This window comes from Streptomyces sp. NPDC037401, from assembly GCF_055602345.1.
Genome location: NZ_JBVJWO010000010.1, coordinates 108,913 through 165,464, shown reverse-complemented (window position 1 = coordinate 165,464; position 56,552 = coordinate 108,913). Strand labels below are relative to the sequence as shown.

The 56,552-nt window shown below is 73.3% G+C and carries 46 protein-coding genes and 2 tRNA genes (1 of these 48 running past the window's edge); 16 read left to right on the top strand and 32 right to left on the bottom strand.

Annotation, left to right across the window (positions count from 1 at the left end; all coding sequences use genetic code 11):
- From ACZ7H1_RS13085 to ACZ7H1_RS13075, 3 genes are all read right to left on the bottom strand, one after another.
- Window positions 1-400, bottom strand: partial view of a sigma-70 family RNA polymerase sigma factor gene (locus ACZ7H1_RS13085; RefSeq protein ID WP_470786316.1) — the 5' portion only. It extends 245 nt beyond the left edge of the window; only the first 400 of its 645 coding nucleotides appear in the window; its start codon is at window positions 398-400; the stop codon falls past the left edge of the window.
- Window positions 401-672: 272 nt separating this feature from the next.
- The gene (locus ACZ7H1_RS13080; protein ID WP_470786202.1) at window positions 673-1,311 is read right to left on the bottom strand and encodes an alpha/beta hydrolase family protein; all 639 of its coding nucleotides are present in this window, start codon (window positions 1,309-1,311) and stop codon (window positions 673-675) included.
- 112 nt (window positions 1,312-1,423) lie between these two features.
- Window positions 1,424-2,239, bottom strand: a complete 816-nt coding sequence (locus ACZ7H1_RS13075; protein WP_470786201.1) for an SOS response-associated peptidase — start codon at window positions 2,237-2,239, stop codon at window positions 1,424-1,426.
- Window positions 2,240-2,292: 53 nt separating this feature from the next.
- On the opposite strand from ACZ7H1_RS13075, the gene ACZ7H1_RS13070 reads away from it, so the two are divergent.
- From ACZ7H1_RS13070 to ACZ7H1_RS13055, 4 genes are all read left to right on the top strand, one after another.
- Entirely contained in the window at window positions 2,293-3,006 is a 714-nt protein-coding gene (locus tag ACZ7H1_RS13070) for a M50 family metallopeptidase (RefSeq protein ID WP_470786199.1), read from the top strand.
- Window positions 3,007-3,060: 54 nt separating this feature from the next.
- On the top strand, window positions 3,061-4,410 hold the full coding sequence (aroA, locus tag ACZ7H1_RS13065) for a 3-phosphoshikimate 1-carboxyvinyltransferase (protein WP_470786197.1): 1,350 nt from the start codon (window positions 3,061-3,063) through the stop codon (window positions 4,408-4,410).
- A 4-nt stretch (window positions 4,411-4,414) separates the two neighbouring features.
- Window positions 4,415-5,425: a ribosome small subunit-dependent GTPase A gene (gene rsgA / locus ACZ7H1_RS13060; protein ID WP_470786195.1), complete on the top strand. Its 1,011-nt coding sequence runs from the start codon at window positions 4,415-4,417 to the stop codon at window positions 5,423-5,425.
- Window positions 5,426-5,515: 90 nt separating this feature from the next.
- Window positions 5,516-5,839 (top strand): DMT family transporter, encoded by a 324-nt coding sequence (locus tag ACZ7H1_RS13055; RefSeq protein WP_470786193.1) that lies wholly within the window; start codon window positions 5,516-5,518, stop codon window positions 5,837-5,839.
- 61 nt (window positions 5,840-5,900) lie between these two features.
- On the opposite strand, the gene ACZ7H1_RS13050 is transcribed toward ACZ7H1_RS13055, so the two are convergent.
- A complete protein-coding gene (locus tag ACZ7H1_RS13050) occupies window positions 5,901-6,482 on the bottom strand; it encodes a TetR/AcrR family transcriptional regulator (RefSeq protein WP_470786191.1) in 582 nt (193 codons plus the stop codon).
- Between the two features lie 149 nt (window positions 6,483-6,631).
- Here ACZ7H1_RS13050 and hisN point away from each other — a divergent pair, with 149 nt between their 5' ends.
- Entirely contained in the window at window positions 6,632-7,432 is an 801-nt protein-coding gene (gene hisN / locus ACZ7H1_RS13045) for a histidinol-phosphatase (RefSeq protein WP_470786190.1), read from the top strand.
- 161 nt (window positions 7,433-7,593) lie between these two features.
- Complete coding sequence (locus ACZ7H1_RS13040) at window positions 7,594-7,986, top strand: CBS domain-containing protein (protein ID WP_470786314.1); 393 nt, start codon at window positions 7,594-7,596, stop codon at window positions 7,984-7,986.
- Window positions 7,987-8,050: 64 nt separating this feature from the next.
- Here ACZ7H1_RS13040 and ACZ7H1_RS13035 read toward each other — a convergent pair whose 3' ends face one another.
- Window positions 8,051-9,520, bottom strand: a complete 1,470-nt coding sequence (locus ACZ7H1_RS13035; RefSeq protein ID WP_470786189.1) for a catalase — start codon at window positions 9,518-9,520, stop codon at window positions 8,051-8,053.
- A 129-nt stretch (window positions 9,521-9,649) separates the two neighbouring features.
- On the opposite strand from ACZ7H1_RS13035, the gene ACZ7H1_RS13030 reads away from it, so the two are divergent.
- Window positions 9,650-10,066 carry a Fur family transcriptional regulator gene (locus ACZ7H1_RS13030; protein ID WP_470786188.1) on the top strand — a complete coding sequence of 139 codons (417 nt, stop codon included), beginning with the start codon at window positions 9,650-9,652 and terminating at the stop codon, window positions 10,064-10,066.
- A gap of 144 nt (window positions 10,067-10,210) precedes the next feature.
- Here the strand turns inward: ACZ7H1_RS13030 and ACZ7H1_RS13025 are convergent.
- The 4 genes from ACZ7H1_RS13025 to ACZ7H1_RS13010 form a co-directional block, all read right to left on the bottom strand.
- Window positions 10,211-10,284, bottom strand: a tRNA-Met gene (locus ACZ7H1_RS13025).
- Window positions 10,285-10,348: 64 nt separating this feature from the next.
- A complete protein-coding gene (locus ACZ7H1_RS13020; protein ID WP_470786187.1) occupies window positions 10,349-12,157 on the bottom strand; it encodes a tetratricopeptide repeat protein in 1,809 nt (602 codons plus the stop codon).
- Window positions 12,158-12,348: 191 nt separating this feature from the next.
- Window positions 12,349-12,422: transfer RNA gene (locus ACZ7H1_RS13015), tRNA-Met, on the bottom strand.
- A 45-nt stretch (window positions 12,423-12,467) separates the two neighbouring features.
- Entirely contained in the window at window positions 12,468-15,398 is a 2,931-nt protein-coding gene (locus ACZ7H1_RS13010) for a UPF0182 family membrane protein (RefSeq protein WP_470786313.1), read from the bottom strand.
- Window positions 15,399-15,526: 128 nt separating this feature from the next.
- Here ACZ7H1_RS13010 and ACZ7H1_RS13005 point away from each other — a divergent pair, with 128 nt between their 5' ends.
- Complete coding sequence (locus ACZ7H1_RS13005) at window positions 15,527-16,102, top strand: PPA1309 family protein (protein ID WP_470786185.1); 576 nt, start codon at window positions 15,527-15,529, stop codon at window positions 16,100-16,102.
- Between the two features lie 95 nt (window positions 16,103-16,197).
- Here the strand turns inward: ACZ7H1_RS13005 and ACZ7H1_RS13000 are convergent, their stop codons facing one another.
- The 3 genes from ACZ7H1_RS13000 to ACZ7H1_RS12990 all read right to left on the bottom strand — a co-directional run bounded on the left by ACZ7H1_RS13000 (window position 16,198) and on the right by ACZ7H1_RS12990 (window position 19,313).
- Window positions 16,198-17,286, bottom strand: coding sequence for a YlbL family protein (locus ACZ7H1_RS13000; protein ID WP_470786183.1), 1,089 nt, complete (start codon window positions 17,284-17,286; stop codon window positions 16,198-16,200).
- 304 nt (window positions 17,287-17,590) lie between these two features.
- On the bottom strand, window positions 17,591-18,055 hold the full coding sequence (locus ACZ7H1_RS12995) for a molybdenum cofactor biosynthesis protein MoaE (protein WP_470786181.1): 465 nt from the start codon (window positions 18,053-18,055) through the stop codon (window positions 17,591-17,593).
- A gap of 136 nt (window positions 18,056-18,191) precedes the next feature.
- Window positions 18,192-19,313 (bottom strand): SDR family oxidoreductase, encoded by a 1,122-nt coding sequence (locus ACZ7H1_RS12990; protein ID WP_470786180.1) that lies wholly within the window; start codon window positions 19,311-19,313, stop codon window positions 18,192-18,194.
- A gap of 192 nt (window positions 19,314-19,505) precedes the next feature.
- Here ACZ7H1_RS12990 and ACZ7H1_RS12985 point away from each other — a divergent pair, with 192 nt between their 5' ends.
- Window positions 19,506-20,897 (top strand): zinc-dependent metalloprotease, encoded by a 1,392-nt coding sequence (locus ACZ7H1_RS12985; protein WP_470786178.1) that lies wholly within the window; start codon window positions 19,506-19,508, stop codon window positions 20,895-20,897.
- Window positions 20,894-21,418 (top strand): NUDIX hydrolase, encoded by a 525-nt coding sequence (locus ACZ7H1_RS12980; protein WP_470786176.1) that lies wholly within the window; start codon window positions 20,894-20,896, stop codon window positions 21,416-21,418. The genes ACZ7H1_RS12985 and ACZ7H1_RS12980 overlap by 4 nt, the downstream gene beginning before the upstream one ends.
- Before the next feature lie 83 nt (window positions 21,419-21,501).
- On the opposite strand, the gene ACZ7H1_RS12975 is transcribed toward ACZ7H1_RS12980, so the two are convergent.
- From ACZ7H1_RS12975 to ACZ7H1_RS12960, 4 genes are all read right to left on the bottom strand, one after another.
- On the bottom strand, window positions 21,502-22,233 hold the full coding sequence (locus ACZ7H1_RS12975) for an AIM24 family protein (protein WP_470786174.1): 732 nt from the start codon (window positions 22,231-22,233) through the stop codon (window positions 21,502-21,504).
- A gap of 18 nt (window positions 22,234-22,251) precedes the next feature.
- Window positions 22,252-22,929, bottom strand: a complete 678-nt coding sequence (locus ACZ7H1_RS12970; RefSeq protein WP_470786173.1) for an AIM24 family protein — start codon at window positions 22,927-22,929, stop codon at window positions 22,252-22,254.
- A 7-nt stretch (window positions 22,930-22,936) separates the two neighbouring features.
- Window positions 22,937-24,520, bottom strand: coding sequence for a TerD family protein (locus ACZ7H1_RS12965; RefSeq protein WP_470786171.1), 1,584 nt, complete (start codon window positions 24,518-24,520; stop codon window positions 22,937-22,939).
- Between the two features lie 96 nt (window positions 24,521-24,616).
- Window positions 24,617-25,180: a M48 metallopeptidase family protein gene (locus tag ACZ7H1_RS12960; protein ID WP_470786169.1), complete on the bottom strand. Its 564-nt coding sequence runs from the start codon at window positions 25,178-25,180 to the stop codon at window positions 24,617-24,619.
- 214 nt (window positions 25,181-25,394) lie between these two features.
- Here ACZ7H1_RS12960 and ACZ7H1_RS12955 point away from each other — a divergent pair, with 214 nt between their 5' ends.
- Window positions 25,395-26,543, top strand: a complete 1,149-nt coding sequence (locus tag ACZ7H1_RS12955) for a TOMM precursor leader peptide-binding protein (RefSeq protein WP_470786167.1) — start codon at window positions 25,395-25,397, stop codon at window positions 26,541-26,543.
- Between the two features lie 43 nt (window positions 26,544-26,586).
- Complete coding sequence (locus tag ACZ7H1_RS12950) at window positions 26,587-27,915, top strand: ABC1 kinase family protein (RefSeq protein WP_470786165.1); 1,329 nt, start codon at window positions 26,587-26,589, stop codon at window positions 27,913-27,915.
- Window positions 27,916-27,933: 18 nt separating this feature from the next.
- Here ACZ7H1_RS12950 and ACZ7H1_RS12945 read toward each other — a convergent pair whose 3' ends face one another.
- From ACZ7H1_RS12945 to ACZ7H1_RS12925, 5 genes are all read right to left on the bottom strand, one after another.
- Window positions 27,934-28,140, bottom strand: a complete 207-nt coding sequence (locus tag ACZ7H1_RS12945) for a hypothetical protein (protein WP_470786163.1) — start codon at window positions 28,138-28,140, stop codon at window positions 27,934-27,936.
- 100 nt (window positions 28,141-28,240) lie between these two features.
- The gene (locus ACZ7H1_RS12940; protein ID WP_470786161.1) at window positions 28,241-28,576 is read right to left on the bottom strand and encodes a hypothetical protein; all 336 of its coding nucleotides are present in this window, start codon (window positions 28,574-28,576) and stop codon (window positions 28,241-28,243) included.
- Complete coding sequence (locus ACZ7H1_RS12935) at window positions 28,573-28,941, bottom strand: WhiB family transcriptional regulator (protein WP_470786160.1); 369 nt, start codon at window positions 28,939-28,941, stop codon at window positions 28,573-28,575. The genes ACZ7H1_RS12940 and ACZ7H1_RS12935 overlap by 4 nt, the downstream gene beginning before the upstream one ends.
- Before the next feature lie 181 nt (window positions 28,942-29,122).
- Window positions 29,123-29,455, bottom strand: a complete 333-nt coding sequence (locus ACZ7H1_RS12930; protein WP_470786159.1) for a hypothetical protein — start codon at window positions 29,453-29,455, stop codon at window positions 29,123-29,125.
- A gap of 168 nt (window positions 29,456-29,623) precedes the next feature.
- The gene (locus ACZ7H1_RS12925; RefSeq protein WP_470786157.1) at window positions 29,624-31,864 is read right to left on the bottom strand and encodes an ATP-dependent DNA helicase UvrD2; all 2,241 of its coding nucleotides are present in this window, start codon (window positions 31,862-31,864) and stop codon (window positions 29,624-29,626) included.
- Window positions 31,865-31,964: 100 nt separating this feature from the next.
- Between ACZ7H1_RS12925 and ACZ7H1_RS12920 the strand changes: the two genes are divergently transcribed.
- Window positions 31,965-32,219 carry a mycoredoxin gene (locus tag ACZ7H1_RS12920; RefSeq protein ID WP_470786156.1) on the top strand — a complete coding sequence of 85 codons (255 nt, stop codon included), beginning with the start codon at window positions 31,965-31,967 and terminating at the stop codon, window positions 32,217-32,219.
- Between the two features lie 42 nt (window positions 32,220-32,261).
- Here the strand turns inward: ACZ7H1_RS12920 and nudC are convergent, their stop codons facing one another.
- The 5 genes from nudC to ACZ7H1_RS12895 all read right to left on the bottom strand — a co-directional run bounded on the left by nudC (window position 32,262) and on the right by ACZ7H1_RS12895 (window position 42,924).
- Window positions 32,262-33,245 (bottom strand): NAD(+) diphosphatase, encoded by a 984-nt coding sequence (gene nudC, locus ACZ7H1_RS12915; protein ID WP_470786154.1) that lies wholly within the window; start codon window positions 33,243-33,245, stop codon window positions 32,262-32,264.
- Between the two features lie 59 nt (window positions 33,246-33,304).
- A complete protein-coding gene (locus ACZ7H1_RS12910; RefSeq protein ID WP_470786153.1) occupies window positions 33,305-34,708 on the bottom strand; it encodes a dipeptidase in 1,404 nt (467 codons plus the stop codon).
- Between the two features lie 10 nt (window positions 34,709-34,718).
- Window positions 34,719-38,222 (bottom strand): UvrD-helicase domain-containing protein, encoded by a 3,504-nt coding sequence (locus tag ACZ7H1_RS12905; RefSeq protein ID WP_470786152.1) that lies wholly within the window; start codon window positions 38,220-38,222, stop codon window positions 34,719-34,721.
- Window positions 38,223-38,272: 50 nt separating this feature from the next.
- Window positions 38,273-42,340 (bottom strand): UvrD-helicase domain-containing protein, encoded by a 4,068-nt coding sequence (locus ACZ7H1_RS12900; protein WP_470786150.1) that lies wholly within the window; start codon window positions 42,338-42,340, stop codon window positions 38,273-38,275.
- A 188-nt stretch (window positions 42,341-42,528) separates the two neighbouring features.
- Window positions 42,529-42,924, bottom strand: coding sequence for an MGMT family protein (locus ACZ7H1_RS12895; protein ID WP_470786148.1), 396 nt, complete (start codon window positions 42,922-42,924; stop codon window positions 42,529-42,531).
- A gap of 140 nt (window positions 42,925-43,064) precedes the next feature.
- Here ACZ7H1_RS12895 and ACZ7H1_RS12890 point away from each other — a divergent pair, with 140 nt between their 5' ends.
- Window positions 43,065-45,791 carry a lysylphosphatidylglycerol synthase transmembrane domain-containing protein gene (locus ACZ7H1_RS12890; RefSeq protein WP_470786147.1) on the top strand — a complete coding sequence of 909 codons (2,727 nt, stop codon included), beginning with the start codon at window positions 43,065-43,067 and terminating at the stop codon, window positions 45,789-45,791.
- Window positions 45,792-45,879: 88 nt separating this feature from the next.
- Here ACZ7H1_RS12890 and ACZ7H1_RS12885 read toward each other — a convergent pair whose 3' ends face one another.
- The gene (locus ACZ7H1_RS12885; RefSeq protein ID WP_470786146.1) at window positions 45,880-46,560 is read right to left on the bottom strand and encodes a YwiC-like family protein; all 681 of its coding nucleotides are present in this window, start codon (window positions 46,558-46,560) and stop codon (window positions 45,880-45,882) included.
- A 658-nt stretch (window positions 46,561-47,218) separates the two neighbouring features.
- On the opposite strand from ACZ7H1_RS12885, the gene hemG reads away from it, so the two are divergent.
- Window positions 47,219-48,601: a protoporphyrinogen oxidase gene (gene hemG, locus ACZ7H1_RS12880; RefSeq protein ID WP_470786144.1), complete on the top strand. Its 1,383-nt coding sequence runs from the start codon at window positions 47,219-47,221 to the stop codon at window positions 48,599-48,601.
- Window positions 48,602-48,716: 115 nt separating this feature from the next.
- Window positions 48,717-50,243 (top strand): alpha/beta hydrolase, encoded by a 1,527-nt coding sequence (locus tag ACZ7H1_RS12875; protein WP_470786143.1) that lies wholly within the window; start codon window positions 48,717-48,719, stop codon window positions 50,241-50,243.
- Between the two features lie 68 nt (window positions 50,244-50,311).
- On the opposite strand, the gene moeZ is transcribed toward ACZ7H1_RS12875, so the two are convergent.
- The 5 genes from moeZ to pelF all read right to left on the bottom strand — a co-directional run bounded on the left by moeZ (window position 50,312) and on the right by pelF (window position 56,376).
- A complete protein-coding gene (gene moeZ, locus ACZ7H1_RS12870; protein ID WP_470786142.1) occupies window positions 50,312-51,490 on the bottom strand; it encodes an adenylyltransferase/sulfurtransferase MoeZ in 1,179 nt (392 codons plus the stop codon).
- 66 nt (window positions 51,491-51,556) lie between these two features.
- Window positions 51,557-52,318, bottom strand: a complete 762-nt coding sequence (locus tag ACZ7H1_RS12865) for a spherulation-specific family 4 protein (protein ID WP_470786140.1) — start codon at window positions 52,316-52,318, stop codon at window positions 51,557-51,559.
- Window positions 52,306-53,301 (bottom strand): NAD-dependent epimerase/dehydratase, encoded by a 996-nt coding sequence (locus tag ACZ7H1_RS12860; RefSeq protein ID WP_470786139.1) that lies wholly within the window; start codon window positions 53,299-53,301, stop codon window positions 52,306-52,308. Before ACZ7H1_RS12860 ends, ACZ7H1_RS12865 begins: the two co-directional genes overlap by 13 nt.
- Before the next feature lie 115 nt (window positions 53,302-53,416).
- Window positions 53,417-54,772, bottom strand: coding sequence for a hypothetical protein (locus tag ACZ7H1_RS12855; RefSeq protein WP_470786137.1), 1,356 nt, complete (start codon window positions 54,770-54,772; stop codon window positions 53,417-53,419).
- The gene (pelF, locus tag ACZ7H1_RS12850) at window positions 54,769-56,376 is read right to left on the bottom strand and encodes a GT4 family glycosyltransferase PelF (RefSeq protein WP_470786135.1); all 1,608 of its coding nucleotides are present in this window, start codon (window positions 56,374-56,376) and stop codon (window positions 54,769-54,771) included. Before pelF ends, ACZ7H1_RS12855 begins: the two co-directional genes overlap by 4 nt.
- Between the last annotated feature and the right edge of the window lie 176 nt (window positions 56,377-56,552).

Sequence of the window (56,552 nt, the reverse complement as noted above, 5' to 3'; positions counted from 1 at the left end):
CCGAATCGGGCAAGTGGTCGAGCGCCTGCGATTCGGCGGACCGAAGACCGGTCGACATGTGCGACTCGGCGCGCGCCAGCTGCCAGTCCTCGATCTCCTCGGCCGCACTGCGCTGGGGCTCGCGCTGCTTCTTGCGGTAGGAGTTGATGAAGGTGTTGGTCAGAATGCGGTACAGCCACGCCTTGAGGTTGGTCCCCTCGCGGAACTGGTGGAAGGACGCGTACGCCTTCGCATACGTCTCCTGCACGAGGTCCTCGGCATCGGCCGGATTGCGCGTCATGCGCAGCGCGGCCGAGTACATCTGGTCGAGGTAGCCGAGGGCGTCCCGTTCGAAGCGCTGGTTGCGCTCCTCGGTCGTCTCCTCCGCGCGGACGTCGTCGGTCCCGGTAACAGGACCCACCTCCTCCAACACCGTGGCGGACCCGAAGGCGGACCCGCTCGAATCGGAGAATACGCGACCATCCCGCCCATCCGCCGCCTGAATATGGGCGGGCTTGGGCGCCGCGATGACCGTCCAGTCCAGGTCAGCGGCCTGCGGACGGTTGGGGCAGATGGTCGAGCCCATGCGGTGCCTCGTCTCCTCGGGCTGTGCTGTACGTACCGACACCTCGCTCAACCAACGGCCTCCGCAGCACATTCCCGTGGCGTGCGCCACTCCGGGACTCCGGCCGCCTATACGAGGCGGTCCAGCCAGTCGCCCACAGCCGCGGCGATCACCCCGAGGGCCGCCTCCTGGGTGATCTCCGCCTTCTTGGGCACCGCGAAGCCGTGGTCGGCGCCCGGGACCTCGACGAGCTCGTGCGGTCCGTCGGGGAACTCCCCGGGCCGCCCGAAGGGGTCGCGGCCGCCCTGGACGACGAGGACCGGCAGGCCGGTGCCCGTCAGTTCGTGCGCCCGCGAGCTCTCCGGCTTGCCGGGCGGGTGCAGCGGGAAGCCCAGTGCCAGCACGGCGGCGGCGCCCAGCTCGCGGCCGGTGCGGCAGGCCACGCGGGCGCCCGCGCTGCGCCCTCCGGCGATCACCGGCAGGCCGGGCTTGGCCAGGGCGGGCCACACGGCGCGCCAGCCCTCGTCCAGCACCTTGGGGGCGGCGGCGACCTTCTTCCCGGCGACCCGCCAGGGCTGCTCCACCAGGGCCACGGTGATCCCGCGGACGGGCAGCGCGGCGGCGAGCGCCTGGAGGTCCCTGGCCTCGATCCCGCCGCCGGCGCCGTGGCCGAGGGCGAGCACGGCGCGGGGCTCGGGCGTGCGCCGCCTGATCCAGGTGATGCGGGCCTCGCCCGCCGGGGTGTCGACCGTCTCGGTACGCGTCATGTCCCCATCCTGCCGGGCAGTCTCCGCGGGAAAGCGGAACCGCGGCGGGCGGACCGGGCAGGCCGCACAGACCGGCGGACGAGCGGACGGCGGACCGGCGACCGGCGGACCGTCAGAACAGCGTGCCGGCCTCCGGGGCCTCCAGCTCCTCCAGGAGCTCGGGCCCGTTGTTGCGCACGTTGCTCACGGCCGTGGACACCGCGTGGGCGCGCATCAGCCCGGCCGGCGGCGGCTCCAGCAGCTTCCGCAGCTCCTCCTCGTCGGTGCGCGCCGGGTCCAGCCAGGCGTCCCAGCGGTCCGGGGTGAGCATCAGCGGCATCCGGGGGTGGATGTCGGCGAGGGAGCGGGGGCCTTCGGCGGGGGCCACGCCCAGCGGGGTGGCCTCGGCCTCGGCCGTGATCACCGAGCAGGTCGCCCACCAGGCCTGCGGGTGGTCGTCGGGCAGTGTCCGGTCGCGCCAGAACTCGTACAGGCCTGCCATCGCGAAGACCGAGCCGTCGGCGGGGAGGACGAAGTACGGCTGCTTGCGGGGCCGCTTGCGCCTGCCCTCGACCTCCAGCTGCCGTTCCTCGGCCGCGGTGACCCACTCGTAGTAGCCGTCGCCGGGGATGATGCAGCGCTGCCGGGCGAAGGGTCGGCGGAAGGACGGCTTCTCGTGCAGGGTCTCGCAGCGGGCGTTGATCATCCGGGCGGCGCCGTCGGGGTTCTTCGCCCACGACGGGACGAGCCCCCACTTCAGGACGCGCAGCTGGCGAACCGGACGCGGGTCCGGCGCGTCCTTCAGAGGACGGTCGAGTACGACGTAGACCTCTTTGGTCGGCGCCACGTTCCAGTCGGGGGCGAGGGTCTCCCCGGGCTCCCACTTCTCGACGCCGAAGACCTCCGCCAGGTCCTCGGGCCCTCGGCTCGATGCATACCGTCCGCACATGGCTGCCACACTGCCATGGCATCCGCCCCCCACCGCAAGGAGTCCGCCACCTGATGGACAGCACCTCCCTGGGCGGCCTCTGGGACCGGCTCGCCGGCACTCAGTCCGCCCCTGAAACCTGGCTCGTCATAGCCACCGCGGTGGCGGCCCTGGCCGTCGTGGCCCCGCGCCCGCTCTGGCTGCTCTCCCGCAACGCCATCACCATCGCGCACGAGGGCGGGCACGGCCTGGCCGCGGTGCTCACCGGGCGACGGCTCAGCGGGATCCGGCTGCACTCCGACACCAGCGGCCTGACGGTCAGCCGCGGGCGCCCCACCGGGCCCGGCATGATCCTGACCGCCGCCGCCGGGTACACCGCACCCTCGCTGCTGGGCCTGGGCGGCGCGTGGCTGCTCTCGGCGCACCGGGTCACGCTGCTCCTGTGGCTGGCGACGGCACTGCTGGTCGTGATGCTGGTGATGATCCGGAACGCGTACGGCGTGCTGACGGTCGTCCTCGCGGGTGGTTCCTTCCTGCTGGTCTCCTGGCTCGCGCCGGAGGCCGTGCAGTCGGCGTTCGCGTACGCCGTGGTGTGGTTCCTGCTGCTGGGCGGCGTACGGCCCGCCTTCGAGCTCCAGGCCAAGCGCCGGCACGGCGGGGCGCCCGATTCGGACGCGGACCAGCTCGGCCGGCTCACCCACACGCACCCCGTCGTGTGGCTCGTCTTCTTCCACGTGGTCTCGCTCACCTCCCTGACCGGGGGCGGCCGCTGGCTGCTCGGACTCTGAGACCGGGCCGGCGATCAAGATCCGGGTCCGTCGCGGGGCACTAAAGTGAGGGCCATGACCGACACCTCTGCGAACCCAAGCGCCCACGACCTCTGGCCCGCCCCGCTCGCCGACGGGGCCGTGCACGCCACCGTCACCGTGCCGGGTTCCAAGTCGGTCACCAACCGCGCGCTGGTACTGGCCGCCCTCGCCGCCGAGCCGGGCTGGGTGCGCCGCCCGCTGCGCTCGCGCGACTCGCAGCTGATGTCCGACGCGCTGCGCGCGCTGGGCGTGGGCATCGAGGAGACCGTGTCGTCCAGCTCGGCAGGTGCCGGCGAGAGCGGCGAGGCCTGGCGGGTCATCCCGGCCGGCCTGCGCGGCCCGGCGACCGTGGACGTGGGCAACGCCGGCACGGTCATGCGCTTCCTGCCGCCCGTCGCGGCGCTCGCCGACGGCTCGATCCGCTTCGACGGCGACCCGCGTTCCTACGAGCGTCCGCTGGGCCAGGTCATCTCCGCGCTGCGCTCCCTGGGCGCCCGCATCGACGACGACGGCCGCGGCGCCCTGCCGATGACCGTGCACGGCGGCGGCGCCCTGGACGGCGGTGTCGTCGAGATCGACGCCTCGAACTCCTCCCAGTTCGTCTCCGCACTGCTGCTCTCCGCCCCGCGCTTCAACCAGGGCGTCGAGGTCCGGCACACCGGCGCCACCCTGCCGTCGATGCCGCACATCCGGATGACCGTGGAGATGCTGCGCGCGGCCGGCGCGCAGGTCGACACCCCCGAGTCCGGCGGCGAGAAGAACGTCTGGCGGGTCGCCCCCGGCGCCCTGCTCGGCCGCGACCTGGTCGTCGAGCCGGACCTGTCGAACGCCCAGCCCTTCCTGGCCGCCGCGATGATCACCGGCGGCACGGTCACCATCCCCGACTGGCCGCGCCGCACCACCCAGCCCGGTGACGCGCTGCGCACGATCTTCACGGAGATGGGCGGCTCCTGCGAGCTGACCGACGCCGGCCTGGTGTTCACCGGCACCGGCAAGATCAACGGCATCGACGTGGACCTGAGCGAGGTCGGCGAGCTGACCCCGGGCATCGCGGCGGTGGCGGCCCTCGCCGACTCGGAGTCGGTGCTGCGCGGCGTGGCCCACCTGCGGCTGCACGAGACGGACCGCCTGGCGGCCCTGACCAAGGAGATCAACGGCCTCGGCGGCGACGTCACCGAGACCGAGGACGGCCTGCGCATCCGCCCGCGCGCCCTGCACGGCGGGGTGTTCCACACGTACGACGACCACCGGATGGCCACCGCGGGCGCGGTGATCGGCCTGGCGGTCGGGGGGGTGCAGATCGAGAACGTGGCCACCACGGCGAAGACCCTGCCGGACTTCCCGCAGATGTGGGCGGACATGCTCGCGGGAGCGGGAGAGTAGCGCGATGCGCCGGTACGGGAAGCACACCGACGAGGACGACATCCGGGCCCGCCCCAACCGCAAGGGCAACCGGCCCCGGACGAACATCCGGCCCAAGCACGAGGACGCCTCGGAGGGCTTCGTCCTGACGGTCGACCGGGGCAGGCTGACCTGCCTGGTCGAGGACCGCACCATCCACGCGATGAAGGCCCGCGAGCTGGGCCGCAAGGCAGCCGTGGTGGGTGACCGGGTCTGGATCGTCGGTGACCTGTCCGGCAAGAAGGACACCCTGGCGCGGATCGTCCGGATCGAGGAGCGCAAGTCCGTCCTGCGCCGGACCGCGGACGACGACGACCCGTTTGAGCGGGTGGTCGTCGCCAACGCCGACCAGCTGGCGATCGTGACCGCGCTCGCCGACCCGGAGCCGCGGCCGCGCATGATCGACCGCTGCCTGGTGGCCGCGTACGACGCCGGTCTGGAACCGCTGCTGGTCCTCACCAAGTCCGATCTGGCCTCCGCGGACAAGCTGCTGGAGACGTACTCCACGCTCGGCGTGAACTACGTGGTCACCAACCGCGAGGAGCTGGCCGCCGGGGACGCGGCGGACCGGGTGCGCGAGCGCCTCTCCGGCCGGATCACGGCCTTCGTGGGCCATTCGGGCGTCGGCAAGACGACCCTCGTCAACTCGCTGGTGGCGGCGGACCGGCAGCGGGCCACCGGCCACGTCAACGCCGTCACCGGGCGCGGCCGGCACACCACCACCTCCGCGCTGGCGCTGCCGCTGCCGGGCATGGAGGGCTGGGTCATCGACACACCCGGCGTGCGCTCGTTCGGCCTGCACCACATCGAGCCGTCCCGGGTCATCCTGGCCTTCCCGGACCTGCAGCCCGGTACGGAAGGCTGCCCGCGGGCGTGCAGCCACGACGAGGCGGAATGCGCGCTGGACCAGTGGGTGGCCGACGGCCATGCCGACCCGGCCCGCCTCTACTCTCTGCGCCGGCTGCTGGCGACGCGCGAGCGGCGCGAGGGCGACTAGGGGCCCGGGTTTGCCGGGGGGCGTGTCTGGTAAATGCATAATCGCACCGTGGCGCGAGGCCGTGTCACATGATGCGGGGAGGCATTCGACATGGCATGGCTGCTCGTCGTCGTCGCGGGACTCCTGGAGACGGGTTTCGCGGTCTGCCTCAAGCTGTCCCACGGCTTCACCCGGCTGTGGCCGACGATCGCCTTCGCCGCCTTCGCGCTGGGCAGCTTCGGCCTGCTGACCCTGGCGCTCAGGAAGCTCGACGTGGGGCCGGCGTACGCGGTCTGGACGGGGATCGGCGCGGCCGGAACCGCGATCTACGGCATGATCTTCCTCGGCGACCTGGTCTCCACGCTGAAGATCGTCTCGATTTCGCTGGTCATCATCGGGGTCATCGGGCTCCAGCTCTCGGGCTCGTCCCACTGACCCGCGGCCACCGGCTGCACGCGCGTCACGGGGGGCACGTGCCTCACGCCGTGCACGCGCGTCACAGGGTGGGCTCGGCGAACATGAGGAGCTCGCGGATCGAGGTCCCGCCCTGCTCCCCGCCCGGCGCGATCACGTAGGAGAGCGCGAGCCGCACGGCCAGTTCGCAGCGGCGGGCCGTGCTCTCGTCGCCCTCCAGCGCGGCCGCCGCGCGGTCCCGTACCGTGCGGGCCAGCTCCGCGGGAGCCGGCACCCCGGTCTCCGCCCGCCGCTGCAGCGGCAGCAACGCCGACTGCTCACCGGCCCCGGGCACCGGCAGCCGGTCGTCCCAGCAGCCCGTGAGCAGGGCCCGTACCAGCGGGTGGGCGCGCGCGGCGCCCACGGTCCACTCGGCGAGCGCCACCAGGCGCTCCCTCGGCCCGGCCGGGCCGCCGAGGGCCCGGTCCACGCCCGCGAGGTACCAGTCGGTCTCCCGTCGGACCAGGGCCCGCGCGAGGCCGTCCTTGCCGCCGAATTCGTTGTAGAGGGTCTGCCGGGAGACCCCGGCGGCCGCGGCCACGTCGACCATGCGCACGGCGGGCCAGGGACGGCCCGTCAGCGCCACCTGGGCGGCCTCGAGCAAGGATTCCCGCGCTGCCGGCATCTTCGCCTCCCTCCCCCGGAACCCGTCCGGGGGGACGCCCTGCCATCCCGGCCAGCGTTGACGGGCCGCAGGGCGCTGTCAAGGGGGCCTGTCCGCGTGAGCGCGGACGCCGTGTGGTCCGGCCGAAAGAGTGCCGATACTGTTCGGCCATGCCCGAGTATGACGATGATCTGCGCCTTGCCCACGAGCTCGCCGACGCCGCCGACGCGGCCACCATGGACCGCTTCCGGGCCCTGGACCTCAAGGTGGAGACCAAGCCGGACATGACTCCGGTCAGCGAGGCGGACAAGGCCGCCGAGGAGCTGATCCGCGCGCGGCTGAAGGCGGCCCGGCCGCACGACGCGATCCTCGGCGAGGAGTACGGCGTCGAGGGCACGGGGCCGCGGCGCTGGGTCGTCGACCCGATCGACGGCACGAAGAACTACGTGCGCGGGGTCCCGGTCTGGGCCACCCTCATCTCCCTGATGGCGGAGGGCGAGAACGGCTGGCGCCCGGTGGTCGGCGTGGTCTCCGCCCCGGCGCTGGGCCGCCGCTGGTGGGCCGCCGAGGGCAGCGGCGCGTTCACGGGCCGCAGCCCGGCCGAAGCGCAGCGGATCGGGGTCTCGAAGGTCGGCTCGCTCGCCGACGCGTCCTTCGCGTACTCGTCGCTGAGCGGCTGGGAGGAGCGGGGCCGCCTCGACGGCTTCCTGGACCTGACCCGCGGGGTGTGGCGGACCCGGGCGTACGGCGACTTCTGGCCGTACATGATGGTCGCCGAGGGGTCGGTGGACATCTGTGCCGAGCCGGAGCTGTCCCTGTGGGACATGGCGGCGAACGCCATCGTGGTCCAGGAGGCCGGGGGCCGGTTCACGTCCCTGGACGGCGTGGACGGCGTGCACGGCGGGAACGCCGCCGCCTCCAACGGCCTGCTGCACGACGAGATGCTCGGGTATCTGCACCCGAGCGACTGAGCGCGCGCCCCGCTCGACCGAACGCGCCCTCTTGATGACCCTCCGTGCCCGTGGGAATCTGAGAATCCTCCGCTTGTGCGCTTGTGAATGCATTCTCTAGGGTGCGTTGTTCCGGGCGCACGTCCAGGCGGGGGCTCTCTCCCTAGGAGGTGGCTGTCTCCATGCTCGTCCGCGACGCCATGAGCACCGTGATCCTCACCCTCGGACCCGCCCACACCCTCCGGCAGGCGGCCTGCCTGATGTCCGGCCGGCGCGTCGGCGCGGCCGTCGTCCTCGACCCCGACCACAGCGGGGTCGGCATCCTGACCGAGCGCGACATCCTCAATTCGATCGGCGCGGGGCACGACCCCGACCGGGAGACCGTGGGTGCCCACACCACCAACAACGTGGTGTTCTGCACCCCGGACGCCACCTTGCAGGAAGCCGCCGAGGCGATGGCCCACGGCGGCTTCCGGCATCTGATCGTGCTGGAGCAGGGCGGGCCGGTCGGCATCGTGTCGGTCCGCGACATCATTCGCTGCTGGGTCCCGGCGCGGCGCACGGTGCCCGCGTAGGACGCCGATGGGCCGGCACCCCGGAAGGGGTGCCGGCCCATCGTCTGCCACGACAAGCGGTGCGTCAGCCGCGCAGGGCCTGGACCGCGGCTTCCAGCCGCTTGCCGAAGTCGCCGTCCGCCTGGCGGAAGTTGCCGATCGCCCGCTCGGCGATGTCGTCACGGGAGACCTTGGCGATGAAGCCCGACAGGTTCTCGATCAGACGGCCCTTCTCGTCCTCGGACATCAGGCGGTAGAGGTTGCCCGCCTGCACGAAGTCGCCGTCCTCGCGGTGCGCCGGCGCGGCGTGGTTGCCGGTGCCCCCGGTGACCGGGACGGACTGCCACAGCGGACGGTCGGTCTGGTGCGGGCCGCCGAAGCTGTTCGGCTCGTAGTTCTTCGCGCCCTTGTGGCGGCCGTCGTAGAGGAAGCCGTCACGGGAGTTGGTGCGCGCCTCGGTGGCGTGCGGGCGGTTCACCGGCAGGTGGTCGGCGTTGATGCCGACGCGGTAGCGGTGGGCGTCGCCGTACGCGAAGAGACGTCCCTGCAGCATCTTGTCCGGGGACGGACCGATGCCGGGCACGAAGTGCGCCGGGCTGAAGATCGACTGCTCGACCTCGGCGAAGACGTTCTCCGGGTTGCGGTTGAGCTCCAGCTTGCCGATCTCGATCGGCGGGTAGTCCTCGTGCGGCCACACCTTGGTGAGGTCGAACGGATTGAAGCGGTATTCCGCCGCTTCGGCCGCCGGCATGATCTGGACCTGCACGGTCCAGGTCGGGAAGTCGCCGCGCTCGATGGACTCGCGCAGGTCGCGCTGGTGGGAGTCGGGGTCCTCGCCGGCGAGCTTGTTGGCCTCGGCCTGGGTGAGGTTCACGATGCCCTGGTCGGTCTTGAAGTGGTACTTGACCCAGAAGACCTCGCCGGCCTCGTTGTTCCACTGGAACGTGTGCGATCCGTAGCCGTTCATGTGGCGGTAGGACGCCGGGATGCCGCGGTCGCCGAAGAGCCACGTCACCTGGTGGGTCGACTCGGGGCTCAGGCCCCAGAAGTCCCACACGTTGTCGGCTTCCTGCGAGCCGGTGTACGGGTCGCGCTTCTGGGTGTGGATGAAGTCCGGGAACTTGATGGCGTCCTTGATGAAGAACACCGGGGTGTTGTTGCCGACGAGGTCGTAGTTGCCCTCTTCGGTGTAGAACTTCAGCGCCCAGCCGCGGGGGTCGCGCACGGCGTCGGCCGCGCCGAGGTTGCCGGCGACGGTCGAGAAGCGCAGGAACGTTTCCGTCTGCTTGCCGACCTCGGAGAGGAACGCGGCGCGCGTGTACGGCGTGACGTCGGCGGTCACCGTGAAGGTGCCGTACGCGCCGGCGCCGCGGGCGTGCACCACGCGCTCCGGGATGCGCTCGCGGTTGAAGTGCGCGAGCTTCTCCAGGAGGAGCTGGTCCTGGACCAGGACCGGACCGCCGACGCCCGCGGTCTCGCTGTTCTGGTTGTCGGCGACCGGGGCCCCGGCCTCGGTGGTGAGCGGTCCCTGCGTCACGTGCGCCTCCTGCGTCATTCCTGCTGTCCTGTCCTTCGCCAGTGCTGACTCCGACCCTACAATGGACTTTGTCTAAGTCAAGTAAGCATCCAAGTCCACACTGGTTCGGGATCTACACTGGGTCCCCTCGCTGTTAGGCTGGCGTTTATGAGTGACCTGCTGGAGAGACTTCGCGGACGCGGATGGCGCATGACCGCACAGCGGCGCGTCGTGGCCGAGGTGCTCGACGGTGACCACGTACACCTGACCGCGGACGAGGTTCATGCGCGCGCGGTGGCCAAGCTGCCCGAGATCTCCCGCGCGACCGTCTACAACACCCTGGGCGAGCTGGTCTCCCTCGGCGAGGTCCTGGAGGTCTCGACCGACCGGCGGGCCAAGCGCTACGACCCGAACGCCCACCGGCCCCACCAGCACCTGGTGTGTGCCCAGTGCGGCGCGATCCGCGACGTGCACCCGGCGGGGAACCCGCTCTCCGACCTGCCCGACTCCGAGCGCTTCGGCTTCGTGGTCGAGAACGTCGAAGTCACCTACCGCGGCATCTGCCCGAACTGCGCGGCCGCCTGAGCGGCGCGCGCAGCAGCTCGTCCGACGGCCTCCCGGCCCTGCCGGGGGGCCGTCGCGTTTCCCGGAGGCCGCCGCCTCGCCCTCTGCCGGGAAAAACGACGAAGGCCCGGATCCAGTTCCCTGGATCCGGGCCTTCGTCTTCAGTAGCGGGGACAGGATTTGAACCTGCGACCTCTGGGTTATGAGCCCAGCGAGCTACCGAGCTGCTCCACCCCGCGTCGGTAAACCTCACGTTACGGGATGCCTGCGACCAGCGCAAATCCCTTACCCGGGGGCCAGCCGTCAGGCCGTGAGCTCCTCCTCCAGGGCCTCGCGCAGCCGCGCCGCCCGGCCGGCGACCTCCACCGGCCCCAGCTCCACCGCCCGCGCGCACCACTTCCGCGCCTCGTTGAGGTCGCCGTGGCGCGCCGCGAGCAGGCCGAGGCGGAGCGCGGCCCGGCCGTGCCCGGCCACCGCCGCACGGGTCCACCACAGGGCGGCCTCGGGCTCGCTGCCCTCCCGGGCCAGCAGCAGCCCGAGGTTGAAGGCGCCGTTGCGGCTGCCGGCCTCGGCCGCCTCCCGGTACCAGCGGGCCGCCGTGCCCAGCTCGCCCCGTCCGGCGGCGAGCATGCCGACGCGCACCTGCGCCCGCCGGTGCCCCTGCTCGGCGGCACGCTCGTACCACTCCTCGCTCTCGCTCTTCCCGGCCGCGGGCGCGCCCAGGGCCGGTGCCTCGGCCGGGGGTGCCAGCGAGTCCAGCAGGGAGGCCAGCCGGAAGGCCGCCTCGGCGCTGCCGCCGCCCGCGGCGCACCGCAGGTGGCGCTCCGCCGCGCGCTCCTCGCCGTCGCGCACCAGCGCGATGCCGACCTGGAGCGCCGCGTCGGTGTGACCGGCCGCGGCGGCGCGCTCGTACCACTTCAGGGCGGTGCGGTCCTCGTCGCGGCTGGCGAACAGGATGCCCAGGTTGAACGCGGCGTCGACGCTGCCGGCCTCGGCCGCCTTGGAGAACCAGGGCTCCGCCCCGGCCGCGTCCCCGACCTGGAGCAGCAGGATCGCCAGCGCGTTGGCCGCCTCGCGGTGTCCGGCGTAGGCGGCGCGCCGGTACCACTGCTCGGCCTGGGAGGTCCGCTCCTGGGCGGCGCAGAGCAGGCCGAGGTTGTAGGCGCCGTTGTCGTCGCCCGCGTCCATGGCCGCGCGGTACCACTTCTCGGCGGTCTGGGTCTCTCCCCGGGCAGCGTGCAGGGCGCCGAGGGCGTTGGCGGCGTTGCCGTCGCCGTCCTGCGCGGCGCGCAGCCACCACGACGCCGCGCCCTCCTCGTCCCCCTGGTCGCGCAGCAGGAAGCCGAGGGCGCAGGCGGCCCGCGCCTCGCCCTGCTTGGCGGATGTCAGGTACCAGCGCCCGGCTTCCTTGAGCTCGCCCCGGGCCTCCAGGGCCGTGCCCAGGTGGAGCGCGGCACGCCGGTGGCCGCGCGCTGCGGCCTGCCGGTACCACTGCTCGGCCTCGGCGGGCCGACCGGTGCGCAGCAGGCGGGCGAGGCGGTACGCGGCTTCCCGGTGGCCCTGCTCGGCGGCGGCGCGCAGCCAGCGCTCGGCGCCGGTGTCGCCGCGGTGCTCCAGGAGGTCGGCGAGGGCGTAGGCACCCAGGGTGTGGCCGGATTCGGCGGCCTGGCGGAGCCAGTACTCGGCGGCGGGCTCGTCGCCGCGCTCGCGGTAGTGGCGGCCCAGGGCGTGAGCGGCCGCGGCGGACCCGGCGACGGCGGCGATCCGCCACCAGCCTGCCGCCTCGTCTGCGTAGCCGCGCTGGTGCAGGAGGACGCCCAGGTTGTTCGCGGCGGCCCGGTCGCCCTCGGCGGTGGCGCCGCGCAGGTACGGCTCGGCGCCGTCGAGGTCGCCCCGGCGCAGCAGGGAGGCACCGAGGACGCTCATCGAGGCGGCGTCTCCGGCGTCGGCGGCAGCACGGTGCCGGGCCTCCAGCTCGACGTCTGCCACCGCATCGGTCAGCGCGGTGTCAACAGCCTCGGCCAGGAGCGCCTCGGTACCCGTGGTCTTGTTCTCGTCGGATTCCGCCCGCACAAACCGCCCTGTCTCCAGCAGAGTTGACCTGTCCCCCATAAATCCCATCGTCGCATCACCTGCAACCCGCGTACACCTGGTATGTCGCAGCCAGTGAGGTCACTAGAGCGTTTTGTCGACATGCCCACAGATGGACACCTCAAACACGATCCCGCCCCAACTCACCCCTCCCGGGTGACCGATGACATGACGAAGGCCCGGATCCAATGGATCCGGGCCTTCGTCTTCAGTAGCGGGGACAGGATTTGAACCTGCGACCTCTGGGTTATGAGCCCAGCGAGCTACCGAGCTGCTCCACCCCGCGTCGGTGAAACCACAGTATCACGATGCGGGGCGGAGCTTTTACCCGTTAACTTTCGGCGGGCGGCGCGGGTGGTGTCGTCGAACCGCCGGGCGTGGGCTGGGCACCCGGCGTCGGCTTGGCGCCCGGCTTGGGCTGTGCGGCCTTGGCCTCGGCGTCCTGGGCCCGCTTCAGCGCGGCCTCCAGGTCGTCCTGCGCCTTGCCGTACGCCGCCCAGTCGCCGGCCTTCATGGCCCTGTCGGCCTCTTCGAGGGCCTTGGCGGCGTCGGCGAGCGCCTGCTTGACCGTCGGGTTGCCGGGCACGGTGACCGGCGGCTTGGTCCCGGGCGGTGTGGTGGTCGGCGCCTCGGCCCCGAAGACGACGTTGAGCGCCTTCTCCAGGGTGTCCTCGAAGGCCGTCTGGCCGCCGTAGGTCACGAGCACCTTGCGCAGCAGCGGGTACTTGAGCCCGCCGCCGCGGACGTAGACCGGCTCTACGTAGAGCATCCCGCCGTCGAGCGGCACCGTGAGCAGGTTGCCGTACTCGACCTCGGAGTCGCCGCCCCTGAGCAGCCTGATCGACTCGGCGATCTTCTGCTCGGAGTTGAACTGGCTCTGCACCTGCTTGGGGCCGTCGACGGTTCTGCTCGTCGGCAGCTTCAGGATTCTGATCTTGCCGTAGTCAGACGTGGCCGGATCGGCGTTGACCGCCATGAAGGCGCTCAGGTTGTCGCGGCCGTTCGGCGTGAACGTCGTCGTCAGCGAGAAGACCTGGCCGGGATCGGGCTGGTTCGGCATCTTCATCGACAGGTAGTACGGCGGGACGGCGTTCTCGGCCTTGGTGGTCGGGTCGTTCGGCACCGCCCAGACCTCGGAACCGCTGAGGAAGGTCTGCGGGTCGGTGACGTGGTAGCGCGTGAGCAGCTCGCGCTGGACCTTGAAGAGGTCCTGCGGGTAGCGCATGTGCTCCATGAGCGACTTGGAGATCTCGGTCTTCGCCTTGACCGTGCCCGGGAACGCCTTCATCCAGGTCTTCAGGACCGGGTCCTTGGTGTCCCACTGGTACAGGCGGACCGTTCCGTCGTACGCGTCGACCGTGGCCTTCACGGAGTTCCGGATGTAGTTGACCTGGTTCTCCTGGGCCACGACCGCGCGCTGCTGGTTGGTGAGCGAGTCGGCCGTGGTGTCGCCCAGCGTGGTGCGCGAGGCGTACGGGTAGCCGTTCGTCGTCGTGTACGCGTCGACGATCCACTGGATCCGGCCGTCGATCACGGCCGGGTACGCCGCGCCGTCGATGGTCAGCCAGGGGGCGACGGACTCGACGCGCTCCTTGGGCGTGCGGTTGTACAGGATGCGGGAGCCCTCGCCGATGGCCCCGGAGTACAGGATCTGCGGCTCGCTGAAGGCCAGGGCGTAGGCGGCGCGGTTGAAGGCGTTGTCGAGGTTGACCCCGCTCTTGCCCCGGTAGCTCGTCTCCTTCTCGCCGTTGTCGTCGGAGTAGTCGAGCTCCTTCTGCGGGCCGCCGACGATCGAGTACTGCTTCGTCATCTCGCCGTAGTAGATGCGCTGCTCGAAGTCCGTGCCGAACTCGCCCTTCGAGGGCAGGTCGGACTGGGTGAAGACGGGGCGGCCCTCGCGGTCCGCCTCGGTGCCCTTGGCGGCGACCACGCCGAAGCCGTGCGTGTACTTGAAGTGGTCGTTGATCCAGTTGTTCTTCGGGATGCCCTTCAGGTTCAGCTCACGCAGGCCGATGACCGTGTCCTGGCCCTTGTACCGGTCCACCGCGAGGGTCGACGGGAAGCCGTAGTAGCCCTTGATCTGCTGGAGCTGCTGGAACGTGGGCGAGACGATGTTCGGGTCGAGCAGCCGGATGCTCGCCGTGGTGTCGGCGGCCTTCCGGAGGGCGTCGTTGTCCTTCGTCGTGCTGACGCCCGGGTACTCCTTGACCTCGGAGTCGTCGATCCCGTAGGCGTCGCGGGTCGCCTTGATGTTCTTCTCGACGTACGGCGATTCCTTGGCCTGCTCGTTCGGCTGGACCTGGAACTTCTGGACGATGGCCGGGTAGAGGCCGCCGATCAGGATCGCCGAGAGCACCATGAGGCCGAAGCCGATCACCGGCAGCTGCCAGGTGCGGCGCCACAGCGTCGCGAAGAACAGCACGGCGCAGATCGCGGCGATGCAGAAGAGGATCGTCTTGGCCGGCAGGTAGGCGTTGGCGTCGACGTACCGCAGGCCGGTCCAGTTGTCCGCGGCCTTGAAGTCGCTGGACTTCACGGCCAGGCCGTACCGGTCCAGCCAGTACGCGACGGCCTTGAGGGCGACGAAGAGGCCGAGCAGCACCGAGAGGTGGCCGGTGGCGGCGGAGGTGGCCCGGGCGCCCGGGCTGGTCACGCGCAGCCCGCCGTACAGGTAGTGCACGACGGCGGCGGCGATCAGCGAGAGCACGACGGCGGCGAAGCCGAAGCCGAGCAGGAAGCGGTACCAGGGCAGGGTGAAGGCGTAGAACGACACGTCGAGCCCGAACTGCGGGTCCTTCGTGCCGAACGGCACGCCGTTCACGTACATCAGCCAGGTGCGCCACTGGCCTGCGGCGGAGGCGCCGGCGATCAGGCCCACGAGCGCCGCGATGCCGATGAGCAGCCACTTCTTGAAGGGCGCGATGCTCATGCGGTACCGGTCGAGGCTCTGCTGCTCCAGCGACATGGCGCTCAGCGGCGGCCGCAGCCGGTGGGCCAGCCAGATGTTGAAGCCGACGGCGCCGGCCATGAGCAGGCCGAAGACGGCGAACAGCCCGGTCTTGGTCCACAGGGTCGTGGTGAAGACGGACGAGTACTGTACGGACCGGTACCAGAGCCAGTCGGTCCAGAACCCCGCGAACATGATGAACGCCATGGCCAGCACGGCCAGGACGCCCAAGGTCATGAGCAGGGTCCGGGCACGCCGGGACGGGCGGCCGACTCTGATCCGTGGCCCAGAGGGGCCTCCGCCGCGGTCCGGCATCTGGAAAGCCAAGGTGCGCACCTCGAAAGTCGCTGTGTCTTTTTGAGCGGGCCCCCGATCGTAGAGCCCACTCTTGCAACTTACTGAGGCTTTAGTCAGTTCCCGTTATCGCGGCGAAAGGAGGCAGGATGTTGCCCATGTCCAACCTTTCCTCCTCCGGCACTCCCATGGCGGCCAGCCCGCTGACCCGTGCCGTACTCGAAATCGACGAATACGCCGCCGGGCTCGGCTGGGACCGGCCTGCCCGTCTCTTCGCACTCGTCGACACCGCGAAGCTGCGCGCCCAGGCGCCCCGGCTCGCCGCGCAGCTCGGCCGGGACGACCAGCCGGCCGACGTCCCCGCGGCGTCGTTCACCCCCATCGAGCAGGACGAGCTGCCCGCCGGCACCCCGCTGGACCGGTTCCTCGGCACCATCGCCTGGCCCGCCTCCGTGGTCGGCTGCGCACTGACGGTGGAGCGGCTGATGCTGCCGCCGTCCGCCGAGGCCTCCGTGCCCAACGACATGAACGAGAAGCAGCTGGCCGCGTGGGTTTCCGAGCACCCCGAGCGCCAGGAGGTGCGGCTGACCGTGGCCGTGCTGCGCAACGGCGCGCGCGAGTCGGCCGTACGCCTGCGGGACAAGGACTCCGCGAGCGAGGTGCTCACCGGGGCGGACCTGGTGCCCGGCCTGGCCGAGGCGCTGGCCGCGACGTTCGAGGCCTAGGTCGCGTCGTCACAGTCCCGTCCGGTCGGCGGGCGGACGACGCCACTTTGACGACACTCCCCAGCGCCCGGGCCCGCGCGTCCGCGCGGGCACCGTCAGCCGGCGCTGCACTGCGGCAGCCCGGCGGTGTTGCCCTTGGCGATCTTCTCCAGGGACTTCACGGCGTCGGCGATCGTGTCGACCTTCACCAGGGTCAGGCCGTCCGGCACGTCCTTGGCGGCGGAGGCGCAGTTGTCGGCCGGGGTGAGGAAGTAGCGGGCGCCGGCGTTGCGGGCTCCGATGGTCTTCATCTGGATGCCGCCGATGGGGCCGACCTTGCCGGCGTCGTCGATGGTGCCGGTGCCCGCGACGAACTTCCCGCCCGTCAGGTCGCCGGGGGTGAGCTTGTCGACGATGCCGAGGGCGAACATCAGGCCGGCGCTGGGGCCGCCGACGTCGGCGAGCTTGATGTCGACGGTGAACGGGAACGTGTGGTCGGTGCTGGCCCGGATGCCGACGATGGCGTGGCCGTCGCCCTCGGCCTTCTTCGTGGTGATGGAGACCTTCTCGGACCCGACGGGGTCCCGGCGGGCCTTCTCGGCCGCGGCGGCTTCCTTGGCCGGGATGATCGTGAACTCGACCTTCTCGCCGGCCTTGTGCTTCGTGACGAGCTTGGCGACGTCGGCGGGGGCCGTGACCGGGACGCCGTCCACGGCCTTGATGACGTCGCCCGCGTGCAGCCTGCCCTCGGCGGGGCTGTCCTTGACGACCGTGCCGACGACGACGCGGGAGCCGACCGGGACGCCGAGCTCGCGGAGCGCCGCGACCTTGGCGCTCTCCTGGGACTGGCTGAACTCCTCGGCGTTCTCCTGCGTGGACTGCTCTTCCGTCTTGCCGTCCGGGTAGAGGTTCTCGTGCGGGACGACGACGTTGTCGTGGGCCAGCCAGCCCGCCACCGCTTCGAGCAGGTTCATGTCGTAGTCCGCGCCCGTGACGCGGACGGTCGTCATGTTGAGGTGCCCGCTCGCGGGGTACGTCTTGCGCCCGGTGATCTGCAGGACAGCCTCGCCGTCGGAGTCGCCGAGGGTGTTCACCGTGGGTCCCGGGCTCATCTCCGAGTACGGGACCTTGATCATGACCCCGCAGATGAGGAACCCGAAGAGCATGAAGACGGAAGCGAGCATCGTCGCAGTGCGGCGTGGCATGGAACGACAGTACGGGACGCGTCAGACGGCGTCGGAGCCGGAGTGTTCCCGGTCCATCGCTTCGCGGAATCTCGCGTAACCGGCAAGTTCGGATATGTCGCCGGAGGTGCGATCACGGGCTGCCCAGCCTGCCCATATCGCTGCTCCGACGGCAGCGAAAAGCGGAATCAGCAGCCACGCGAGTGATGCCATTCCGTGCCTCCCTACCCCGAGAACGACCGCAACGGATTGTGTGGTCCTAACGCTCGTGCCCGGAGCGGGGTTACGCAAATCGGGGGGTCCGCCCGGGCGTGCGGCCGCGCCGTCAGCAGGCGCCGACCCACTCCTCGGTGCCGTCCGAGAAGCGCTGGTGCTTCCAGATCGGGACCTCGTGCTTGAGGTCGTCGATCAGCATGCGGGAGGCCTCGAACGCCTCGCCGCGGTGGGGGCAGGAGACGGCGACGATCACCGCGATGTCGCCGACGGCCAGGTCGCCCACGCGGTGGACGGCGGCCAGGGCCCGGACCGGGTACTTCTCGACGACCCGCTCCGCCACGCGGCGCATCTCCGCCTCCGCCGTCGGGTGGCAGGAGTAGCCGAGCGAGTCGACGTCCGCGCCGCCGTCGTGGTTGCGGACCGTGCCCACGAAGAGCGTCGTACCGCCCGTCTCGTCGTCGCCGACGGCCCGGAAGACCTCGTCGAGGGAGAGCGGCGTCTCACGGATCGCCAGCAGCCGGACCGGGTCCGCTGCAGCCTGCTCGCCGGGGTGGTCGAAGGTCGGTGAGTCCATGTCGTCCATCGTGCCCTACCGCTCTGACATCGTGGAATAGCCGATTCGACCGGTGGTGGCGGGTCGGGGTATGGAGCCTTCTACAGGATCCGCAGGCCCGCAGCACCTGGCTGCGGCCGGCGGCGCCGCAGCGGACTCAGATACCGCGGCGCTTGCGCGCTCTGCGCACCACCGCCGCCGCGCCCAGCAGCGCGACCGTCGCACCCGCGGCGCCCGCCGCCGTGGCGTCCTTGCGGCCCAGCCTGCGGCCCGCGACCGTGTGCCGGCCGGCCACCTCCTGGAGCAGCTCGGCGAGGACTTCTTCGTTCGTCCACCGGGGCCGCCAGCCCGCCGCGTGCAGCCGGCTGCCGCTGACCACCCACGGGTGCATCGTGTACGCGAGGTCCCCGGCCGGCGAGGGCGTCAGGCCGATCCGGTGCAGGCGGGCCGCGGCGCCCAGCGCGACGGCGGACGGCAGCTCCATCCGGCGGATGCCGCTGAGCTCCTCGACCTCCTCCTGCTCCAGCCAGCCCTCGCAGCCCACCGCGAGCTCGCCCTCGACCTTTTCCAGCGCCGCGTACTCCAGCGCGCTGACCAGGTCTTCCACGTGGCAGAACTGCCAGGTGGGGCGGGATCCGGCGACGACCAGCAGCCGCGGCGACTCGAAGTAGCGGGTCAGCGCGGTGTCCGTGCCGCCGATCAGGACGGCCGGGCGGACCACGGTCACGTTCAGCCCGGGGTGGGCCCGCGGGGCGCGGCGGCCCAGCCGCTCGATCTCCAGCAGGTCGCCGACGCCGGTGGCCTCGGCGGTGGCCCGCAGCTCGGCGTCCTCCGAGAGCGGGATGTCGTTGTCCGGCAGCGCGCCGTAGACCATCGCGGACGTGCACAGCACGACGCGGCGCACCCCCGCGGCCGCGGCGGCGGTCAGCACGGTCTGCGTGCCGCGGACGTTGTACGCCGTACGGGCCGCCGGGTCGGTCTCCAGGTCCAGGTCCAGCGCCAGGTGGACGACCACGTCGGCGCCGCGGAGCTTCTCGGCGATCGCGGGGTCGCGGACGTCGAGCACGTGCCACTGCGCCGCCGCGCAGTCGCCGCGCCGCTCGTCGATCCCTACGACCTGCCTGACCTCGTCGGACTCGGCCAGGCGCTGCACCAGAGCGGCTCCGACGCCCGACGCGGCACCGGTCACGGCGATCACGGGGCCCCGCAGACCGTTGTTTCGCCCATGGCGAATTTCGGGGTCGGGCACTGCTCGAACCTGAGGATCAGGGGAACTCACCGGGCGTCTCCAGCGGTTGTCTTCAGTAGGTGCACGTCCTGACGCGTACCTACCAGGTGATGTCCATCCTGCCGCAGCCCAGCAGTCGGCGGAGCACCGAGCCCGGAACCGGGCGGGGTGTCTACGCTGGGTGGTGTTGTCGGACCATTGCCGCCGGCGCCCCGCCGGCGGCCCTACGAGCCGAGGAAACCCGTGAGTGACACCCCATTCGGATTCGGCCTTCCGCCGGAGGAGCCGGACAACGGCGACGAGGGCAAGAAGAAGGGCGATCAGGGCGGCCAGGGCGGCCCCGCGAATCCGTTCGGGTTCGGCGGGGCGGGCCTGCCGGGCGGCGCGGACAACCCGTTCGCCGCGATGTTCGGCTCGATGAACCCGAACGACCTGGGCGCCGCGTTCCAGCAGCTCGGCCAGATGCTGAGCTACGAGGGCGGTCCCGTGAACTGGGACATGGCCAAGGACATCGCGCGCCAGACCGTCGCCCAGGGCACTGCGGACGGCGTGAAGGACGCGAGCGTCGGCGTCGCCGAGCGGTCGGCCGTCGAGGAGGCCGTACGCCTCGCCGACCTGTGGCTGGACGGCGTGACCTCGCTGCCCTCCGGGGCCGGGTCGGCCGTGGCCTGGAGCCGCGCCGAGTGGGTCGAGGCCACCCTGCCGGTGTGGAAGGAGCTCGTCGACCCGGTCGCCGAGCGGGTCGGTGCGGCCATGGGCAACGTCCTCCCCGAGGAGATGCAGGCCATGGCGGGCCCGCTGCTCGGCATGATGCGCTCCATGGGCGGCGCGATGTTCGGCCAGCAGATCGGCCAGGCCGTGGGCACGCTCGCGGGCGAGGTCGTCGGCTCCACCGACATCGGCCTGCCGCTGGGCCCGGCCGGCAAGGCCGCTCTGCTGCCGCTGAACATCGAGGGCTTCGGCAAGGACCTCGGCGTGCCGTCCGACGAAGTGCGGCTGTACCTCGCCCTGCGCGAGGCCGCCCACCAGCGCCTCTTCGCGCACGTGCCGTGGCTGCGCTCGCACCTGTTCGGCGCGGTCGAGGGATACGCCCGCGGGATCAAGGTCGACACCTCGAAGCTGGAGGACGTGGTCGGTCAGCTCGACCCGTCGAACCCGGAACAGCTGCAGGAAGCGCTCCAGGGCGGCATGTTCCAGCCGCAGGACACGCCCGAGCAGAAGGCGGCCCTCGCCCGCCTGGAGACGGCGCTCGCGCTGGTCGAGGGCTGGGTGGACGCGGTGGTGCACGAGGCCGCCAAGCCCCGGCTGACCTCGGCCGACGCGCTGCGCGAGACCCTGCGCCGGCGGCGTGCCTCCGGCGGCCCGGCGGAGCAGACCTTCGCGACGCTGATCGGCCTGGAGCTGCGGCCGCGCCGGCTGCGCGACGCCGCCCGGCTGTGGGCCTCGCTGACCGATGCCCGTGGCGTGGACGGCCGCGACGGCCTGTGGGAGCACCCGGACATGCTGCCGACGGCCTCGGACCTCGACGACCCGGACGGCTTCGTGCACCGCGAGCAGCTGGACTTCTCCGAGCTGGACAAGATGCTCGGCGAGGCGGCCGAGAAGCGCGACGAGGACGGCGACGACAAGAAGTGAGCCTTTACGACGACGCCGTCCTGGTGCTCAAGGGGTACGCCGACCAGGGCGAGCTGCGCGACGAGTACCTGGCGCACCTGGACGCGCACCCGGACGGCATGTACAAGCCCTGCGGGGCCGGGCACCTGACGGCCAGCGCGCTGGTCGTCGACCCTGCGGCCGGGCGGGTGCTGCTGACCCTGCACAAGAAGCTCGGCATGTGGCTTCAGATGGGCGGGCACTGCGAGGCCGGTGACGCGACCGTCGCGGACGCGGCGATGCGCGAGGCGCGCGAGGAGTCGGGGATCGAGTCCGGTCTGACGCTGCTGCCCGGCGGGCCGGTGCGGCTGGACCGGCACCCGATCCCGGCGCCCTGCCACTGGCACCTGGACGTGCAGTACGCCGCGCTCGCGCCTGCCGAGGCGGTCGCCGCGATCAGCGACGAATCGCTGGACCTGCGCTGGTTCGGGTACGACGAGGTCGCACAGGTCGCCGACGCGTCGGTGGTGCGGCTGATGGAAGCCACGCGCGCCCGGCTCTGACCGGCCGCCGCGGCGGCGACGGAAGAGGCCGGGGCGGTCCTGCTGGTGCAGGACCGCCGCGGCCTCTTCGGTGAGGACGTCCGCTAGGCGCGGCTCCCGCCCAGGGAGTTTCCGCGCATGCCGAAGCCGAGCACCCCGCCCCGCAGGTGGGTGGGCGGCAGCAGCTCGCTCGGCTGGACGAGGACGTACCCCTCGCCCTGGAACTGCATCTCCCAGCCCTCGCCGGTGGCGCCGCGGCGCCGCCAGACGGCGGAGGTCGAGGTCGGTGCCTGGAGCTGGGTGCGCAGCGAGGTGGACCAGGCGATGACCGCGTCGGCATCGGCGCAGATGTTCCTGCCCGGCCCGACCTCCAGGACGAGCGGCTCGCCGGAGGTGAGCAGCGCGACCTGGCCGGAGCCGGTGAGCTCCAGGTTGTAGGCGCCTGCCGAGGCGATCTCGACGGCGCTGTCCACGGCGAGGATGCCCACGCCGAGGGTGCTGTCGAAGGCGAGGACGGACTTGCTGTCGACCGTGATGCCGCGGCCGACCTCCATGACGTGGATGTGCTGGGCGAAGTTGGCCAGGTAGACCTGGCCGCTGCCCTTGCACTTCATGAGCTCGAGGCTCTCGTTCGCCATGCGCTGGACGTTGCGCCAGCTGTTGTTGCGGTACTGGCTCTGGAAGTCGACATGGCCCTCGAAGGCGACCATGGCGCCCTGCCGGGCTAGGACCGATCCGCTGCCCTGGGTCAGGTCGGCCTTGAGCAGCTGGGGGTTCTGCAGGGTGTAGCGGCCGGTGGTCGGTACCGGGACGTGCGCGAAGAGTGTGCTGTGCATGGTGACTCGGTGCTCCTCTCAGCCCCGGATCTTGAAACGGTCGCCGGTGTCCTCGCTGGGCTGGACCACGACGAAGCCGCGGCCCTTGAAGCCGATCTGGAGGGCCTCGCCGCTGCCGCGGCCGATGAGGGCGCTGGCCTTCACCGTGCGGCGGGGCTTGAGCTCCAGGCCGGTGGTCCAGCCGATCAGGGCGTCCGGGTCGACGTACGTCTCGCGCTCCGCGCAGTCGAGCACGGTCGGGATGCCGCGGCTGACCAGGGCCACCCAGCCGGTGCCCCGGACGACCAGGTTCGTCAGGCCGGAGCCGGAGAGCTTGGCCAGGCCCTTGACCGGCTCGATCGCCAGCTGGAGGCTCGCGTCGCAGGCGAGCAGGGTGGCGCCGTTGACGGACAGGGCTTCGTCGGCGAGGTGGAGGACGATCACGTCCGCGCCGTAGTCGGCGAGGTACAGGTCGCCGTCGCCGCGGCAGAGCATGAGCTTGCCGCCCTCGCCGGTGACCATCTCCTCGGCGGAGCGGCGCAGGCCGGCGGGGGCGCCGTCGAACTGCACGTACCCGTCGTACGCGATCATCGAGCCGGCCTTGGCGATCAGGTCGTGGCCGGTGACCATCTTGACCTTGAGGGTCTTGGCGTTGTGCACGGCCATCCGGGCGCCGGTGTCGGCGACGCGGTGCGCGCTGAGTGTCTGCGTGTCCATGGCTGCCTCACACCTCGAAGGGCTGTACGACGACGAAGTTGCCGGGGGCGCCGCGGAACTGGAGGTTCACGGCTTCTCCGGTCCGGCTGGCGTAGCCGGAGCGGCGCAGCCGCAGCGCCGTGGTCGTGACGGCCTGGGCACCGGCAGACCACGCGATGACGGCGTTGCCGTCCACGTAGGTCGCGGGGCCGACGGGGAGGACGACCGGGGTGCCGCGGGTCTTCACGACGACGGCTCCGGTGCCGGAGAACAGCATGGAGAACAGGCCCCCGCCGGGCAGCCCGGCGCCCTCGATCCGGCGGACCTCGGTGGCGAGCGACTCGTCGAAGGCGAGCACGCCGGCGGCGCTGGTGTAGAGCTGGTCGGTGCCTTCGAGGCGGATCACGAAGAGCTGGCTGGCCTCGTCGGCGAGGAAGACCTCGCCGTCGCCGGCGCAGCGCATGAGGGACATGCCCTGGCCGGTGAGCTGGCCGGTGAGCTTGCCGAGCAGGCCGGAGCCCTTGTGGGCGAAGTCGATGTCGCCCTGGTAGGCGACCATGCTGCCCTGGCGGGCCAGGATGGCCTGGTTCTTCGTCAGGGTGACGCGGACCTGCTGGGGGTTCTGCTCGGTCCACCGCTCGCCGACGGGTGCCTCGGCGTACTTGGTCAGGACCATGCGCAGGCCCGCCTCGGGCGGCGCGGGTGCCAGGGACTGCACGGCGCCGAACGGCGGGGCGCCGGGCGGGGCCATGGCTCCGGGCGGCGCCATGGGGGCGGGCGCGAAGGGCGCCGGGACCGCACCCGGCGGGGCCACGGGGGCGGGGGCCGGGGTGAAGGGCGGCGGGACGGCGGCCGGCGGAGCGGGCGGCGGGACCGGCGCGGCGGCCGGGGCCGGGGGCGCGCCGAAGGACGCGGTCTGCGGGGCCGGGATGCCGAACCCGGGCGCGGGAGCCGGGGCCGGGGGCGGGGTGCCGAACACCGGCGCGGGGGCCGGCGGCGGGGTCGCTGCGGCGGGCGGCGGCGCGAAGGCCGGGGCGGGTGCCGGGGCGGCGAACTGCGGGGCCTGGGCGGCCGCGGGCTGCTCCTCCGCGACCTCTCCGCCGAAGTTCTGCAGCAGCGCGTCCAGCCCGCCGTCGAAGCCCTGTCCGACAGCGGCGAAGCGCCAGACGTCCTTGAGGTAGAAGTCTCCGAGCATCACGGCCCGCTCGGTGCTGAACTCCGCACCGGTGAAGGCGTACCGGACGACTTCCTCGCCGCCGGCGACGATGCGGATGTACCCGGGGCCGACCTGGGACATCTGACCGCCGCCGTCGATGGTGGCGGTGAAGGAGAGCTTGTGGACCGCCGCCGGAATGCGGTCGAGCGTGACCCGGAAGGACTCGGTGTCGCCGGACTGCGGCCCGAGCTGCTGAATCGACTCCTCGGGCGACTTCGGCTGGTTGTAGAAGATGAAGTACCGGTCGTCCGAAAGCTGTTCGTTGGCGTCGAGGCCGAAACAGCTGATGTCGAACGTCATACCGGGACCGGAAATCTGGACGCCTACGTACAGGTCCGTCCCCGGCGTCAGGTCACTGATCTTGGCCTTGTGGCCGCGTTGGAATTCCCTGGCCATGCGTAACGACCGTCCCCCATCCCGACTGTGAATGCGTTGAGCCAGGCTAACGGCAATCGAGGACATCCAGCCAAGCCGGTACCGAGCCGGTACATTTCACGGAGAGTCACCGGACGGGACGTCGTCCGCCTCGGGACGCGGCCCGGGGAGCCGGTCTGCCGCGACGATCCCTTCGAGGTAGCCACGGGCCCGCTCGGTACGCGGATACGGCTCCAGCAGCCGCCAGAAGTCGGGGCCGTGCCCGGGGACCAGCAAGTGCGCCAGCTCGTGCAGGAGTACGTAGTCGAGCACGTACTCGGGCATCCCCTGGAGGCGGTGCGAGAGCCGGATGCTGCCCTCCGCGGGGGTGCAGGAGCCCCAGCGGGTGTTCTGGTTGGTGACCCAGCGGACCGAGGCGGGGCGCGCGCGGCCCTCGAAGTACTGCTCGGACAGGCGCTCGGCCCGCTCGGTCAGGGCGGAGTCCCCGGGAATCCGGCGGCTCTCCTGGGCGGCCAGCTTGTCGAGCATCACCCCCACCCAGCGCTGTTCCTCCGCCTCGGACATCCGGGCGGGGATGAGGACGACCGTTCGATCGCCCTCGCGGTAGGCGGAGACGGTCCTGCGGCGGCGCGCGCTCCGGCGGACTTCGACGGCGGAGCGGGGCAGTGGATCGGCGGACACGGCACGACCGTACCGGGTGGCCGCGGCGGAAGTCCCGTGGCTCCTGCCGTTCACGCATGATCGATTCAGCAGGCGAACCGGTCCGGTCGGTTAATAGGCCTGCGACCCCTTGCCTGTGGACAACTCGGCGCACGGATTTCGCGGCGCGGGCATTCTGCCGATGTGTCCGCGATCACGGACGCGGAGACCGGACGTGCGATCAACGGGGGAAGAGATGTATCCGAAGGTGAAACCGGCACTGGCACGGGCCTGGCGCGATCTCCAGACGGTGCAATTCGGGGTGACACCCGCTCATGCCGTGGTCCTCGGGCCGGTGGACACGGCGACGGGCAGTTTCCTCGGGCTGATCGACGGGACGCGCGGGATGCCGATGCTGCGGGACGAGGCCCGGTCGATGGGGCTGCCGGACGGCCAGGCGGACCGGCTCGTGGCCCGGCTCGCGGAGTCCGGGCTGATCGACGACAGCACCGCGGGCGGGCCTGCCGCCCAGGCCATGCGGGCGCGGACGGAGGCGGTCGAGCGGCTGGCCCCCGACCTCGGTTCGCTGTCGCTGCTGAGCCGCGAACCGGGCGGGGCGATGCGGGGGCTGGCGGCCCGGCGCGCCATACGCGTCCAGGTGCGCGGCGGCGGCCGGGTCGGCGCGGTGATCGCCGCCGTGCTGGCCGGGGCGGGAGTGGGCCGGGTCGAGGTACTGGACGGAGGGCTGGCCGAGCCCGGCGACGTCGCGCCGGGCGGACTGCCTCCGGGGGCGGTCGGCAGACGCCGGGCCGCCGCCGCGCACGATCTGGTCGCGGCAGCGGCACCCGGTCCCCCGCCGCGCACGGCCGAGGGCCGCGCCACCGGGCCGCCGGCCTCGGAGCCCGGGCTGTCGCTGGTGGTGGTCGCGCCGCGGGACGGACTCGCCGTGTACGCGCCCGATCCGGCCGGAGCCGAGGACTGGATCGCCACCGGCACGCCGCACCTGTACGCGGGCGTGCTGGAGGGCACGGGCCTCGTGGGGCCCCTGGTGCTGCCGGGCGGCACGGGCTGCGCGGGGTGCATGGAGCGGGAGCGGGTGGACCGGGACCGGGCGTGGCCGCGGATGCTCACCCAGTGGCGTGCCGTACACCGGCGGGGTGCGCCGGCCTGCGACCTGGGGCTGGCCACGGCCGTGGCGGGGCTGGCCGCGTCCCACGCGCTGGCCTTCCTCGACGGCGAGCTGCCCGGCTCCGCGGGGGCCCGGTGGGAGGCGGCGCTGCCGCAACTGGCCTGGCGGCGCCTGCCCGTCACACCTCAACCGCAGTGCCCGTGCGGGGCCGCGGACCCGGAAGGAGGGGAGCGCACCGCAAGGGCGCCGACGGCACAGGACACAATGGCCGGGTAACCGCCGCCCGCGGTACGGATGTCTGGGAACTGGAGGGGCACGCATGTCTGATCTTCCCCGGAAAGCGGTGATCCGTACCGCCAAGCTGGCCGCACTGCCACTGGGTATCGCAGGCCGTGCCACCTGGGGCCTGGGCAAGCGGATCGGCGGACGGCCGGCGGAGATCGTGGCGCGGGAGCTGCAACAGCGCACGGCCGAGCAGCTCTTCCGGGTCCTCGGGGAGCTGAAGGGCGGGGCGATGAAGTTCGGTCAGGCCCTGTCGGTGTTCGAGTCCGCACTGCCGGAGGACGTCGCCGGGCCGTACCGCGCCGCGCTGACCAAGCTCCAGGAGGCCGCCCCGCCGCTGCCGGCGGGGACGGTGCACACGGTGCTGGCCGAGCGTCTCGGCACGGACTGGCGGGAGCTGTTCCGGGAGTTCGACGACAAGCCGGCGGCGGCCGCCTCCATCGGGCAGGTGCACCGGGCGGTGTGGCGCGACGGGCGGGAGGTCGCGGTCAAGGTGCAGTACCCGGGGGCCGGGGAGGCGCTGCTGTCGGACCTGAGGCAGCTGAGCCGGTTCGCCGGGCTGCTGGGACCGCTGATACCCGGCATGGACGTCAAGCCCCTCATCACGGAGCTGCGCGACCGGGTGGCGGAGGAGCTGGACTACGGCTTGGAGGCGGAGGCGCAACGGGCGCATGCGGCGGTGTTCGCGGACGACCCGGACGTGTGGGTGCCCGACGTCGTGCACCAGGGCGAGCAGGTGCTCGTCACCGAGTGGATGGACGGGGTGCCGCTGTCGCAGGTGATAGCCGACGGCAGCCAGGAGCAGCGGGACGACGCCGGTCGCCTGCTGGCCCGGTTCCTGTTCTCCGGGCCTGCGCGCACGGGTCTGCTGCACGCCGATCCACATCCGGGCAACTTCCGCCTGCTGACCGGTGAGGACGGGCGGGCCCGGCTGGGCGTGCTGGACTTCGGCACGGTGGACCGGCTGCCCGGCGGGCTGCCGCCGACCATCGGGCTGTCGCTGCGCCGGACCCTGGAGGGGGACGCGGACGCGGTGTACCGGCACCTGTGCGAGGAAGGGTTCGTGAAGGAGTCGATCGAACTCGACCCGGACGCGGTGCTGGAATACCTGCGGCCCATCATCGAGCCGGCCGCGGTGGAGGAGTTCGCCTTCACCCGCGGGTGGTTGCGGGGGCAGGCGGCCCGGATCGCCGATCCGCGCTCGCCCGCACACCAGTTGGGCAAGCAGCTGAACCTGCCGCCGTCGTACCTGCTGATCCACCGGGTCACGCTGAGCACCATCGGGGTGCTGTGCCAGCTGGGCGCGCGGGTGCGGCTGCGGGACGAACTGCAGGACTGGCTCCCGGGGTTCGCCCCGGAGGACTGAGCGGGCGCGCCGGGGCGGTCACCACCAGGCCGAGTCGAGGCGGCCTTCGATGGCGCGGATGTTGGCCCGTGCGCAGTCGTGGCAGAAGTACTGTCTGCTGCCGTTCTCCACGGAACAGGTCCAGGTGGGCGGGGCTCCTTCGGGGGAGGTCGTACCGCAGCGAGCGCACACGACCGTCCCGGCCTCGGGCCCCGGGGGTGCGGGGTGGGGAGTCGGCTGGTCCACCTCCAGACGATATCGCCGCAGGGGGTTGGCGGAGTCCGCAACGCACCGAGGGGACCGGTCCGTTCGGACGGGTCCCCTCGGTGTTCGGGTCGGTGGTGCCTCAGTGCATGACGGCCATGGCCAGGGCACGGCGGGCGCGCATGGAGACGCGCTCGGCTCGCCGCTGCATCCGGCGGGCGGCGATCAGGCGCAGGGCGTGACGCTCCGAGTCGACCTCACGCATGCGCTCGTGCATATGGGCGCGGGCCATGGCTTCTGGGATGAGTTGCATTTCGCGGGTCCTGTTCTGACGCGAGGTGATCGCGGCGGTGGTGTTGAAGTCTGCGGTGGCGGAGGCTGCCTCTGCGGCTGCCTTCTCGCTGGTGTAGGGGGTCATCGGGGCCTGCTTCAGGGGGTCGTGCGTGAGGGGGCGGTCGATCGTTCCGAGGGCGTTCATGCCGCGACCGGGTTCTTGCGCGGACGACCGCGGGGCCGCTTGCGGGCGACGACGACACCCTGGACGAAGAGCTCGCCACCCCAGACGCCCCAGGGCTCGCGGCGCTCCAGCGCCCCGGCGAGGCAGGCCTCGACGAGCGGGCAGGTGCGGCAGAGGGACTTGGCGTACTCGACATCCGCCGGGGACTCGGCGAAGAAGACCTCGGGGTCGTAGGTACGGCAGGGGACGGGCACGCCGAGGTTCTCGATGGCGTCGTCGAGCGCGGTGAGGGTGGTGAGCGGAGTCAAGGTGGAGTCCTCCGGGACTGCGGGCGGGGAGATCGTTTGGGTCTGCGGTACGGACGGGGCGTGCGCTTCGAGTTGCACGGTGTTTTCTTCCTCGTCTGGTTCGTAGTCGTTCCGGCCTTGTTGGCCGGGGGCGGCTGGTACCTGGTCTTGCCAGTCCCGAGGCCCCTTCGCTCCGCCGTCCCCGTTCGGGGACAAACAGAAGGGCCGCGGATCCCGGGTGGGGTTCCGCGGCCCTGAAGGCGCCGGCCTGATCATGCGATCAGGCTGGATCACTCCAGGGTTCGAGCCCACGGAAGGCCCACATCGTGTGGTGCTGCGTCGTCTGCTTCTGGGATCCGGCACCGGCTGCCGCCACGGCATAGGCATGTGCCTGAGCCGCTGCTACTGCCACCGGTGCCTGGGTCGGTCGCTCATTGCCCTCGATGCGCTCCCGGACGGGGAGGGTGGCAAGGGTGGCCGGGCTGCCCAGGGAGACGGCGGACATACCGGTGCCCAGGACCGAAGGCAGGGAGACGACAGGGGTGGAGCCGAGCAGGCAGGAAGCGGCGACCGGGCGATCGGTCATTTTGGTGAAGGTCATGAAGCTGGTCACTGGTCTCGCCTCCTCTCGGCGTCTCGGGGACCCGGCCCGAGGGGCCTGTCCCATGCGTATTCGGATAAGTACAGCACGGAGACAGGGCTTCAGAGAAGCTCCTGTTTCCGTGGTTAAGAACCTATGGGGCCGTGCGGGGCATGTGCAAACTATTTTTCCGACGAGTTTCTACGCGTCGTCATCTTCGCCCCTGCCGGGCTCCTGACCTGCGCAGATGGCGAGGACGTCGGCGCCGAAGCGCTCGAGCTTCCGTCCGCCTACGCCCGAGATCATCGCGAGCTCGCCCTCCTGGGCGGGCGCGGCTTCGGCGATCGCCATGAGGGTCTTGTCCGTGAAGACGCAGTAGGCGGGCTGCCCCAGCTCCTTCGCCTGCTCCCCGCGCCAGTCCCGCAGGCGCTCGTAGAGGCCCTCGTCCATGTCCGACGGGCAGTCCTCGCAGCGCATCAGCTTCATCTCGCCGGCGTCGGTGAGCGTCTTGCCGCAGACCCGGCACTGGACGGGTCCGCGGCGGCCCCGCTTGCGGGTGCCCGGCGCGCCGCCTGCGGCCCCGGCGGCCGCCCGGGGGCCTCCGGCCGCCGAGCCGGGCCGCAGGCCGTTCAGGAAGCGGCTGGGGCGGCGCGAGGCGCGGCCGCCCGGGGCGCGGGAGAGCGCCCAGGACAGGGTGAGGTGCAGCCGGGCCCGGGTCACGCCGACGTACAGCAGCCGGCGCTCCTCCTCGACCTGGTCGTCGGTCTTGGCGTAGGTGATCGGCATCATGCCGTCGGTGAGGCCCACGAGGAACACGGCGTCCCACTCCAGGCCCTTCGCGGCGTGCAGCGAGGCGAGGGTGACGCCCTGGACGGTCGGGGCGTGCTGGGCCGCGGCCCGCTCGTCGAGCTCGACCGTGAGGTCCGCGAGCGTGGCTCCCGGGCGGCTGCGGGCGAAGTCCTCGGCGAGGCGGACGAGGGCGGCCAGCGATTCCCACTGGTCCCGGACCGCGCCGGAGCCGGCGGGCGGCTCGCTGGTCCAGCCGTTGGAGCTGAGCACGGCGCGGACCTGGGAGGCGAGCTCCACGACGTCGTCGAGGAGGGGGTCGTTCGCCCCGAAGCGGGCCGCGCTGCGCAGGTTCGCGATCGCCTGGCGGACCTCGGTCCGCTCGAAGAAGCGCTCGGCGCCGCGGAGCTGGTAGGGCACGCCGACGTCGGCGAGGGCTTGTTCGTAGACCTCGGACTGGGCGTTGATCCGGTAGAGCACGGCGATCTCGCCGGCCGGTACGCCGGCTGCGATCAGGTCGCGGATCCGGCGGGCCACGCCCTCGGCCTCGGCGGGCTCGTCGGGGTATTCGGCGTAGACCGGCTCGGGGCCCTGCTCGCGCTGGGAGACGAGCTCCAGGCGGTGGTCGGCGGCCTTGCCGCGGGCCTGGGCGAGCAGGCCGTTGGCCAGGTGCACCACCTGGGGGGTGGAGCGGTAGTCGCGGACGAGCTTGACGACCTTGGCCTGCGGGAAGCGGTTGCGGAAGTTCAGCAGGTGGTCGGGGGTGGCGCCGGTGAAGGAGTAGATCGTCTGGCTGGCGTCGCCGACGACGCAGAGGCTGTCGCGGTCGCCGAGCCACAGCTCCAGCAGGCGCTGCTGGAGCGGGCTGACGTCCTGGTACTCGTCGACGACGAAGTGCTGGTACTGGGCGCGGATCTGCTCGGCGATGTCGTGGCGGTCGTGCAGCACACCGACGGTGAGGAGCAGCACGTCCTCGAAGTCGATCACCATGCGGTCGCGCTTGAGCTGTTCGTACAGCCCGTAGATCTGGGCGATCTCCGCGGCGTCGCGGGGGATCTCGCGGTTCGACTTGGCCGCGGCGGCGGCGTAGTCGGCGGGGACGGTCTGGGTGACCTTGGCCCACTCGATCTCGCCGGTGACGTCCCGGAGCTCGTTGCGGTCCAGGCGGATCCGGCAGCGGGCCGCGGACTCGGCCACCAGCTGGATCTTGCGCTCGAGGAGCCGGGGCATGTCGCCGCCGACCGCCCGGGGCCAGAAGTACTGGAGCTGCCGCAGGGCGGCGGAGTGGAAGGTGCGGGCCTGCACCCCGCCCGCGCCGAGCGTGCGCAGCCGCCCGCGCATCTCCCCGGCGGCGCGGTTGGTGAACGTGACGGCCAGCACGCTCGCGGGCTGGAGGATGCCCGCGCGGACGCCGTACGCGATCCGGTGGGTGATGGCGCGGGTCTTGCCCGTGCCTGCGCCTGCGAGCACGCACACCGGACCGCGCAACGTCGTGGCGACCTCGCGCTGCTCCGGGTCCAGGCCCAGGAGCACCGCGTCGGCGGACTCCGCGACGGGCGGGAAGGAAGGGGAGTGCGTTGCTGCTGTCACCCTGCCATGCTGCCAGGTTCGGAGAGCCGGACGGGAAAGTTGTCCACAGGCGGGCCCGATCGTCATACGAATCACTTGCGGCGGGCCCTGGGGAATGGCCGAAGGCCGTCGTACGTTCGAGTCCCTGGAACGACCCCGAACCAGTCCCCAGAGGAGCGCACCCACCATGCAGGGTTCCGTGACGATGTACAGCACGACGTGGTGCGGCTACTGCCGCCGTCTGAAGTCCCAGATGGACCGCGAAGGCATCGCCTACACCGAGATCAACATCGAGCTGGACGCCGACTCGGCCGCCTTCGTCGAGAAGGCCAACGGCGGCAACCAGACCGTCCCCACGGTGCGCATCGTCTCCTCTGCCGGCAGCGAGTCCGTCATGACGAACCCGAGCCTGGCGCAGGTCAAGCAGGCCCTCGCGGTCTGAGCCGCACCGGCCCTGCCCGGAGCGGCAGGGCCGGACGCGCCCTCAGCGCGGCTGCGGCTTCGGGAGGGGCTTGCCGTACCAGAGCTCGACGAGCCGGGCCGCGATGGAGATGCCCGAGGGCGGCAGCACCTCGCCGCTCTCGATCGCCGCGCGCAGGTCCTCGCGGGAGAACCAGCGGGCCTCCTGGATCTCCTCGCCGTCCACGTTGATCACCGATGAGGTGGCACGGGCCATGAAGCCCAGCATCAGGCTGGACGGGAAGGGCCAGGGCTGGCTGGCGATGTACTCGACCTCGCCGACCGTGACGCCCGCCTCCTCCCACACCTCGCGGATCACCGACTGCTCGATCGACTCGCCCGGCTCCACGAAGCCCGCCAGCGTCGAGAAGCGGCCCTCCGGCCAGTGCACCTGGCGGCCCAGCAGCGCGCGGTCCTGCTCGTCGGTGACGAGCATGATCACGGCCGGGTCGGTGCGCGGGTAGTGCTCGGCCCCGCAGGCCGGGCAGCGGCGTACGTGCCCGGCCGCGGCCACGACCGTGCGCTCGCCGCAGCGCGAGCAGAAGCGGTGCAGGCGCTGCCAGTTCTCCAGTGCCACGGCGTGCACCATCAGTCCCGCGTCCCGCGGGGACAGCAGCAGCCCGGCCTCGCGCAGGCCGGCCGCGCGCGCCGACTGGTCCAGCCGCCCGGGCAGCGAGTCCTTCTGGAGGGCGAAGTAGCGCACTCCCTCCTCGTCGGTGCCGAGGAAGTAGCGGTGCGTCTCCGTGACCGGGGCCTCGAAGGCCGGCGTCATCACGAGCCCGGTGCCGCCGTCGGGCGTGTCGTCGATCAGGACCTGGCCGCCGGAGACGACGAACACGCGCGTCGTCGGGTGGCTCCAGGCCGCCGCCAGCCAGGCCTCGTCGAGGCGGTGGTGGGCGGCGCGGTCGATGCCGCTCGGAGCGGTGAGCGACACGGGACGGTCCGCGGAACCTCCGCGGTCCCCGGTACGGCCGATCTGCTCGGTCGAGGTGCTCACAGGTGCTTCCAACTCCCCCGGTGGTGGTGAATGGGTGCGCTTTCCTTGGTACCCGGCTGCGGGCTGCGGCGTCAGGGCGTCCAGTGGGCGGACAGGTCGCCCCACAGGTACGCGGTCGCCTCGACGCCCTTGAGGAGCAGGTCGATCTCGACCTTCTCATTGGGGGCGTGCCAGCCGTCGGACGGTACGGAGATGCCGAGGAAGAGCACGGGCGCGCCGAGCACGTCCTGCAGGTCCGCGGCCGGTCCGGAGCCGCCCTCGCGGGTATAGCGGACCTTCTGTCCGAACGCGCGGCCCATGGACCGGACGACCGACTGGAGCGCGGGGTGCTCCAGCGGGGTCAGGCAGGGCCGGGTCGGGGCGCCGAAGGTGATGTCGTGGCGGATGCCGGCCGGGATCTGCGCTGCCACCCAGTCCTTGACGGCGGCCTCGATGACGTACGGGTCCTGGCCGGAGACCAGGCGGAACGAGATCTTCAGCTGGGCGCCCTTGGGGATGATCGTCTTGCCGCCGGGGCCCTGGTAGCCGCCGCCGATGCCGTTGAGCTCGGCCGTCGGGCGGGCCCAGACGCGCTCGAGGGTGGAGTAGCCGGCCTCGCCGAGCGTCCCGTACGACTTGGCGGTGCGCAGCCACTCGCTCTCGTCGAACGGCAGCTCGGCGATCAGCTCGCGCTCGGCGTCGGTGAGCTCGGCGATGCCGTCGTAGAAGCCGGGGATCGTGACGCGTTCGTTCTCGTCGTGGAGGGCCGCGACCAGGCGGGCGGCGACGGTGGCCGGATTGGGCACGGCGCCGCCGAAGGAGCCGGAGTGGATGTCCTGGTCCGGGCCGTACAGCTCGATCTCGCAGTCGGCCACGCCGCGCATGCCCGTGCAGACGGTGGGCGTGGTCTCGGACCACATGCCGGTGTCGGAGACGATCACGACGTCCGCGGCGAGGCGGCCGGCGTGTGCCTCGACGAGCTCCCGGAAGTGCGGGGAGCCGGACTCCTCCTCGCCCTCGACGAGGAGTTTCAGGTTGACGGCGGGGGCGGTACGGCCGGTCGCCGCGAGGTGGGCGCGGACGCCGAGCGTGTGGAAGAAGACCTGGCCCTTGTCGTCGGCGGCGCCGCGCGCGTACATCCGGCGGCCGTCGTCGGTGACCACCGGTTCGAACGGGTCGGTGTCCCAGCCGTCCTCGCGGGCGGCCGGCTGCACGTCGTGGTGTCCGTAGACGAGGACGGTGGGGGCGGCCGGGTCGCCGCTGGGCCATTCGGCGTAGACCGCCGGGGCGCCGGGGGTCTCCCAGACCTCCGCGACCGGGAACCCGGTGCCGGTGAGCTTCGCCGCCAGCCACTCGGCGCTGCGGCGCACGTCGGGGGCGTGCGCGGGCTGCGCGGAGACGGACGGGATGCGGAGCCACTCGGCGAGGTCGCCGAGGAAGGCCGCGCGGTGCGTGTCGATGTACGTGCGGACGGCGCTGTCCGGGGTGTCGCTCATGCCTGTGAGCCTAGCTCGCGTCGCGCGGGCGCTTTTCCGTGCCCGATTTGCCTTGGAGGATCCGCTCAAGGGCCGCCCGGCCGGGGAGGCGGCGGGGCCGGACCACGCGCCCGCTGCGGACGTGGAGGAACGCCGCATGGACCCGCTCGGGGTCGATGCCCTGCGCTTCGGCCCAGGCCAGGCGGTAGACGGCGAGCTGCAGCGGGTCGGCGTCGGTGCCGTGCCCGGTCTTCCAGTCGACGATCTCGTACGTGTAGGCCTGCCCGGCGGGGTCGGCGGGATCGCCGGTGCGCTCGCGGTACACCGCGTCGATCCGGCCGCGGATCACCCGCCCCGCGAGGGTGAGCTGGACCGGGACCTCCATCCGGTACGGCGTGCGGTCGGCGTACGGGCTGCGCTCGAAGGCGGCCTTGAGGCGCGCGAGGTCGCGCTCGTCGGCGATCTCGGCCTCGCCGGCGCCGGGCAGGTCGTCGGGGTCGGTGAAGGGCAGTTCGAGCTCGTCGAACCGCGACTCCACCCAGGCGTGGAAGCGGGTGCCGCGGCGCGCCGCGGGCTGCGGTGGCTTGGGCATGGGGCGGGCCAGTTCGCGTACGAAGGCCTGCTCGTCGGCGGCGAGGCGCAGCAGCGCGCTCGCGGAGAGGGAGGCGGGCAGGGGAACGTCGCGCACGGCGGTCCGGGCGCGGCGCAGCTCGCCCGCGAGGGCGTCGAGGTCGCGGTCCCAGGACTCGGCGAGCCGCTCCTCCTCGGGGGTGAGCAAGCCGTCCCCGTGCGCGGCGGCCGCGGGTGTCACCGAGGCGGGTCCGGGGTCGGGTCCGTGCCCGGTGTCTGCCGGCGGGGGTGCGTCCCAGGGATCGGCGTCGTCCCACGGGTCCGGCTCCGGGGGGCCGTACGGGTCGGTGCCGTACGGGTCGGTGTCGTACGGCTCCTCGCAGTCGGGCGGCCAGAGGTACGCCTCGTCGGCGGCCGGAGCGGGTACGGGGGGAGCGGCGCCGGGAGGAGCGGCGCCGGGGGCGGGCCCGGTGCCGGCGCCGTCGAGGTGTGCGAGGACGCGGTCGGCGGCCTGCCGGCGGCGGGCGAACGACGCCGGGTCCAGGGGCAGCGGCCAGGACCGGTCCGGGGTGGCTTCGGAGGCGAGGGACGGGTTCTGCGCGTCCGGCTCCGGCTCGTCCGCCCAGGCCTCGATCTCGCCGTACCCGGCCGCGCAGTGCTCGTACAGCGCGTGCAGGAAGGAGGAGGGGCCGCGCGGCTTCTTCTGGGTGGGCCCCCACCAGTGGCCCGAGGCCAGCAGCAGGGTTCGGGGCCGGGTGAAGGTCACGTAGCCGAGGCGGAGCTCCTCGGTGGCCTGGTGGTCCTTCAGCCCGGTCTTGAAGTTCTTGAGGGCGGCCGCGCTCCAGGCGGTGACCTCGGGGAGGGTGGCGGCGTCGCCGCGCAGGGCGTGCGGCAGGACCTGCGGCTGCGCGGTCCAGGACTCGCGCGGCTGGGTGCTGGGGAAGGAGCCGGTGACGAGGCCGGGCACGGCGACCACGTCCCACTCCAGGCCCTTGGACTTGTGGGCGGTGAGGACCTTGACGGTGTTCTCCCCGCCGGGGAGGGAGTTGTCGAGGCCCTTCTCGTACTGGGCGGCGGTCCGCAGGAAGGAGAGGAACGCGAGCAGCGAGGCCTCGCCGTCGAGGGCGGCGAACCCGGCGGCGACGTCGAGGAAGTTCGACAGGGTCTCGCGGCGGCGGGCGGCCAGGGCGTGCGGCGACGCGGACAGCTCCACGTCCAGGCCGGTGGTGGCGAGGATGCGGTGGAGTACGTCCATCAGCGGGTCGGCGAGCGAGCGCCGCAGGTCGCGCAGCTCGGCGGCCATCCGCGCGAAGCGGACCCTGGCGTCGGCGGAGAACGGCAGCCCGTCGTCGGCGGAGCCCTCGTCGAGGAAGGTGTCCAGGGCGTCCGCGAGGGAGACGACCTCGGCCGGGTCGACGCCTTCGACGGCCGCCGCGAGACGTGCCTGCGGGTCGTCGTCCCCGCCGCGGTCGCGGGCGACCAGCAGCCGGGCGCGGCGGCCCAGCAGGGCGAGGTCGCGGGCGCCGATCCGCCAGCGCGGGCCGATGAGGAGGCGGACCAGGGAGGCGTTCGCCCCCGGGTCCTGGAGGACCTCGCACACGGCGACGAGGTCGGCGACCTCGGGCAGGTGCAGCAGCCCGGAGAGGCCGACGACCTCCACGGGCACGTCGCGGGCGACCAGTGCGCCCTGGATCGCGGCGAAGTCCACGGCGGAGCGGCACAGCACCGCGATCTCGCCGGGGGCCCTGCCGGTGCGGACCAGGTGCGCCAGCGAGTCCGCGAGCCAGTCCAGCTCGTCGGCGTGGGTGGGCAGCAGGGCGCAGCGGACGGAGCCGTCGCGCTCGGCGCCGGGGGCGGGGCGCAGGGCTTCCACTCCCTCGTGCATCGCGCGCAGCGGCCCGGCGAGGCCGTTGGCGAGGTCGAGCAGGCGGCCGCCGCTGCGGCGGTTCTCGCTGAGGGAGTGGCGGGTGGCGGGGGTGCCGTCGGCGTGGGGGAAGTGGCGGGGGAAGTCGTCCAGGTTGGCGACGGACGCGCCGCGCCAGCCGTAGATGGCCTGGCAGGGGTCGCCGACCGCGGTCACGGCGTGCCCGGTGCCGCCGCCGAAGAGCCCGGACAGCAGCAGCCGCTGGGCCACGGAGGTGTCCTGGTACTCGTCGAGGAGGACGATCCGGAACTCGTCGCGCAGCAGGGCTCCGACTTCGGGCCGGGTGGTGGCCAGCTGGGCGGAGAGGGCTATCTGGTCGCTGAAGTCGAGGAGGTCCCGGGAGCGCTTGGCGGCGCGGTAGCGGGTGGTCAGTTCGAGGAGTTCGAGGCGGGCGCGGGCGGCCTCGGGGATCTTGCGCAGGTCGTCGTTGGTGAGCCGGGTCTGCGCGAGGGTGTCGAGGAGCGCGGTGTCGTGGGCGCGCAGGGCGGCCGGGTCGACGAGGTGCTCGGACAGCTCCGCGTCGAGGGCGAGCAGGTCGCCGACCAGGTCGGGCAGGGAGCGGGTGAGGGCCGGGTACGGTCCGGGGGCCTCGCGCAGCACGCGGGCGGCGAGCTGGAAGCGGGTGGCGTCCGCGAGGAGCCGGGAGCTGGGCTCCAGGCCGATGCGCAGGCCGTGGTCGGTGAGGAGCTGCCCGGCGAAGGCGTGGTACGTGGAGATGCGGGGCTCGCCGACGGGCTCCTCGGAGGGCGCCGGGTCGGGGTCGGTGACGCCGGCGCGGATCAGCGCGGTGCGTACGCGCTCGGCGAGCTCGCCGGCGGCCTTGTTGGTGAACGTGAGGCCGAGGACCTGCTCGGGGGCGACCTGTCCGGTGCCGACCAGCCAGACCACGCGCGCGGCCATCACCGTGGTCTTCCCGGAGCCGGCTCCGGCCACGATGACCTGCGGGGCGGGCGGTGCGGTGATGCAGGCCGTCTGCTCCGGGGTGAACGGGATGCCGAGGAGCTCCTTGAGCTGCTCGGGGTCGGTGATGCGCGCGGACACAGGAAAGAGGCTAGCCGCCCCCGCCGACAGTCCCGGCCTCGCCGATCGCGTCACTCGACGATCTGGCGGCCCTCGGGGAGGGCGCTGCAGGAGTTGCGGAAGGAGCAGTGGGTGCAGTGTCGGCCGGTCGCCGGGGCGAAGCGCTCGTCGAGGACCCGGCCGGCGGCGGTCGCGAGCAGGTCGCCGACCCACTCGCCGGCCAGCGGCTCCTGGGCCTGCACCTTCGGCACGCTCTCGCCGCCGTCCTTCTTCGCCGCGCCCTGCCGGAGCTGGACCAGTTCGGCGCCGCCGGAGGGCGGGCGGACGCCGGCGAACGCCTCGTCGACGGCGCCTTCGCGGACGGCGAGCTGGTAGACGGCGAGTTGCGGGTGGCGGGCAACCTCGTCGCGGGTCGGCGCGGCCTTGCCGGTCTTGAAGTCGACGACGTACGCGCGGCCCTGCGGGTCGGTCTCGACGCGGTCCATGGACCCGCGGATGCGGACCTCGTACGCGCTGTCGTCCGTACCGGCTTCGAGGGTGACGTCGAACTCGTGCTCCGTGGCCACGGTGGTGCGGCCGGCCCGGTCGGAGACGTGCCAGCGCAGGAAGCGCTCGAGGGCGGCGCGGGCGTTCTCCTTCTCCTGGCGGGATTTCCAGGGCGCGTCGAAGGCGAGCGCGTCCCAGACCGAGTCGAGGCGCTCCATGAGCACGGCGAGGTCGGCGGGGGTACGGCCGGACGCCACCTCGTCGGCGAGGACGTGGACGACGTTGCCGAAGCCCTGGGCCGCGGTCGCGGGGGCGTCGGCCTTGACCTCGCGGCCCAGGAACCACTGGAGCGAGCAGGTGTTCGCGAGCTGGTCGAGGGCGGAGCCGGACAGGGCGACGGGGCGGTCGCGGTCGCGCAGCGGGACGCTGCTGCGGGTGGGCTCGTACAGGCCCCACCAGCGCTGCGGGTGGGCGGCGGGCACGAGGGGCTGGCCGTCCTCGTCGGTGAGCGCGGCGAGCCGGGCCAGGCGGCGGGCGGCGGCCTCGCGCAGGGCGGGTGAGGCGTCGGGGTCGACGGTGGTGGCGCGCAGTTCCGCGACGAGCGCGGCGACGGCGAGGGGGCGGCGGGGGCGGCCGGTGACGTCCTTGGGCTGCACGCCGAGTTCGGTGAGGAAGCGGGAGGGCTGGTCGCCGTCGTCGGCGGGTGCCTTGACGGCGGTGACGATCAGCCGGTCGCGGGCGCGGGTGGCGGCGACGTAGAAGAGCCGGCGCTCCTCGGCGAGGAGGGCGCCGGGGGTGAGGGGCTCGGCGAGCCCGTCGGGCCCGATGCGGTCGGCTTCGAGGAGGGAGCCGCGGCGGCGCAGGTCCGGCCAGAGTCCTTCCTGGACGCCGGCGACGACGACGAGGCTCCATTCGAGGCCTTTGCAGCGGTGCGCGGTCATCAGGCGGACGGCCTCGGGCGCCGTGGCGCGCTTGCCGAGGGTGTCGGCGGCGATGTCCTCGGCGTCGAGCTGTTCGAGGAAGTTGAGGGCTCCGCGGCCGCCGGTGCGCTCTTCGGCGCGGGCGGCGGTCTCGAAGAGCGCGCAGACGGCGTCGAGGTCGCGGTCGGCGTTGCGGCCGGCGGGGCCGCCGCGGCGGGCGGAGCGTTCGAGGCGGGCGGGCCAGCCGGTGCCGTCCCAGAGGGCCCACAGGGCCTCTTCGGCGGTGCCGCCGCCTTCGAGGAGCTCGCGGGTCTTGCGGAGCAGGGCGCCGAGGGTCTGGGCGCCGCGGGCGTAGGCGGGGTCGTGGGCGACGAGCCGCTCGGGCTCGGCGAGGGCGCGTGCGAGCAGGGCGTCGGACGGCGGCGGCACGCGGTTGCCTGCGGCGCGCTCCTCGTCCCGCAGGGCGCGGCCGAGCCGGCGCAGGTCGGCGGCGTCCATCCCGCCGAGCGGGGAGGTGAGCAGGGCGATGGCGGTCTCGGTCCCCAGCCAGGTGCCTCCGGCGGTGACCCCGTCTGCGGCGTCCGTCCCGTCCGTGCCGGTGCCCCCGGCTGCGGCGTCCGTCCCGTCCGTGCCGGTGCCCCCGGCCGCGGCGTCCGTCCCGTCCGTGCCGGTGCCCCCGGCCGTGGCTGCGTCCGTGCCGATGCCCCCGGCCGTGGCTGCGTCCGTGCCGGGCTCGTGCGCGGACCCCGGGTCCGCCACTGCGGTGACGCCCGCGCCGCCCTCGTGGGCGGCGGCGACGACCGCCCCGGAGCCAACCCCTGCGGGGGCGGCGGGATCAGCGACCGCCGCGCCGCCGGACGCCTGCCCCGGCCCGGCCGGGACCTGCTCCGGGTCAGAGCCCGCCGCTGCCGTGTCGGCGACGGCCGGGGAGCCGGCGGGCGTGGGCGCGTCGGAGCCCGGTCCCACGGGACCGGCCTCGGCGGGAGCGTGCGACACGGCCGCGGGCGAGACGGCGTCCGGCGCAGCCGGGCCCGGCTCGGCGGGTCGGCCCGTGGCGGGAGCCCCCTCCACGTCACCGCCCGGCGCCCACGTGTCAGCGGCAGCGGGCGTGGACGCATCGGAGCCCGGCACCGCGGGACCGGCCTCGGCGGGGGCCTGCGACGCCTTATCGGCCGACGCCGCGGCCGCGGCGTCGGGGACGGCCTCGGCGGGGGCGGAGGAAGGCAGGTCGGCCGCGGGGGCGCCGTGACCCGGGCGCCGCTCCGCAGGGGCATGCGCCGGATCGCCGGCCGGGGTCGCTGCCGCGGCCGGGACGGCGGAAGGCGGAACGGCGGCCTCGGGCTCGGCGGGGGTGGACCCGGTGGCGGGTTGGGAGCCGGTCGACGGGGTCGGGGGGAGGCCGGCGGCGGCCGTGGCGGTGGCGCGCAGGGCGGTGAGGAGGGGGGAGACGGCCGGTTCGTGGCGCAGGGGGACGTCCGCGCCGTCCGTGGTGACCGGGACCCCCGCGGAGATCAGGGCGCGGCGGACCGCGGGGAGCGTGCGCCCGCCCGCGCGGACCAGGACGGCCATGTCCTGCCACGGGACGCCCTCCTCCAGGTGCGCCCGGCGCAGCAGGTCCGCGATGTTGTCCAGTTCGGCGCCGGCCGTCGGGTACGTGTACGCCTCGACCCGGCCGCCGTCGCGGGTCGGGGCCAGGTCCCGGTGCGCCCGGATCGCCGCGGCCGGCAGGCGCGGGACCGGCATGCGGGTCGTCAGGAGCCGGGTCGCGGCGAGGACGGCGGCGCCCGAGCGGCGCGAGACGTTCAGGACGCGCACCTGCGCGCCCGGGAACGCCGCCGGGAAGTCGAGGATGCCGTTGACGTCGGCGCCGCGGAAGGCGTAGATCGACTGGTCGGGGTCGCCGAAGGCCACCGTGTCCCGGCAGCCCAGCGCCTTCAGCAGCCGCACCTGTGCGGCGTCCGTGTCCTGGTACTCGTCCACGAACACCGCGTCGTAGCGCGACCACAGCGCCGACGACGGGCGCTCGGCCAGCAGCACGGCCCGGTGCACCAGCTCCGCGTAGTCCAGCACCCCCGCCATGTCCAGCACGTCGAGGTACTCGGCCAGGAAGTCCGCCGCCGCCCCCCAGTCGGGGCGGCCGGTCCGCCGGGCGAACGCACCGAGCGCCTGCGGCGACAGGCCCAGCTCGCGGCTGCGGGCGAGCACCGCGCGCACCTCGTCCGCGAACCCGCGCGTGGTCAGGCACGCCCGCAGGTCGTCGGGCCAGCGGATGCCGCCCAGGTCGCGCTGGCCGTCGAGGAGCTCGCGGACCATCACGTCCTGCTCCGGGCCGGACAGCAGCCGCAGCGGTTCGACGAAGAGGTCGGCGTCCTGGTGCGCGCGGACCAGGGCGTAGCAGAAGGAGTGGAAGGTCGTGGCCTGCGGAGCGCGCGCCCCGCCCAGCCGCAGCGCCGTCCGGTCGCGCAGTTCCACGGCGGCCTTGCGGCTGAAGGTGAGGACGAGGATCCGCTCGGGGTCCATGCCCGCCTCGACGCGGGCCGCGACCGCCTCGACCAGCGTGGTCGTCTTGCCGGTGCCCGGTCCCGCCAGTACCAGCAGTGGTCCACCCGTGTGCTCAACCACCGCCCGCTGCGCCGCGTCCAGTACAGGGGGATCCACCTGCTCCGGCCCGGTACGCACCAGTCGGTACGCGTCACGGGTCCGCGTACGACGGCTGGAAGGGGAGGAGCTCACGTGGGTCGCCGGTCCTGGTGGTGGGTGTGCTGATCGTGCTGCTGCGGGCGCGCGGCCCGCTCGGGGACAGCGCGCGGGGAAAAGACGCTACGCCACAACGGCGGCCCCGCGCAGCGTTCCCCTCACGCCCCTCACGTCCCCCGTACGGGTGTACGAGCCCCCGTACGGCCCCCACATGGCCGAAGCTGTCAGATGTGAGGTTCCTCATCCACCGCAGGGGGCGCGTGCGTCTCTCCCGCACCGGTCCCGTCCCAGCGCGCCCGCTTCATGTCCAGCCGCGGCAGGTGCCCGTCGGCCGCGGCCGACGGGCCGGCCTGGCGCAGCGGGGTGCCCTCGTCGCGGTAGTGAGCGAGCGCCCGCAGCTCGCTCCCCGGCAGCAGCACGCCGTCGGACCGCACGACGCGCCACCACGGCACCGCGCCTCCGTACAGCGCCATGACCCGGCCGACCTGGCGGGGACCGCCCTCGCCGAGCCATTCGGCGACGTCGCCGTACGTCATCACCCGGCCGGGCGGAATCCGCTCGGCCACCTCCAGCACCCGCTCCGCGTAGGCGGGGAGCCCGGGCAGCGCCACCTCACTCATCCGGCCCATGCTGCCCTACCCCACCGACACCGCACCCTGCTGGCGGCCCGTGCCGCCCGTCCGTGCCACCATCTTCCGGGCGGTGACTGGTGATACGAGATCAAGATGCGACGGCGACGGCTACGGAGAAGGAGCTGGGTGTGAGCCCTCCTGACGTGCCGGGTAACGGCGGGACGAAGCCGGGCGGAGCAGTCGGCCCGGACCCGGAGCACGGCACGGACGGCACGCACGGCACGCACGGCGTGGACGCCCCCGGCGGCGCCACGGACGGCTCCGCGGCCGTCGAGGTCGACGAACCGCTCCTCGCCGCGCGCGTGCACCGCCCCTCCGACCTGGTACGCGTCCTCGTCGGCCTGCTCGGGATCGCCCTGCTCCTCGCCATCGCCGCCTTCGCCCACCAGACCACCGCGGGCCTGGAGCAGGACATCTCCGAGGGCACCGGCCAGGCGCCCGACCTGCTGGTCAGGCTCGCCGGCCTGGTGTCCAGCATCGCCGTGCTGCTGGTCCCGGTCGCCTTCGCCATCGAGCGGCTGATCAAGCGCGACGGGCTGCGCATCGCGGACGGCGTGCTCGCCGCGGTGCTCGCCCACGGCGTGACCCTCGCGACCGACCTGTGGGTCGCGCGCGGCGCGCCCGACACCATCCAGGACGCGCTGACCCGCCCGCAGGGCCTCGGGGAGGCGCTCACCGACCCCGTGCACGGCTACCTCGCGCCGGTCATCGCGTACATGACGGCCGTCGGGATGACCCGGCGGCCGCGCTGGCGTGTGGCCCTGTGGGTGGTGCTGCTGCTCGATGCGCTCGCGATGCTCGTGGGCGGCTACACGACCCCCTTCTCGATCATCCTGACCGTGCTGATCGGCTGGACCGTCGCGTACGCGACCCTGTACGCCGTCGGCTCCCCCAACGTCCGCCCCACCGGGCAGAACCTCCTCGCCGGCCTGCGCCGCGTCGGCTTCCAGCCGGTCTCCGCGATGCGCGCCGAGGACGACCCGGAGACCCCCGAGCACAACGACCGCGGCCGCCGGTACCTCGTCACCCTGGAGGACGGGCCGCCGCTCGACGTCACCGTCGTGGACCGCGAACAGCAGGCCCACGGCTTCTTCTACCGGGTCTGGCGCCGGCTGACCCTGCGCGGCATCACCACCCGCCGCAGCCTCCAGTCGCTGCGCCAGGCGCTGGAGCAGGAGGCGCTCCTCGCGTACGCGGCCATCGCCGCCGGGGCCAACGCCCCCAAGCTGATCGCCACGTCCGAGCTCGGCCCGGACGCCGTGATGCTCGTGTACGAGCACCTGGGCGGGCGCACCCTCGACGCGCTGCCGGACGAGGAGATCACCGACGAGCTGGTCCGCGGCGCGTGGCACCAGGTCAAGGCCCTGCAGTCGCGGCGCATCGCGCACCGGCGGCTGGCCGGGGACGCCCTGGTGGTGGATCGTTCCGGCAATGTCGTCCTCACCGACCTGCGCGGCGGCGAGATCGCGGCCGGCGACCTGGTGCTGCGGATGGACATCGCGCAGCTGCTGACCACGCTCGGGCTGCGGGTGGGAGCGGAGCGCTCGGTGGCCGCGGCGGTGGAGGTCCTGGGCGGCGATGCGATCGCCGACTGCCTGCCGCTGCTCCAGCCCATCGCGCTGAGCCGGTCCACCCGGGCCACGCTGCGCAGGCTGGCCCGGGAGCGTTCGCAGCGGGAGCGCGAAGCGGTCCTGGCGGCCTCTCACGCGGCCAAGGAGGCCCGGGAGGCCGAGTCCGCCGCCGGCGGCAGCCCGGCGAAGGCGTCCGCGAAGACCGCGGGCAAGACGGAGAAGGCCGAGAAGAAGGCGGAGAAGCGCGCCCTCGACGTGGCGCTGGACGAGGCCCGCGAGGAGGACCTGCTCAGCCAGATCCGCCGCCAGGTCCTGCTGATCAGGCCCCAGGCGCCGGTGGAGCCGGCCCGCCTGGAGCGGATCCGGCCGCGCACGCTCGTCAGTTTCATCGCCGGTGCGTTCGCCGCGTACTTCCTGCTCTCCCAGCTCACCCACATCGACTTCGCGAAGGTGATCGGCGAGGCGCAGTGGGGCTGGGTGGCGGCGGCGGTCGCGTTCTCGGCGCTGAGCTACTTCGCGGCGGCGATGAGCCTGCTCGGCTTCGTGCCGGAACGCGTCCCCTTCCTGCGCACGGTCGTGGCGCAGGTCGCCGGGTCGTTCGTGAAGCTGGTGGCCCCGGCGGCGGTCGGCGGCGTGGCCCTGAACACCCGCTTCCTGCAGCGGCAGGGGGTCCGGCCGGGGCTGGCAGTGGCCAGTGTGGGCGCCTCGCAGCTGTTCGGCCTGGGCAGCCACGTGCTGCTGCTGCTGGCCTTCGGCTACCTGACCGGGACGGAGAAGACGACGGAGATGACCCCGTCCCGCACGGTGATCGCCGGTCTGCTGACGGTCGCGGTGCTGGTGCTGGTGGTCACGGCGGTGCCGTTCCTGCGGAAGTTCGTCTCCTCGCGGGTACGGGCGCTGTTCGCCGGGGTGGTCCCGCGCATGCTGGACGTGCTCCAGCGGCCGCGGAAGCTGCTCGCCGGCATCGGCGGCATGCTGCTGCTGACGGCCTGCTTCGTGATGTGCCTGGACGCGTCGATCCGGGCCTTCGGCGGCGGGAACGACATCAGCTACGCGAGCATCGCGGTGGTCTTCCTCGCCGGCAACGCGCTCGGCTCGGCGGCTCCGACGCCCGGCGGTGTGGGGGCGGTCGAGACGACGCTGACGGCGGGCCTGGTGCTGGTCGGCCTGGACAAGGAGATCGCGCTGTCGGCCGTTCTGCTGTTCCGCCTGATGACCTTCTGGCTGCCGGTGCTGCCCGGCTGGCTGTCCTTCAACCACCTCACCCGCAAGGGCGCGCTCTGAGGCTGCTCTGAGTCCGCGCCGGGTCCGCGCTCCGTCGCGCTGAGTCCACCCGCCGGGAACGCTCCGGGAACGCCGCGGGCAGCCGGAGCTAGAACACGAGCAGGAGGGTGAGGAGCAGCGCGGCCGAGGCCGCCACCTCGACCGCGCCGACCACCGCGATCTTCAGGCCGCGCCCCGGCAGCAGGGCGGCCCGTGCCAGGTAGAGGGCGAAGGGGACGGCCAGCCAGGGGCTGAGGCAGGCCGCTCCCGCCAGGGCCGCCGCGTGGTAGCCGACGGAGGCCCGCCGGTAGGTGCGGGAGTTGCGCTCCCGGATCATCGTCTTCACGTACGGCACCGTGCCGGCGAAGTACAGCAGGCAGGCCAGTGCCGGGCACCAGGCCCCGGCCGGGGTCCCGCCGCCCAGCTGCCAGGTCACCAGCAGCATCCCGCAGGCGGGGACCACCGCCGCGAGTCCGTTGAGCAGGGTCCGTTCGGTATTGCGGCGGGCGTGGTACGTGTTCACGGCGACGAACGGCGCGGCGGCGAGCGCCGCGAGCAGCAGCCACGGATACGCGACGGCCAACAGCAGGCCGAGGGCCGCGAAGACCGCGCCGAAGGCCAGCCCCGGGCGGACGTGGCGGCCGGCTGTCCGCGGATTGCGGGAGATCCGGCGCAGCCGCAGCCACTGCTGGCCGTGGTGGACGGATGTGTAGCCCGCGAGCCAGCCACCGGACAGCGGCAGGCCCAGCGCGGGGTGCCGGCGAGGAAGGGCACGGCGAGCATCGCCCACGCGCCGTGCCGGTCCGGCAGCCAGGTGCTCTTCCTGCCCATGTGCGGGAGCCCTTTCCCAAATCGGAATTCCGGCACGGTATTTCAATTCCCCGGCCGCGAGTCGGCCTCTTCCAGATTGCCATCCACCGGGCCCGTGAAAGTCCGGCAGATGGTCACCCCACGACGGGACCTTTGTCATCGGATCGGCGAATTCCGGCGGCGTACGGTCGATGAGGGCTTCTTTTCTGCAGGATGCGTTGCAGGAGAACCAGGCACATCCTCGGGCCGCGGGTTCGCCTTCGTCTCCCACACGGGCGAGGTCCACCCGAGCGGGTTCCTGCCGGTGTCGGCGGGCAACGTGAAGAACCACCCGCTGACCTCGGTCTACCGGGGCTCGGCACTGTTCACGCAGCTGCGGGACCCCTCGCTGCTGCGGGGCGTGCGAGTTCAAGGCGGTGTGCGGGGGCTCGCGGTCCCGCGCGTACGGGGCCACCGGGGACGTGCTGGAGGCGGATCCGTACTGCGCGTACCGGCCGGGCAGCTTCCCGTACCAGGCCGAGGTGCGGGCGCTGACCGTAGGGGCCGGGCGGCCGGTAGGGGCCGAAAGGACGAAGACATAAGGGGAGAACCCCCCATATGTTCATTGAGGGAACTTATCTCTCCGGGAGAGCAGACACATGCGTTCAGTGATCGTCGTCGGCGGTGGCATCAGCGGACTCGCCGCGGCCTGGCAGCTGCGGGGCAAGGCGGACGTCACCCTCCTCGAGAGCGAGGCGCGGGTCGGCGGGAAGCTGCGCACCGGCACGATCGCGGGCATCGCCGTCGACGAGGGCGCGGAGTCCCTGATGGCCCTGCGCCCCGAGGCCGTGGACCTCGCCGCCGCCGTGGGCCTGGGCAACGCCCTCTGCGACCCGGCGGCGTCCCCCACCGCCATCTGGACCCGCGGCGCCGTGCGGGAGCTGCCGGCCGGGCACGTCATGGGCGTGCCCACCGACCCCGCGGCGCTGGCCGCGAGCGGACTGCTGTCCCCCGAGGGCGTGGCGCGGGTGGCCGCCGAGGAGTCCGTACCGGCGCCGCCGCTCGCGGGGGACCGCTCGGTCGGGCAGTACCTCTCCGAACGCTTCGGCCGCGAGGCCGTGGACCGGCTGATCGAACCGCTGCTGGGCGGCATCTACGCCGGACGGGCCGACCGGCTCTCCCTGCGGGCGGCGATGCCGCACATCGCGGCCCTGGCCGAAGAGGGCGGACCGCTGCTGCCGGCCCTGCGCCGGATGCGGCCGCCGGGCCCCCCGCGCCCGGCGCCGGCCGCCGTCCGGGGCGTCAACGGCGGTACCGGCCGCCTCCCGCAGGCCGTCGCAGCGAGCTGCGGCGCACGCATCCTCACCGGCACGGCGGCCCGCTCCCTCCAGCGCACGCCCGGCGGGCGGTGGCGCGTCGGCGCCATGACCGGCGACGGCCCGCTGACCATGGAGGCGGACGCGGTCGTCCTGGCCCTGCCCGCCTTCGCCGCCGCCGAACTGCTGCGGCCCCACTCCCCCCTGGCCGAGGAGGAGCTGTCCGCGATCCCGCACGCCTCCACCGCCGTGATCACCATGGCCTTCTCCCGGGAGCGGGCCCGCGTCCTGCCCACGGGCAACGGCTTCCTGGTCCCGCCGGTCGACGGGCACACCCTCAAGGCGGCGTCGTTCCTGTCCAACAAGTGGCGCTGGCCGGCCGACGCGGCGCCGGAGCTGTTCGTCCTGCGGGCCTCGCTCGGGCGCATCGGCGAGAACGGCCTGCACGCCCGGCCGGACCGGCAGCTGATCCGCACGGCCGTCACCGAGCTGCACCACGCGGTGGGACCGCTCGGCGAGCCGGTCGCGGCCCGCGTCACCCGCTGGGACCGCGGCCTGCCGCAGTACGGCGTGGGCCACCGGGAGCGCGTCGCCCGGATCGGCGAGGCCGTCGCGAAGCTGCCGGGACTGGCCGTCTGCGGGGCGGCGTACCAGGGGGTGGGCGTGGCCGCCTGCGTCGCCACCGGCCGCGCCGCCGCCACCCGCCTGCTGGCGGACACCGCCTGACCTGCGCCCGGCCGCCATCCGGTCGGGCGGCGGCCGACCGGGCGGCACCCGGTCGGACCACCCGCATGGGGCACCGGGCAGGCGGGCCACGGCGCGCCGCCCCAGGATGGAGTACATGACGACCTCCGCCGGGCTGCGCACCGCCGCCGTCACCGCCGCGTCCGCGGTCCTGCTCGGCCTGGCCGGATGCTCGGACGGCGACGGACAGACGACCGGAGCGCCGAAGCCGGAGTGGACCTCCTGTCCCGCGCCGTCCGCAGCGGAGGGCTCCGGCCCGCCCCCCGGACCGGAGTGGGAGTGCGCCGGACTCGACGTGCCCCTCGACTACGACAAGCCCGACGGGGACACCATCGAGCTGGCCCTCATCCGCGCGAAGGCCCTCGACAAGGACGAGCGCATCGGGTCCCTGATCTTCAACTTCGGCGGCCCCGGCGGATCGGGCGTCTCCGCCTTGCCCGGCGCGGCCAAGGACTACCAGGGGCTGCGGCAGCGCTACGACCTCGTCAGCTTCGACCCGCGCGGCGTCGGCCGCAGCGCCACCGTCCGCTGTGAGGGCGACCGGGAGCTGGACGCGTACTACCAGGGCGACGGCTCCCCCGAGGGGGCCGCGGAGGAGAAGACGTACATCGACGGCCTGCGGAAGTACGCCGACGCCTGCGAGAAGAACTCCGGCACGGTCCTGCCGCACGTCGGCACCCTCGACGCCGCCCGCGACCTGGACCGCATCCGCGCCGCCCTCGGCGACGAGAAGCTGTACTACTTCGGCATCTCCTACGGCACCGAGCTCGGCGGGGTCTACGCCCACCTCTTCCCGGACAAGGTGGGACGGGCCGTCTTCGACGCCGTCGTGGACCCGGCCAAGACCTCCGAGGAGAGCTCCCTCGGCCAGGCCAAGGGCTTCCAGCTGGCGCTGGGCAACTTCGCCCAGGACTGCGTCGACCGCGGCGACGCCTGCAAGCTGCCCGGCAGCACCGCCGGGGAGGTCGAGCAGGGCATCGTGGAGCTCCAGCGGCGGCTGCGCGCCAAGCCGATCCCCGGCGACGGGGTGCGCAAGCTCACCGAGACCGCCGCGACCAGCGGCATCGCCCAGGCCCTGTACTCGAAGGAGTTCTGGCCGCTGCTGGAGCAGGGCATCGACGAGGCCGACGGCGGGCAGGGACAGCTCCTCCTGGCCCTCTCCGACGCCATGAACGGCCGCAACCAGGACGGCACGTACAGCAACCTGGGCGCCGCCAACACCGCCATCAACTGCGCCGATTCGAAGGAGCGGTACACGCTCGCGCAGACCAAGGCCAGGCTCCCCCAGTTCCGCGCGGCCTCGCCCGTCTTCGGCGAGTTCCTCGCCTGGGGACTGATGAGCTGCACCGCCTGGCCGGTGCCCGGCGCCTGGGACACCCCCGACGTGAGCGCCCCGGGATCCGCCCCGATCCTCGTGATCGGCAACACCGGCGACCCGGCCACGCCGTACGAGGGCGCCCGGAAGATGGTGCAGGAGCTGGGGCCCGGGGTCGGCGTGGAGCTCACCTACGACGGCGAGGGGCACGGCGCCTACAACAGCGGCGACCGCTGTGTGCAGCAGGCCGTCGACGGCTACCTGCTCGACGGGAAGTCACCGCCCGCGCGGACCGTCTGCAGCGCGTGACCCGCCAGGGGGCGCGCACGCCGAAGGGCCCGTACCGGACGCACCGGCACGGGCCCTTCGGGGAGTGACTAGTAGACCGGCTTCTCGGGCTCGATCTGGTGGACCCAGCCGATCACGCCGCCGCCGACGTGCACCGCGTCCGCGAAGCCCGCGGACTTCAGCACCGCGAGGACCTCCGCGCTGCGGACACCCGTCTTGCAGTGCAGGACGATGCGCTTGTCCTGCGGCAGGTCCTGGAGGGCGGTGCCCATGAGGAACTCGCCCTTGGGGATCAGCTTCGCGCCGGGGATCGAGACGATCTCGTACTCGTTCTTCTCGCGGACGTCGATGATCTCGATGTTCTCGTCCGCGTCGATCCACTCCTTGAGCTGCTTGGGAGTGATCGTCGCGCCGAGGGCCGCCTCCTGGGCCTCCTCCGACACGACGCCGCAGAAGGCCTCGTAGTCGATGAGCTCGGTGACGGTCGGGTTCTCGCCGCAGACCGCGCAGTCGGGGTCCTTGCGGACCTTGACCTGCCGGTACTGCATCTCCAGGGCGTCGTAGATCATCAGGCGGCCGACGAGCGGCTCGCCGATGCCCACGAGGAGCTTGATGGCCTCGTTGACCTGGATGGAGCCGATCGACGCGCAGAGCACGCCCAGCACGCCGCCCTCGGCGCAGGAGGGGACCATGCCCGGCGGCGGGGGCTCGGGGTAGAGGCAGCGGTAGCAGGGGCCGTGCTCGGACCAGAAGACCGAGGCCTGGCCGTCGAAGCGGTAGATCGAGCCCCACACGTACGGCTTGTTCAGCAGCACGCAGGCGTCGTTGACGAGGTAGCGCGTGGCGAAGTTGTCCGTGCCGTCGACGATCAGGTCGTACTGGCTGAAGATCTCCATCACGTTCTCGGCTTCGAGCCGCTCTTCGTGAAGGACCACGTTGACGTACGGGTTGATGCCCAGCACGCTGTCGCGCGCCGACTCGGCCTTGGAACGGCCGATGTCCGCCTGGCTGTGGATGATCTGGCGCTGCAGGTTCGACTCGTCGACCTCGTCGAACTCGACGATGCCCAGCGTGCCCACACCGGCGGCGGCCAGGTACATGAGGGCGGGAGAGCCGAGGCCCCCGGCGCCCACGGCCAGCACCTTGGCGTTCTTCAGGCGCTTCTGGCCGTCCATCCCGACATCCGGGATGATCAGGTGACGGGAGTACCGACGGACCTCGTCAACGGTGAGCTCGGCAGCCGGCTCGACCAGGGGTGGCAGCGACACGGGGGACTCCGTAGATCGGATGAGTCTGAACGGGTGGTTCTCCCCGTAACACTGCCACGCCCCTCTTCATTCCGAGACACCCGGTCCGATCCGCGAGACGATTTCGTCCCAGTACCCGGGCATGGCGGCCCACGGGTCCACGCTGCCGTGCCGGTCCGAGCGGTCGGTGAACCAGATGGTCCCGGCTCCCTGCCAGCGTGCGATCCGTACGGCCTCCTCGAGGTGGGTGCGCGGCACGCCGTGCACGAAGTGGCAGAACTTCTCCGGCGGGTGCTCGGCCGTCCACTCGGCCACCTGGGACCAGCGGTAGTCGGCCCAGGACCCGGCGAACGTGACCAGCTGGTCGGCCAGTTCGGCGTAGCCCGGGTACGGGTGGGTGCCGTGCCCCAGGACGAGGCGGACCCCGCCCTCCGGCTCGCCCAGCGTGCGCAGGGTCTCGACGGCCCGGCGGACGGCGGGCAGCCCGTCACGGCCCGCCGGGGCCCCGGCCAGGTAGAACCCGTCGACGCGGTACCAGTCGCGGAACCGGTGCGCATCGGAGATCAACTCGCCGAAGGACCGCTTGCCGTCTCGCATGGCGAGATGGCCGATCACGGCGCCGCCGGCGTCGCGGAGCCGGGCCACGGCCTCGGTGCAGTGCGGGTCGGGCCGCTGTCCCGGACCGTCCGCGACGTTGAGCACCGCCCAGTGGAGCGGGGTCCCGGGGCGGCCGAGCTCGGCCCACTCGACGGGGGCGACGAGCGGGTGGGCGTACCCGGGGACGCCGAAGCCCAGTCGGCCCGCCTCGGTGGCGGCGAGCCGGGAGCCCTGCGTGGTCAGATGCGACACGCGGCCTCCATCCAGATGTCCGCCAGGGACTCTTCCAGGTTGATCCGCGGCCGCCAGCCGAGCCGGTCGCGGGCGGTCCGCACGTCGGCCTGCTGCCAGGCCCCGCAGCCGTCCGGGTACGGGAACTGCGGCTGCGCGGCGGCCAGCTGGTCGGAGCCGGACTCGGTGCGCTGGGCGCCGATGGCGGCGAGGCCGGTGGCGCGGGGTCCGTAGCCGGGGTGCTGCGGGGGGCCGTCGATCTCGTGCAGCGAGCCGCCGTATCCCGCGACCCTGGCCAGCACGGCGGCGGCGTCGCGCAGCCGGACGGCCCGGCCGGTGCCGATGTTGACCACGCCCTGCGCGGCGGACAGCGAGGCCGCGTGCACCGCCCGGGCCACGTCGCGGACGTCGACGAAGTCCCGCTGGATGCCGAGGCCGCCGAGCTTGAGCTCGCCGTCCCCCGACTGCATGGCCCGGCGCATGGCCTCGGCGAGCCGGCCGAGCGGGGACCCGGCGGGCGTGCCGGGGCCGACGGGCGAGAAGACCCGGAGCACGACGGCGTCGAGGCCCGAACCGAGCACCAGCTCGGTGGCTGCGAGCTTGCTGACGCCGTACGGCCCGCCCGGTCTCGGGACGGCGTCCTCGGCGGTGGACGACCCGGGCTGGCTGGGCCCGTACTCGGCGGCGCAGCCGAGCTGGACGAGCCGGGCACCGCAGCCGCTGCGCCGCAGGGACTCGCAGATGGTGGCGACCGCGACGGTGTTGTGGCGGGTCAGCTCCCGGGCGCCGCCGCGAGTGGTGCCTGCGCAGTTGATGATCACGCCGGGGTGCACGGCGTCCAGGAACCGGGTGAGGGCGCCGGGGCTCCCGGTGGCCAGGTCGAAGCGGACGTCGGCGTCGTCCCCGCGGCCGAGTGCGGTGAGCTGGACGGCGGGGTCGGCGAGGAGCCGGTCGGCGACGTAGCGGCCGAGGTATCCGTTGGCTCCGATCAGCAGCACCCTCATCGGGGGCCTCCTTCGTGCCGACGGGGCGTGGCGGTCGGTTGGGCGGTCATTTCTCGTTTCTCCTTATTCGGGTGGGGTGGGTCCGTGGCGTCGGCTCCACGGGCCCTGGTGGGGGTCAGGTCCGGGAGTGGGCGGAGGCGTGGGACAGGACGACGCAGGCGCGGACGAGCAGGGCGAGGGCGACGGCGGCGAGACCCGCACCGCCGAGTCCGGCCGCCCGGGCCACGGCTTCGGCGGCGCAGGCGGCGCCGAGGGCGGCGGCGGCCGGGAGGCCGTGGACGGCGAGCAGCCGGGCCAGGAACAGCAGGCTGCCGAGGCCGATGCCGGTGAGCGGGTCGCCGCCGACGAGCAGGACCAGCCCGGTGAGGGCGGCGGCGAAGAGGGCGTACACGCCGAGGAAGAGGGGCCGGGTACCGGCGGCGAAGTCGTCCAGGGCCCGGCTGGCGGCGAGCCGCCTGCGGGCGCCGGCGGCGAGGAGGGCGGCGCACCAGGTCGCGGGGGCGACGGCCAGGGCGACGGCGGTGCCGGTCGCGGGAGAGGCGTACCAGGCGTAGCCGAGCAGCAGGGCGGATGCGAGCGCGGAGGCCGGGGCGAAGGGGGCGCGGAGCGGGCCGCGGCGCAGGCAGAACCAGAGGGCGGCGAGGCCGGCTGCGGCGAGGCCGGCGGTCACGAGGTGGCCGCGGCCGGAGAGCTGTACGGCGGCCACGGCCAGGGCGCCGGGCAGCAGCGCGTACACGTGGGCGCGGGCGTACGGGGCAGCGGCGGGCGGGTGCGATAAGCCGGGCTGCTGCCGCGGCTGCTCGGTGTGGGGTACGCGGGCGTAGAGCTCCTCGGCGAGGGAGAAGACGTCGCGGTGCCGGAAGCGGGCGGCGGTGCGGTCGGTGACGCCGTGGGCTTCGAGGCCGGCGGCGATCTCGAGGGAGTCGACGGCCTGCTCGCACAGGGCCCGGTGGCGGTGCAGCAGGACCTTGACGGGATCGACCGTGGCGGCCCGCCGCCGCGCCGCGGTGTTGACCGGCCGGTTGACGCCGCTGTCAACGGCCCCACCCGCGTCTTCACCCCTCCGCGGCCCGTCCGCGCGCGGCTGGGCGGCCCCGGAGCCCGCTTGGTCCGCCTCCGCCCGGTACAGCCCGCCCGCGACCGGTGCCGGCGCCTGGCCGGGCGCCTCGACCGCGGACTCGAAGGCTGCCGGGAGCGGTGACTGCGCGTGCGCAGCGCCGAATGCCGGGGCCGTCGCGGCTTGTTCGACCACGGGCGCGGCCGGTGCCACGGCCTGCACTCGGGCCTCGGGCGACACCTCGAAGATCACCGGCTCCTGCTCCGACCACCGCGGCCCGTCGCCCGCTGCCGGGGCCTGGACCGCGGACTCGAAGGCCGCCGGCGGGCGGACGGCGTCGTGCTCGGCGGCAGCCGCGACCGCGGGGGCGCCCGGGACGGGCCACTCGAGCGGGGGGTCAACGGGCCGGGTCACAGCGCGGCCTCCGGCACGGAGGCCGGGGCGGGGCCCGGCGCCGGGGGCGGCCAGGCGCCCGGGACGCGTGCCTCCGGCGGTACTCCGAAGGGAACCGCCGCGGGCTGGCCCGGACTCCGGGCGATCAGCTCCAGGTACAGCCCCCGGAACGCCGCGACGTTCTGCTCCACCGTGAAGAGCTCCAGCGCCCGCGCCCGCCCCGCCGCGCCCAGCCGCTGCGCCCGCTCCGCGTCGCGCAGCAGCGCCACGCACGCGTCCGCGAGCGCCCGGGGGTTGCGCGGCGGGACCACCAGCCCCGTACCGCCGATGACCTCGCACACCGCGCCCACGTCCGTGGACACCGTGGCCCGCCCGCAGAACATCGCCTCGACCAGGCTGATCGGGAAGCCCTCCACGACCGACGAGAGGACCACCACCCGCCCCGAGGCGTACGCGTCCGCCGGCGTGGGCACCTCGGGGCCTCCGATCTCCTCGAAGGAGACCGGGTTGTCCCCGGCCGAGACGGCATCGACCGCCTCGTCGGGGAACAGCTGGGCGGCCAGCGCCCGGCAGTGCGCGAGGTACTCCGCGGACTCCGCCGTCCGGGCCGGCGCACCGAAGATCCGCAGCCGCGCCTCCGGCTCCTCCTTCCGGACGTCCGCGAAGGCGTGCAGCAGGCCGATCAGGTCCTTGGCGGGCTCTATCCGGCCGACCCACACCAGCGTCAGCGGGTCGCCCGCGTGCGGGTCCTCGCCCACGGTGGCGAATCGGTCCGCCTCCATGCCGGGGTACACCGTCCGCAACCGGGCCCGGTCGGCCCCGCACCGCTCCTGCCAGCGCCGCGCATGCGTATTGCCCGGGGTGATCAGGTCGGCCCGGCGGTAGATCTCGGCGGCGAGCCGGCCGTGGAAGGCGGCGAGCAGCGCCCGTACCGGCGCCGACGGAGGGTCGCCGGCCCGCGCGGCTCCCTGCAGGTAGTGCGAGCGCAGCCGGACGCCGTACTCGGTGACCAGCAGCGGCACCCCGAAGAAGCGTTTGGCCAGCAGTCCGGGCAGGGCGGCGACCCCGCCGGCCGCGGCGTGGCACAGGTCCACCGCGCCGAGGTCCTCGTACCAGTCGAGGGACAACGGCCGCAGTGCGCGCTCCAGTTCGTCGACGAAGGCGAGCAGGTCGGGGACCTGCGCGGGGTGCACGGTCCGGCTCGCGCCCGGCGCCCGGCAGGCGGACTCCAGGGTGCGCACGGCGGTCTCGGAGCGCAGGGCGGCGTACAGGCCGCCCCCCTCGCGGGCCAGTTCGGCGAGGCCGTACAGGCCCTCGGCGAAGGGCTCCGGCGCGCCGGTGCACACGCCGGTCACCAGGTCCTTGAACACGGCGGCGAACCGGCGCCGCTCCCGGCGCCGGTGGGTGCGCCCGTCGTCCGCCGGGGCCCACAGCGGGGCGGTCCGCACCCGGGTCACGTGGGGCGGCAGCGGGACCTGCCCGCGCTCTTCCTGCCCGGCGCTGCGGCTCAGCGCGTACAGCTCGAACTCGTGCTCCGCGAGACCGCGGACGAGCCGGTCGCACCAGAGTCCGGCCTCACCCGTCGCATACGGAAAACCGCCTTCCGTCAGCAGTCCGATCCGCACGAGTGCACCCCCGATCTCCCGTTTGGGGCGGCCGCCTTCGGTCCGGCGACCCGCCGCGGGAGAACTCAAGCGGATGTGCCGGTGGGGGGGGGGGGGGGGGGGGGGGGGGGGGGGGGGGGGGGGGGGGGGGGGGGGGGGGGGGGGGGGGGGGGGGGGGGGGGGGGGGGGGGGGGCGG

Bases quoted from the DNA above. Each gene is read 5' to 3' on its own strand.
- ACZ7H1_RS13080 (WP_470786202.1), bottom strand. From the start codon at position 1,311: ATGACGCGTACCGAGACGGTCGACACCCCGGCGGGCGAGGCCCGCATC.
- ACZ7H1_RS13075 (WP_470786201.1), bottom strand. From the start codon at position 2,239: ATGTGCGGACGGTATGCATCGAGCCGAGGGCCCGAGGACCTGGCGGAG.
- ACZ7H1_RS13070 (WP_470786199.1), top strand. From the start codon at position 2,293: ATGGACAGCACCTCCCTGGGCGGCCTCTGGGACCGGCTCGCCGGCACT.
- aroA (WP_470786197.1), top strand. From the start codon at position 3,061: ATGACCGACACCTCTGCGAACCCAAGCGCCCACGACCTCTGGCCCGCC.
- rsgA (WP_470786195.1), top strand. From the start codon at position 4,415: ATGCGCCGGTACGGGAAGCACACCGACGAGGACGACATCCGGGCCCGC.
- ACZ7H1_RS13055 (WP_470786193.1), top strand. From the start codon at position 5,516: ATGGCATGGCTGCTCGTCGTCGTCGCGGGACTCCTGGAGACGGGTTTC.
- ACZ7H1_RS13050 (WP_470786191.1), bottom strand. From the start codon at position 6,482: ATGCCGGCAGCGCGGGAATCCTTGCTCGAGGCCGCCCAGGTGGCGCTG.
- hisN (WP_470786190.1), top strand. From the start codon at position 6,632: ATGCCCGAGTATGACGATGATCTGCGCCTTGCCCACGAGCTCGCCGAC.
- ACZ7H1_RS13040 (WP_470786314.1), top strand. From the start codon at position 7,594: ATGCTCGTCCGCGACGCCATGAGCACCGTGATCCTCACCCTCGGACCC.
- ACZ7H1_RS13035 (WP_470786189.1), bottom strand. From the start codon at position 9,520: ATGACGCAGGAGGCGCACGTGACGCAGGGACCGCTCACCACCGAGGCC.
- ACZ7H1_RS13030 (WP_470786188.1), top strand. From the start codon at position 9,650: ATGAGTGACCTGCTGGAGAGACTTCGCGGACGCGGATGGCGCATGACC.
- ACZ7H1_RS13020 (WP_470786187.1), bottom strand. From the start codon at position 12,157: ATGGGGGACAGGTCAACTCTGCTGGAGACAGGGCGGTTTGTGCGGGCG.
- ACZ7H1_RS13010 (WP_470786313.1), bottom strand. From the start codon at position 15,398: ATGCCGGACCGCGGCGGAGGCCCCTCTGGGCCACGGATCAGAGTCGGC.
- ACZ7H1_RS13005 (WP_470786185.1), top strand. From the start codon at position 15,527: ATGTTGCCCATGTCCAACCTTTCCTCCTCCGGCACTCCCATGGCGGCC.
- ACZ7H1_RS13000 (WP_470786183.1), bottom strand. From the start codon at position 17,286: ATGCCACGCCGCACTGCGACGATGCTCGCTTCCGTCTTCATGCTCTTC.
- ACZ7H1_RS12995 (WP_470786181.1), bottom strand. From the start codon at position 18,055: ATGGACTCACCGACCTTCGACCACCCCGGCGAGCAGGCTGCAGCGGAC.
- ACZ7H1_RS12975 (WP_470786174.1), bottom strand. From the start codon at position 22,233: ATGCACAGCACACTCTTCGCGCACGTCCCGGTACCGACCACCGGCCGC.
- ACZ7H1_RS12970 (WP_470786173.1), bottom strand. From the start codon at position 22,929: ATGGACACGCAGACACTCAGCGCGCACCGCGTCGCCGACACCGGCGCC.
- ACZ7H1_RS12965 (WP_470786171.1), bottom strand. From the start codon at position 24,520: ATGGCCAGGGAATTCCAACGCGGCCACAAGGCCAAGATCAGTGACCTG.
- ACZ7H1_RS12955 (WP_470786167.1), top strand. From the start codon at position 25,395: ATGTATCCGAAGGTGAAACCGGCACTGGCACGGGCCTGGCGCGATCTC.
- ACZ7H1_RS12950 (WP_470786165.1), top strand. From the start codon at position 26,587: ATGTCTGATCTTCCCCGGAAAGCGGTGATCCGTACCGCCAAGCTGGCC.
- ACZ7H1_RS12940 (WP_470786161.1), bottom strand. From the start codon at position 28,576: ATGAACGCCCTCGGAACGATCGACCGCCCCCTCACGCACGACCCCCTG.
- ACZ7H1_RS12925 (WP_470786157.1), bottom strand. From the start codon at position 31,864: ATGACGATCGGGCCCGCCTGTGGACAACTTTCCCGTCCGGCTCTCCGA.
- ACZ7H1_RS12920 (WP_470786156.1), top strand. From the start codon at position 31,965: ATGCAGGGTTCCGTGACGATGTACAGCACGACGTGGTGCGGCTACTGC.
- ACZ7H1_RS12910 (WP_470786153.1), bottom strand. From the start codon at position 34,708: ATGAGCGACACCCCGGACAGCGCCGTCCGCACGTACATCGACACGCAC.
- ACZ7H1_RS12895 (WP_470786148.1), bottom strand. From the start codon at position 42,924: ATGAGTGAGGTGGCGCTGCCCGGGCTCCCCGCCTACGCGGAGCGGGTG.
- hemG (WP_470786144.1), top strand. From the start codon at position 47,219: ATGCGTTCAGTGATCGTCGTCGGCGGTGGCATCAGCGGACTCGCCGCG.
- ACZ7H1_RS12875 (WP_470786143.1), top strand. From the start codon at position 48,717: ATGACGACCTCCGCCGGGCTGCGCACCGCCGCCGTCACCGCCGCGTCC.
- ACZ7H1_RS12860 (WP_470786139.1), bottom strand. From the start codon at position 53,301: ATGAGGGTGCTGCTGATCGGAGCCAACGGATACCTCGGCCGCTACGTC.